Below are 57,084 nucleotides of genomic sequence, written 5' to 3' on the forward strand. Positions count from 1 at the left end.
TTCCCAGATCCGGGGGTCCTCCTCGCGCGGCGGACCCGCGGCCAGCGCGGCGAGGTCCAGCGCCCCGGACAGCGACGCCGCTGCCGCGAAGCGGTCCGGCTCGGACAGCGCCCAGGACAGCGCACCGTAGCCGCCCATCGACAGCCCGGCCACGAACGTCTCCGCCGGGTCGGCCGACACCCGGAAGAACCGCGCCACCAGCGCGGGCAGCTCCTCGGTCACCCAGGTGCGGTAGCGGCCGCCGTAGGCCTGGTCGGTGTAGAAGCTGCGGTGCACCTGCGGCATCACCACGGCCAGCCCCAGCTCGTCGGCGTAACGCTCGACGGAGGTGTAGCGGGTCCAGGCGGTGTCGTCGTCGGACAGGCCGTGCAGCAGGTAGAGCACCGGCGGCGGGGCGTCGAGGTCGCGCACCCCGCCCCCGATCCGGGTCCGCGACGGCTGGGGCAGCAGCACCGTGACCGAGGTGGCCAGTCCGAGGGAGTCGGCGACGACGTCGCAGCGCAGCCGGGCCATCCGGCGATACTCGTCGGCGCGTCCCGGGCCGGTCAAGGCACACTCGGGTGGTGCACGTCCTCATGTCGACCACCGCCGCGCACGGCCACGTCCACCCGAACCTGCCGGTGATGGCCGAGCTGGTCGCACGTGGCCACCGCGTCACCTACCCGGTCTCCGAGCGGTTCGCCGAGGCCGTCGCCGCGACCGGGGCGACCCCGCTGCGGATCCGCACCGACCTGCCCGACCCGGCGAAGGGCGAGCAGTGGCCCGACGGCGGCGTCGTGGCGATGCGGCTGTTCTCCGCCGAGGCCCGCTCCGCCTACGCGCAGATCGCCGACGCGCTGCAGTACGAGCACCCCGACGTCGTCTGCTACGACGGTTCCGGCTGGGCCGGGCACGCCTTCTCCCGGGTCCGCGGCATCCCGCGGATCGAGCTGGCCCCGCACATGGTGGCCTGGGACGGCTTCGAGGCCGACATGGCAGAGGCCTTCGCGTTCCTGGAGACCCCGGAGGGGCTCGCCTGGCGGGCCGAGCTGGACGCCTGGCTCGACGAGGTCGGCGCGGGCGTCGGGAACCGGGAGTTCCTCGGCCGGCCGGACCGCTCGGTGGTGCTGATCCCGGAGGCGATGCAGCCCGAGCTCGACCGGGTCGACCGCGACCGCTACACCTTCGTCGGCCCGGTCATCGGCGACCGCTCCCACCAGGGGCTGTGGCCCAAGCCGAAGGCCCCGTTGCTGCTGGTGTCGCTCGGCTCGGCCTACACCGACCGGCCCGCGTTCTGGCGGGACTGCATCGAGGCCATGACCGGCACCGGCTGGCAGACCGTGCTGGCCACCGGCCCGCACGTCTCCCCGGCCGACCTCGGCGCGATCCCCGACGACGTCACCGTCCGGGAGTGGGTGCCGCAGCTGGCGGTGCTGGCGCACGCGTCGGCGTTCGTCACCCACGCCGGGATGGGCGGCTGCACCGAGGGCCTCTGGCACGGGGTGCCGATGGTCGCCGTGCCGCAGGCCGTGGACCAGTTCGGGAACGCCGACCGGATCGCCGCGCTGGGGGTGGGGGAGCACCTGCCCGCCGACGCGGTCACCCCGCAGAGCCTGCGCGACGCGGTGCTGCGGGTGTCGTCGTCGGAGGAGGTCGCTCGCCGCTGCGCCGAGGAGAAGGCGAGCGCCCGTGCTGCCGGCGGGGCCGCGGCGGCCGCGGACGTCATCGAGGGACTGGTGCCGTCCGCACGGTGCGCGACCTGCGCGCTCGTCGGAGGTTGTGGCGGTCGAGGCTGAGACGTCCGTTTCTCGTTGATCCGTTCGGGCTACCGTCGGGCGTGGCGATTGTGGACGCAGCGTCGCCGGTGGCACGGTCTGGCTCTCGGTCGGGGGGCGGGCGCGTGCGCCCGGAGAGGTGGAGCCGGTGCGCAGGACGATCATCACGCTGCTCGTCGCCGTGGGGGTGACGTTCGGGACCGCCGGTCCCGCCGTCGCCGCGCCGGCGGCACCCGCGCCGCCCCCGCCGGGGGCGGGCATCGTCTGGGGCGCGTGCACCAGCCCGTCGCTGCAGCAGGCCAAGGCCGAGTGCGGCTTCCTGAAGGTCCCGCTGGACCACGCGAAGCCCGCCGGCAAGAAGATCGAGATCGCGGTCTCGCGGATCCGGCACACCGTCCCGCAGGCGCAGTACCAGGGCGTCGTGCTCGTGAACCCGGGCGGACCGGGCGGCCCCGGGCTGGGCCTGTCCCGGCTCGGCGCCGCCGTCCCGAAGAACGCCGGCGCCGCCTACGACTGGATCGGCTTCGACCCGCGCGGGGTCGGCACCAGCCGGCCCGCGCTCAGCTGCGACCCCGACTACGGCGGCTACGCGCGCCCGGACTACCGGCCGGAGAACGGCGCCGAGAAGGCGTGGCTCCCGAAGGCCAAGGCCTACGCCCAGGCCTGCGGGAAGGCCGGCGGCGAGCTGCTCGCGCACCTGCGCACCGAGGACACCGTCCGTGACATGGACCTGATCCGCCAGGCGCTCGGCGCGAAGCAGATCAACTACTACGGCTTCTCCTACGGCACGCTGCTCGGCCAGGTCTACGCGACGATGTTCCCGGACAAGGTCCGCCGGATGGTCCTCGACGGCGTCGTCGACCCCCGCGACTGGTGGTACCGGGCCAACCTGAACCAGGACGTCGCGTTCCAGCGCAACATCGAGACCTTCTTCGACTGGGTCGCCAAGAACGATGCCGTCTACCACCTCGGCAACACCGGTGACGCCGTCGAGAAGCGCTTCTACGCGCTCTACGACGAGTTCCGGAGGGCCCCGCTGGGCGGGAAGATCGGCTCCTCGGAGTGGACCGACATCTTCCTGCGGGCCGGCTACAACGTGGCGGAGTACACCTCCGTCGCCGACGCGTTCGTCGCGGGGGCGAAGAAGGACGCCGCGACGCTCAAGGCCGCCTTCGACCAGGCTGGCTCGCCGACCGACGACAACAACTACGCCGTCTACCTCGCCACCCAGTGCACCGACGCCCCGTTCCCGCGCGACTGGGCCACCTGGAAGCGCGACAACACCGCCACCGACCGGAAGGCGCCGTTCGAGACCTGGGGCAACGCCTGGTACAACGCGCCCTGCCGGGACTGGCCGGTGAAGCCCGGGCCCGCCCCGAAGGTCGCCGGGACGCTGAAGACCGGTCCGCTGCTGATCTCCGAGACCTACGACGGAGCCACCCCCTACGCCGGCGCGCTGCAGGCCCGGCGGACCTTCCCCGGCTCGTCGCTGATCGAGGGTGTCGGGGGGCACACCCACTCGTCGTCGCTGTCGGGGATCGCCTGCACCGACGACGCGGTCGCCGACTACCTGCTCACCGGCGTGCTGCCGAAGCGGACCGGCGGGGACCGGTCGGACAAGCAGTGCCCGCCGCTGCCGCCGCCGTCCCCGACGACCGCGGGCAGCTGAGCGGGGCTCAGCCGGCGAGCAGCACGAGCGCCAGCGGTACCGGGACGGCGACCAGCGCCAGCAGCACCGCGTTGGCCACTCGGTACTCGCGCAGCACGGCGACGAACTCGCGCAGCACCGCGCTGGGCCAGTAGTAGCCTGCGGTCGGCGCCCCGACGGCCTGGGCGTCGATGCCCAGCCGCCGGGCCAGCAGCGCGGCCCGCAACGCGTGGTAGTTGCTGGTCACGATGACCCCGGGGCCGTCGCCGACCAGCACCGAGCTGAACCGCAGGTTCTCCTCGGTGGTCCGCGAGCCGGTCTCCGCGGTCAGCACCGCCGGGTCGGCGCCGTGCGCCGCGGCCCAGCGGGCCATCGCCTCGCCCTCGGCGAGCCGCTCGTCGTCGCCCTTGCCGCCGGACAGCACCAGCCGCCCGGCGCGACGCCGGGCCAGCTCGTCCATCCCGGTCGCGATCCGCGACGCCAGCAGCGGTGGCACCTCGCTGCCGTGCAGCCCGGAGCCGAGCACGACCACCCAGTCCGCGGGCCGGTCGCGCACCAGCCACCGGTGGAGCCACGCGTAGCCGAGGAACGCGGCGAACTGGAACGCCAGGAACGCCGCCGCGGGCAGGCAGGCCAGCCACAGCGCGCGCAGCACGAGCGAGTCCAGCGCCAGCACCGGCCAGACGGCGACGAGCAGGCCGATGATCGCCAGGCCGGTGAGCAGTGACAGCGAGTTGCCGAGCGAGAGACGCTCCCGGCGGAGCATGACCGCGCCGTTGAGGACGCAGAACACCGCGAACACCAGCGTGATCAGTGGCGACAGCACCACGGCGAGCACGAGCGCGCCGAACACCGGGTTGCCGCTCGACCCGGCGATCGAGAGCACCCACCCGAGGAGCACCGCCGTGGCGAGCAGCCAGTAGGCGTTGCCCAGCCGCCGGGGATCGCGCCGGATCCGCCGCACGGTGACCACCGTGACGACGACCGCGACGACGACGGGCAGCACGACCGCGAGGACGGTCACGAGCAGGAGGAGGTTCGACTCGGACATCGACGTCGATCCTCGTCGCCGCCGCGCGGACCGGCCCCGGGCGGTGCGGACGGCCACCCGGTCGTGGCGGTCGGTGGTCGCGTCTGCGCGCCGAACTCCGGGTCCGGCGACGGCGCCGCCTGGCGGTCGGGGAGGATGACCACACTGTGTCATCCCTCTTCGCCCCCACCGTCCGGGTGCCCGGTGGCCGCTTCAAACCGGACCCACCGGTCCCCGCACGCGACGTCGCGCGCGCCGACCGCCGGGTCCGCCGTGCGACGGGGGTGCTCGCCGCCCTGGCGGTGCTGCTCGTCATCGCCTGGTGGGTCGACGGCGGTGGCCCCACCGGGCTGCTGGAGGGCGGCACCAGCGCGGTCGCCGAGACCGGACGGCTCTGTGGGCTGCTGGCGTCGCTGCTGCTGCTCGGGCAGGTGCTGCTCGCCGCCCGGATCCCGCTGCTGGAGCACGCGTTCGGCCAGCGGCACCTCATCGCGCTGCACCGCGGGACCGGCATCGCCTCGTTCGCCGGGGTGCTGGCGCACGTCGGATGCGCGAGCTGGGCGCACGGCCCCGCCGGCGCCGGTCGTGTCCCCGCCGGCTTCTGGGAGCTGACCTGGACCTGGCCCGGGATGGCGGTCGCCTCGCTCGGGACCGTCCTGGTGGTGCTGGTCGTCGTGACCAGCGCACGCTGGATCCGCACCCGCCTGCGCTACGAGTGGTGGCACCTGCTGCACCTGTGGGGCTACGCCGGGGTGTTCCTCGCGCTGCCGCACCAGCTGTGGGCGGGGCGGGAGTTCACCACCTCGCCGTCGCGGACGGTGTTCTGGTGGGGCCTGTGGATCGCCGCGGTGCTCGCCGTCGCGGTCTGGCGGGTCGCGGTCCCGGTGGTGCGGTCGCGCCGGCACCGGATCACCGTCGCCGCGGTGCTGCCCGAGGGCGACGGCAGCGTGTCGGTGCACATGACCGGCGAACGGCTGCGCGAGCTCGGCGCCTCGGCCGGGCAGTTCTTCGTCTGGCGGTTCCGGTCCGGGCGCGGCTGGCCCGCGGGCAACCCGTACTCGCTGTCGGCGCCGCCCACGGCCCGCTCGCTGCGGATCACCGTCAAGCAGCTCGGCGACGGGAGCGCCGCCGTCCCGAACCTGCGGCAGGGCACCCGGGTCTACATCGAGGGCCCCTACGGCAGGCTCACCCCGCGCACGCGGACCAGCCCGCGGGTCGCCCTGATCGGTGCCGGTGTCGGGATGACCCCGTTGCGGGCGCTGGCGGAGAAGTTCCTCAACGAGTCCGCCGACGTCGTGGTGGTGCACCGCTTCACCCGCGAGCCGTTGTTCGCCCGGGAGTTCACCCGCCTCGCCCGGGAGCGGAAGCTGCACGTCGTGACCTCGCCCGGGCCACGCCGGCGGTCGGGGTCGTGGTTCGGCGCCGACGCGGGCCGGGCCGACGACCTCGCCGCGCTGCGGGCCCGGATCCCGGACATCGCGGTGCGCGAGGTGTACGTGTGCGGGCCCGGCCGGTGGACCGCGATGGTCCGGCGCACCGTCCTCGCCGCCGGGGTGCCGGAGCGTCGCGTGCACGTGGAGAACTTCGGCTGACGGGCGGTCCGGGAGCCCCCCGGGTCAGGCGAGGTGGACGTACTCGTACTCGACGGGCTTGCCGTTGATCCCGTTCGACGGCGGCGCGATCCAGCCGGCGATCTTCCCGGGCTCGTAGACCGGGCGCATCAGGTTCTGCACGAACGTCCGGTCCGCCTCCGACGGCAGCCAGTCGTCCCGGCGGGACGCCCACACCTCGGACGAGATCAGGTCGCCCTTCGGGGTCAGCTCGTGCCCGGAGAACAGCCCCACCTGCCGGTTGAACCCGACGTGCGGGAGGTAGACGCGGTCGTCGAACCCGTTCTTCTCCAGGATGCGGTTCCAGCGCTTCAGCCCGGAGCCGCAGTCCTTCACGTACTCGTTGCGCAGGTCCAGGTTGAGCGCCAGCAGGGCCGGGACCTCGTCGGTGACGACGCGGCCGTCGCGGACCTGCTCCATGCCGTAGCCGTCCTCGGTCAGCACGTGGTCGTCGCGGCGCCGCTCCTCCTGCCAGCGGCCCTTGAGCCCGGCGGTGAAGTAGTTCGCGGCGTTGGTCGACTGCTCGGAGCCGAACAGGTCGAGGCTGACCGAGTAGTGGAAGTTGATGTACTTCTGGATCACGTCCAGCGGGATGCCGCCGTGCGGGGCGATGTCGGCGGTGTCGTGCTCGCGCATCAGCTCGCAGGTCCGCTGGATCACCCGGTCGATGCCGGTGGTGCCCACGAACATGTGGTGGGCCTCCTCCTTCAACATGAACTCGCAGGTGCGCGAGAGCGGGTCGAAGGCGGACTCCTTCAGCGTGCCGAGCTGGTACTTGCCGTCCCGGTCGGTGAAGTAGGTGAACATGAAGAACGACAGCCAGTCCGGGGTCTCCTCGTTGAACGCGCCGAGGATGCGGGGGCTGTCGAGGTCACCGGAGTTGCGCTGCAGCAGCGCCTCGGCCTCCTCGCGGCCGTTGCGGCCGAAGTAGGCGTGCAGCAGGTACACCATGGCCCAGAGGTGGCGGCCCTCCTCGACGTTGACCTGGAACAGGTTGCGCAGGTCGTAGAGGCTGGGGGCGGTCTCACCGAGGCGGCGCTGCTGCTCGACCGAGGCCGGCTCGGTGTCGCCCTGGATGACGATCAGGCGCTGCAGGTCGGCGCGGTACTCGCCGGGGACCTGCTGCCAGACCGGCTCGCCGCGGTTCTCACCGAACGCGATCCGGCGGTCGTCGCTGCGCTCGGCCAGGAACACGCCCCAGCGGTACTCCTCCATCGCGACGTGCCCGAACTGCGCCCAGCCCTCCTTCCCGACGTCGACGGCGGTGCGCAGGTAGACGTCCTGGGTCGGCACGGCCGGGCCCATCGTCTTCCACCAGGTGAGGAAGTTGGGCTGCCACGACTCCAGTGCGCGCTGCAGCTTGCGGTCCCCGGCGAGGTCGACGTTGTTGGGGATCTTCTCGGAGTAGTCGATGCTCATGGCTCACACCCGCTTGCGGTCGAAGTCGGCCCTGCGGCCCGTGCCGTACTTGCGCAGCGCGCCCTCCGGCCCGGAGGCGTTCGGCCGCACGAAGATCCAGTTCTGCCAGGCGGTGAGCCGGCCGAAGATGCGGCTCTCCATCGTCTCCGGCCCGACGAACCGGTGGTTGGCCTCCATCCCGGTCAGCGCGTCCGGCGACAGCGAGGCCCGCTCCTCGAGCATGATGCGGACCTCGTCGTCCCAGTCGATGTCGTCCGGGGCGTCGGTGACCAGGCCCAGCTCCAGCGCCTCGCCCGCGGTGAGGCGGCGCCCCACCTCCTTGCGCAGCACGGCGACGTGGTCGTCGTCGCCGTGGAAGCGGCTCGCCAGCCGGGACGGCCCGTTGGGCATCGGGAACGTGCCGAAGTTCGACGCCGTGAGCATGATCTGGGCCTCGTCGCCCTGCTCGTCGCCGTCCTCGTCGAGCGTGCCGTCGAGCATGTACTGGCGGTCGCAGGCCAGAGCCAGCTCCAGCAGCGCCCCGGCGAAGCAGGAGCCCGGCTCGATCAGCGCGATCAGGCTGCGGCTGGTCACGTCCAGGCGCTTGAGGGTGCGCTTGAAGTAGTGCCGGATCTCGTTGACCAGCCAGTCGTCGCCGGAGTGCTGCTCGATGACGCGCTCGAACGCCAGCGCGTCCTCGACGTCGCCCCGGGTGCGGATCACCCAGGTGCCCAGCTCCGGTTCGTTGCTGCGCAGCCGCAGGACCAGGTCGTCGAGCTGGCGGGTCACGGCCAGCGGCCAGAAGTCCGCGCCGAGGGCGTGGACGCGCTCGATGCTCTCCGGGACACCGCCCGCGGGACCGTCGACGGTGATCTCCACGAGGCCGCGGTCGCGGTCGAACTCCGCCCGCACGTGCGGGTAGGTGATGCCGTCGGCGGTCTCGGTGCGCTCCAGCGGGGGCAGCTCGATCCCCTCGCCCGCGGGCAGCCGGGTCGACGCCGCCGCGGCCTCGACCGCCCGCTCGGCCACCGTGGAGTCCCAGCGGCGCTTCGGGATCACCTCGTCGACGAGCTTCCACTCGACGGCCTGCTTCCCGCCGAAGCCCTCGGGCTTCGTCGCGAACACGTCGGCGCGGTCCTTGCGGACGCGGCGCTTGTCGGTGACACGGGTGAGGCCGCCGGTGCCGGGCAGCACGCCCAGCAGCGGGACCTCGGGCAGGGAGACGGTGGAGGAGTTGTCGTCGATCAGCAGGATCCGCTCGCAGGCCAGCGCCATCTCGTAGCCGCCGCCGGCGGCAGTGCCGTTGACGGCGGCGATCCAGGTCTGGCCGGAGTGCGCGGTCGCGTCCTCGATGCCGTTGCGGGTCTCGTTGGTGAACTTGCAGAAGTTCACCTTCCACGGGTGCGAGGACCCGGCGAGCAGCCGGATGTTCGCGCCCGCGCAGAAGTTGCGGTCCTTCGCGCTGGTCAGCACGACGGCCCTGACCTGCGGATGGGTGAAGCGCAGGCGCTGGGTGATGTCGTGGAGCTCGATGTCGACGCCGAGGTCGTAGGAGTTCATCTTGAGCTCGTAGCCGGGGACGAGGCCGCCCGCCTCGTCGACGTCGAGCCGCACGTACGCGACCCTGGGGTCGTCCGGGTCGATCGCGAGCTGCCAGTGCCGGTAGCCCGACGGGTCGCGGTCGAAGTCCACCCGGGGGACGTCCGTGCCGGCGGCCGGGTCGTCACTGCTCATGGAGTCCACTCCTCCTCGCGTCGCTGCGACGCTGTAAAGACTACAACCAAGCGACGCTGCGACGGAAGAGTGTGGAGTGTTTGGGGTCACGGACGGTGCCGGTGTCAGTCCGTCCACATGAGCCACCGTTCCGGTGAGCTCCGAGGTCACGGGGTGGATCTCCGCTAGCGTCCACGGGCATGACGGTCACGGCAGCCGGCCCGGTGCGGCGCACCACGGTCGACGGGGTCCCGGTGCTCTGGGTCGATACGGCGGGGCCGCTCCACGCGGAGCTCCTGTTCGGGGTTGGCCGTGCCGACGAGACGTTCCGGACGACCGGCATCACCCACCTCGTCGAGCACCTGGTCATGCGCTCGCTCGGCGATCTCGACCACGACGCGAACGCCGGGGTCTCGCTGCTGACGACCGGGTTCGAGGTGAGCGGGCCGCCCGCGGTCGTCGTCGACCACCTGCGTCGCCTGTGCGGGGCGATCGCCCGGCTGGACCTGGACCCGATCGAGGCCGAACGACGGGTGCTGCTCGCCGAGGAGGAGACCCATCCGGCGTCGTCGGTGCCCGCCTGGCCGCTGTCCCTGCGCTACGGCTGCCGGGGGCCGGGCCTGGCGTTCCAACGCCAGCTCGGCGTGTACCTGGTGTCGCCCGACGCCGTGCGGGACTGGGCGCAGCGATGGCTGCACCGCGACAACGCGGCGCTGGTGCTCACCGGGCCGCCGCCGCCCGGGCTGACCCTTCCGCTGCCCGACGGGCCGGCGCCGCAGCACTCCATGCCCCCGCCGCTGCCGCATCCGACACCGGCGTGGATCGAGCAGGTGATCGACGGGTTGATCGTCGCGATGATCGGTCCGGACACCGCGGAGACCACCGCCGCGCTGGCGATTCTCCGTGACCGCCTCACCCGGGCGCTGCGCCACGACGCCGGCCTCGTCTACGACGTCGACACCGAGGTCGAGCGGCTGCCCGGAGACCTGGCCGCGATCGGGATCGGGCTGGGCATCGGCGGCCGCCCCGAGCACGCCCCGGCGCTGCGCGACACCTTCCTCGCCGTCATCGACGAGCTCTGCGCGTCCGGGCCGACCGACGCGGAGCTGGAGCGCAACCGCCGTCGGTGCCTCGCCGAGGTCGACGACGAGCACGACACGCTGCAGTGGCGCGCCTACGAGGAGGCCAGGACCCTGCTGGTCGGGACGGCGGCGGGCTGGCCGCGCATCGAACGCACCCTGGCCGGCGTCGCCGCCGAGGACGTCCGTGCCGCGATCGTGGCCCTGCGTGCGTCGATGACCCTCGGGGTGCCCCTGGACGGGGGAGTGGCGTCGCTGCCCCGGCGGCACGCGCCGCATCCGTGGCCGGCAGGGGGCCGGGTCTTCCGGCGGGCCCTGTTCGGCGCCTACCTGCCCCGGGGGTCGCAGCTGATGATCGGCAGGTCCTCCGTCACCCTGCAGATCCCGCAGGAGTGCCCGGAAACCGTCGCGTTCGCCGACGTGGTCGGTGTGGGGAGCGAGGACGGGCCGGGCGGCGACCGGGACCCGATCCTCGTCATCCACGGCGTCGACGGTACGGCTCTCATCGTCCGTGCGAAGGACTGGCGCGGCGGTCACGAGGCACTGGAGCTGCTCCGCGCGGCGCTGCCGCCGGAGGCCGTGTACACGACGCCGGAGCCGTTGCGCGTCATCGTGTCCGACTGAGTCGGTGCCTGCGGATCCGCCGGCTTCGGTGCCCGTCCGTCCACATGAGCCACCGGTTCCGGTGAATCCCGAGGTCGCGGACGGGATCCGCGCTAGCGTCACCGGGTATGACGGCTACGGCTGCCCACCCCGTGCGCCGCACCACGGTCGATGGGATTCCGGTGTTCTGGGTCGACCTGCCGGGGCCGCTGCACGCCGAGCTCGTGTTCGGTGTCGGGCGGGCCGACGAGACGTTCCGGACGACCGGCATCACCCACCTCGTCGAGCACCTGGTCATGCGTCGGCTCGGGGAGCTGGACCACACGGCGAACGCCGCCGTCTCCCTCCTGCTCACCGGGTTCGAGGTGACCGGGGAGCCGCAGGTGGTGGTCGACCACCTCACCCGGCTGTGCGGGGCGATCCGATGGCCGGATCTCACCGAGATCGACCGCGAGCGCAGCGTGCTCGTCGCGGAGGAGCTGGCCCACCCGACCTCGCCGCTGGCGTCGCTGCCGCTGGCGCAGCGCTACGGCAACCTCGGACCCGGCCTGGCGTTCTGCCGACAGCTCGGGGTGCACCTCGTCACGTCGCAGGACGTGCGGGACTGGATGGCGCGGTGGCTGCACCGGTCCAACGCGGCGTTGGTGCTCACCGGCCCGCCGCCGCCCGGACTCGGGCTGCCGTTGCAGGACGGCCCGGCACCTCGTCGAGCGCTCCCGCGGCCGCTGCCCGGGATCACGCCGAGCTGGACCGAGCTGCCGATCGACGGTGTCCTCGCGACGATGCACGGACCGGACACCGCGGAGACCGCGACCGCGCTGTCGGTCCTCGACGACCGGCTCACCCGACGGCTGCGGCACGAGGCCGGACTCGTCTACGGCATCGACGTCGCGCTCGAACAGCTGCCCGGCGGCGTCGCCATCGGCCTCGGGCTGGGGCTCACCGGGCGCGCGGAGCACGTGCCGGTGCTGCGCGACACCTTCCTGTCCGTCCTCGACGAGCTGTGCGTCACCGGCCCGACCCCCGCGGAGCTCGAGCGCGACCGGCAGCGGTGCCGGTCCGACATCGCCGACGACCGCGACATCGCCTGGTTGCGCGCCTACGACGAGGCCGCGGCGCTGCTGGCCGGCACCGTCCGCAGCTGGGACCGGGTGGAGTCGACGCTCGCCGGGCTCACCCGTGAGGACGTACGGGCCGCCGCCGGGACGCTGCGGGCGTCGATGACGCTCGGCGTTCCGGAAGGGGCGCAGCCCGGGTCACTGCCGGAACGGCGGGCGGCGCACCGCTGGCCCGCCACCGGGCGGCTGTTCAGACGGTCCCGCTTCAGGTCGTGGATGCCACGGGGCTCGCAGCTGACGATCGGCCGCTCCGCGCTGTCGCTGCACGTACCGGGACAGCCGGTGACGACCATCCCGTACGGCGAGGTGGTCGGGATGGGGACCGAGCCCGGCCCGGCGGGCGACGACGACCGCATGGTCGTCGTCCACGGTTCCGACGGCGAGATGATCGTCGTGCGGGCGTGGGACTGGCGCGGCGGCTCCGCGGCCCTGGACCTGCTGCATGCCGCCGTCCCGAGCGAGGCGGTGTTCGCGACCCCGGAGCCGCTGCGGCTGCTGGCCGACGACGACTGATCTCACCCCCGTGGACTTCCCGGATCGGCCGTGCCCGCGACCCCGGCCGGGCATGATCCGGGCCGTGATCCACACGATGCACCGCACCCGGCTCGCGGGCCTCGCGCTCGCCACCCTGACCGTGGCCCTGCCCCTGCTCGCCGGCTGCGCCGGCGCTGGCGGCGGATCCGCCGTCGCCCCGACGGCAGACGCCCCCGCTGCGGCGAACCTCTCGGTGCCGCCCTGCTCCCTCGTCCCCGACGGCGAGCTGTCCGGCCTCGGCCTCACCGGGCCGGGGAAGGCCACCGGGCAGCCCGCGCCCAGCTGCCGCTGGGACACCGCCGGCACCGGCGGGGGCACGACCGGGTTCTCGTACTCGATCCCGACCACGCTGATCGTCGCCGCGCAGCCCGGCGCCTACGACGCCGGTCTCGCCCAGCTGCGGGCCCAGGGCAGCACCCTCACCGAGGAGGCCCTCGACGGGCGCCGCGCCGCGGTGTCGGAGACCGAGGGCACCTGCATGGCCGTCGTCGACGCCGGGTCGGGGGCGCTGTCGGTGGTCGCGTCGGCCCCGACGGATCCCTGCGGCGCGGCCCGGCGGATCCTGGAGACCGCGCTGCGGACCGCCGGGGCCTGAGTCGCCACCGGGGTCCCAGTCACCCCCGGGGTCCGGGTCTCAGCCCCGGTTGCGCACCGCCGCGGACGGGACCTGCTTGCGCAGCTCACCCGTGTCGTTGCGGACGAAGCCCCGTGCGGTGAGCCAGCCGGTCACCGGCTCGGGGTCGGGGTGGCCGTGCGGCACGACGTTGTAGAGGTAGTTCAGCCGCCGCCGGCCCGCCTCGGCCTCCAGACGCTCCAGCACGAACGAGCCGACGCCGGTGTGCCGGGCCGCGGGGGCGACCAGGACCAGGATCTCGGCGTCGCCCCAGCTGCCGTCGAGCCTGCCGTAGGCGACGGTCGCGCCGTCGGCGTCCTCGACGCGCCACCACTCGTCGCCGAGCGGGTCGCCGTCCCCGGGCCGGCCGAGGCCGAACAGCGCGGGGTCGAGCCCGTCGAGCACCCGGCGCTTGCGGTCGTCCCAGGTCGCGGGGGTCTCCGGGATCCAGTCCCACGTGTCCACGCCGCCTCCTCGCCGTCGGTGCATCCGGTGAGTGAACCCCGCCGGGTCACTCCGGGTCGAGCGAACGTCCTACATCGAGACACCCCGGGGGCCTCAGACCACGGTCTCCGGGGTGCCGGGGTGGCCGGTGGCCCCCGGCAGGGCGGCGGCGTGCGCGCGCAGCCGGTAGCGCTGGATCTTCCCGGTGGGGGTCTTGGGCAGCTCGTCGACGGTGACCACGGCGCGCGGCCGCTTGAACGCGGCCAGCCCCTCGCGGCAGAACGCGACCAGCTCGCTCTCCGACGGCGCCGCCGCCGGGTCGCGGGGCACCACGAACGCGACCGGCTTGTCCAGTCCGTCGTCGTCCGGGATCCCGACGACGACCGCCTCCACGAGCCCCGGGTGCTCCAGCAGGCGGGTCTCGACCTCGCCGGGGGAGACCCAGATGCCCCCGACCTTCAGGACGTCGTCGGCCCGGCCCAGGCAGGTCCACGACCCGTCCTCGCCGCGGACGTACTGGTCGCCGGTACGCATCCAGCGGCCCTGGAACACCGCGCGGTTGACCTCGGTGCGACACCAGTAGCCGGTGCACACCGAGTCGCCCGCGACGTAGAGCATGCCCTGCTCGCCGGGGCCGTCGATGACGCTGCCGTCCGGCCGTCGCAGCTCCACCTCGTAGCCGGGGACCGGGAAGCCGGAGCTGCCCGGGACGACCTCGCCCGGCCGGTTGGAGATGAAGATGTGCAGTGCCTCGGTGGAGCCGATGCCGTCGAGGACCTCGAAGCCGTAGCGGTCGAGCACACCGTGGAACATCCGCGCGGGCAGCGCCTCGCCCGCCGAGGCGCCGCGGCGCACGGTGGCGAACCGCTCGCGCGGCAGCTCGGCGGCGATCATCGGGCCCCAGAAGCTGGGGACGGCGAAGAACAGCGTCGCGCCGTGCTGCTCGACGAGGCGGGAGTAGTGCTCCGGGTCCGGCCGGGACGGTTCGAGGACCGTGCAGGCGCCGACCGACAGCGGGAAGAACATCGAGTTGCCGATGCCGTAGGCGAAGAACAGCTTCGCGACCGAGAGGCAGACGTCGTCGCGGCGGATGCCGAGGACCTGTCGGCCGTAGGTGTCGGCGACGAACCGGATGTCGTCGTGCCGGTGCATGGCGCCCTTGGGCTTGCCGGTCGTGCCCGAGGTGTAGAGCCACAGCGCCTGGGACTCCGGCCAGGTCGGGTGCGGCTCGGGCAGCGGGTCGGCGCCCTCGAGCAGTGCGTCCCAGGTGAGCGAGGTGACTCCGGTGACCAGCGGGTCCGCCCCGGTGAGCACCACGCGCTCCAGGTCGGGCGCCTGCGCGACGGCCTCGGTGAGGTGCGCGGCGAAGGCCTCGCCGCCGATCACCGTGGTCGCCCGCGAGTCCCGGACGAGCACGGCCAGCTCGCGCCCGGTCAGCATCGTCGAGCAGGGCACGGCGACCGCGCCGGCCCACAGGGTCGCGAGGATCGCGGTGAACAGCTCGACGTCGTCGGGCATCACGAGCAGCACCCGCTGCTCGGGCCGTACGCCGGCCCGGCGCAGGGCCCCGGCGACGAGCCGGACCCGGTCGGTCAGGGCGGCGTAGCTGAGCGAGCCGCCGGGGTACCGGACGGCGGTGCGGGCGCCGTCCCCGGCCTCGACCCTGGCCGCGGTCAGGTGCGCGGCGGCGTTGAAGACCGGCGCCTCCTGTGCGCTGCGGGGGACGGGCACGGTGGTGCGGCGGGAATCGACGTTGTCGACGCTGACGACATCGGCCATGGTGGGTGGCTCCTGTGCCGGTTCGGGGAGCTGTGATGCTACACACATCCGACGGCGCGTCAACGGTCTGTAGATCGACGACGGCCCGGTGCGGGGCGGGCGGGGCCGGCTCCTAGGCTCACCGGCGTGGGGACCCTCGTCAGCTTCCATGCCCATCCCGACGACGAGTCGATCGGCACCGCGGGCACGCTCGCCAAGGCCGCCGCGCTCGGCCACCGCGTCGTCCTCGTCTTCGCCACCCGTGGCGAGCTGGGGGAGCCGGTGCCCGGCGTCCTGGCCGAGGGGGAGCAGCTGCCGGTGCGCCGCTCCGCGGAGTGCCACGAGTCGGCCCGCGTGCTGGGTGTGGCCCGCGTGGAGTTCCTCGGCTACGTCGACTCCGGGATGATGGGCGAGCCGTCCAACGACGCCCCCTACTGCTTCTGGCAGGCCTCGGTGGAGCACGCGGCCAAGCGGCTCGCGCTGATCCTCGAGGAGGAGGAGGCCGACGTCCTCACCACCTACGACGACAACGGCGGCTACGGCCACCCCGACCACATCCAGGTGCACCGGGTGGGTGCCCGCGCGGGCGAGCTCGCCGGGGTGCCGGTCGTCGCGCAGAACACCACCAACCGGGACTGGCTGCTGCGCGGGATGAAGGGACTGCGCGCCGACGGCGGCGCCGACTTCTCCCTCGACATCCCCGACGACCCGTCGTTCGGCAAGCCCGAGTCCGAGATCACCCACCGGGTCGAGGCCGTCGAGTACGCCGAGGCCAAGCGCGCCTCGATGCGCGCACACGCCAGCCAGATGGGGCCCGACCACTTCCTGCTGGCGATGCCGGACCCGGTGTTCGCGATGGGGCTGGGCACCGAGTTCTACATCGTCGACGCCCAGCCCAACCCGGCCAGCGCGCCGGAGCTCTGGACCGAGGTCTTCGAGCCGCTGCGGTGACGCCCCGCGCCGGTTCCGGGCAGTGCCGGGCGCGCCACGCCGCCACCGTCGCGGGCCCTCGCCCACCTGCCGGTCCGGCGAAGGGCGCCCTGAGTGCGCGGTCGGGGACTGTCGGTTCTACTCTCCGTAGAGCACAATCGGCGCGCGCCGTGCGACGAGCCGGGACCCACGAAGTGGATCTCCCGGACCGGACGGGCGCCGCTCGCCGGTCGGGAAGTAGAGTCTGCCCGTCCGCGAGGACGTGCTCAGGTCAGGCAAGTGCATGGAGGCCCAGGTGACAGCCGTCGAGCCCAAGCCGATCTCGACGCGCCCGTATCCGGCGCGGCGTGAGGGCAAGGGATCCACGTTCCTCAAGATGTTGAGGACGACGGACCCGAAGGACATCGCGATCCTCTATCTGACGACGTCGTTCGGCTTCTTCGCCGTCGGCGGTGTCATGGCGCTGCTGATCCGCGCCGAGCTCGCACGGCCGGAGCTGCAGTTCCTGTCGACCGAGCAGTACAACCAGCTGTTCACCATGCACGGCACGATCATGCTGCTGCTGTTCGCGACGCCGATCGTCTTCGGTTTCGCGAACTACATCGTGCCGCTGCAGATCGGTGCCCCCGACGTCGCGTTCCCGCGGCTCAACTCGTTCTCCTACTGGCTGTACCTGTTCGGCGGCATCATCGTCGTCTCCGGCTTCCTGACCCCGGGCGGCGCGGCGGACTTCGGCTGGTTCGCCTACACCCCGCTGTCGGACGCGGTGCGGTCGCCGGGGCCGGGCGGTGACCTCTGGATCATGGGTCTGGTCGTCTCCGGTCTGGGCACGATCCTCGGTGGCGTCAACTTCGTGACGACCATCGTCTGCATGCGTGCGCCGGGCATGACGATGTTCCGGATGCCGATCTTCACCTGGAACATCTTCATCACCGCGCTGCTGGTGCTGATCGCGTTCCCGATCCTGACCGCCGCGCTGCTCGCGCTGGCCGCGGACCGCCACCTCGGCGCCCAGATCTTCAACCCCGCCAACGGCGGTGTGGTGCTCTGGCAGCACCTGTTCTGGTTCTTCGGCCATCCGGAGGTCTACATCGTCGCGTTGCCGTTCTTCGGCATCGTGTCCGAGATCTTCCCGGTGTTCGCCCGCAAGCCGATCTTCGGTTACAAGGGCCTGGTCTTCGCGACCATCGCCATCGCGGCGCTGTCGGTCGCGGTGTGGGCGCACCACATGTACGCCACCGGCGCGATCATGCTCTCGTTCTTCGCCTTCACCACGTTCCTCATCGCCATCCCGACGGGCGTCAAGTTCGTCAACTGGATCGGCACCCTGTGGAAGGGCAAGATCACCTACGAGACGCCGATGCTGTTCTCGGTCGGCTTCCTCGTCACGTTCCTCTTCGGCGGCCTGACCGGCATCCTGCTCGCGATGCCGCCGGTGGACTTCCACGTGTCGGACACCTACTTCGTGGTCGCGCACTTCCACTACGTGCTCTACGGCACGATCGTGTTCGCGACCTTCGGCGGGATCTACTTCTGGTTCCCGAAGATGACCGGCCGGTTCCTCGACGAGAAGCTCGGCAAGATCCACTTCTGGCTGACCTTCGTCGGGTTCCACCTGACGTTCCTGGTGCAGCACTGGCTGGGCAACGAGGGCTACCCGCGTCGCTACGCGGACTACCTGCCCTCTGACGGCTTCACGACGCTGAACACGATCTCCTCGATCGGTGCGTTCATCCTCGGTGCCTCGACGCTGCCGTTCTTCTACAACGTCTTCAAGAGCTACCGGTTCGGCCGGGTCTGCACCGTCGACGACCCGTGGGGCTTCGGCAACTCGCTGGAGTGGGCGACCTCGTCGCCGCCGCCGCGGCACAACTTCACCGAGCTGCCCCGGATCCGCTCCGAGCGCCCGGCGTTCGACCTGCACTACCCGCACCTGGTCGAGAAGGCGCGCGCCGAGGCGCACGTCGGCAATCGGGCGCACCCGAGCGAGGTGCTCGCGCAGGAGGTCGGCAAGGAGTCCATGCCGGACAGCGACCCCAAGTCGAAGTAGTGACCCCAGTACTTCCCGGTCCGGCCCGGCCCACCGTGCTCGTCACGGTGACCGGGCCGGACCGTCCTGGTGTCAGCTCCGTGCTGTTCACCGCGCTGACCGCGGCCGGTGTCGAGCTGCTCGACCTGGAACAGGTCGTGGTCAACGGCCGGCTCACCCTGGGCGCGCTGGTCGTGCCCGAGGGGGACCCGGAGGATCTGCAGGACACGGTCGGCGCGGCGATGGACTCCATCGCCATGAGCGTGCACATCGAGATCCAGCGCGACGGCCGCCGGGCCACCCGGACGCCGTCGACGCACGTCGTCACGGTGCTGGGCCGGCCGATCACGGCCCGCGCGTTCGGCGCGATCGCCGCGGAGCTTGCGGCGGTCGGCGCCAACATCGACTCCATCCGCCGGGTCGCCGACTACCCGGTGACCGGGCTGGAGCTGCTCGTCTCCCCGGTCCCCCAGGGTGACGCCGACGCCTACCCGCCCGGCACGCTGCGCAAGCGGCTGGTCCGGGTGGCGCGGCAGGCGGGCGTCGACGTCGCGGTGTCCCGGGCCGGGCTGTCCCGGCGCAGCAAGCGGCTCATCGTGTTCGACGTGGACTCCACCCTGATCCAGGGCGAGGTCATCGAGATGCTCGCCGCCCGTGCCGGGGCCGACGTCGAGGCCGAGGTCCGCCGGGTCACCGAGGAGGCCATGGCCGGCCGCCTCGACTTCACCGAATCGCTGACCCGGCGCGTCGCAGCCCTGGAGGGGCTGCCCGCTTCCGTCGTCGACGAGGTGGCCGCCGAGATCGAGCTGACGCCCGGTGCCCGCACCACGATCCGCACGCTGCGCCGGCTCGGCTATCGCTGCGGCGTCGTATCGGGTGGGTTCACGCAGGTCATCGCCGGGCTCGCGCGCGAGCTCAAGCTCGACTTCGTCGCCGCGAACGAGCTGGAGATCTCCGGGGGGAAGCTGACCGGACGGGTGGTCGGCGAGGTCGTCGACCGGGCCGGGAAGGCCGTCGCGCTGCGCCGGTTCGCCGCGGCCCACGACATCCCGCTGGAGCAGTCGGTCGCGGTCGGCGACGGCGCGAACGACATCGACATGCTCTCCACCGCCGGGCTCGGCGTCGCGTTCAACGCCAAGCCGGCGCTGCGCGAGGTCGCCGACACCTCGGTGTCGGTGCCCTACCTCGACGTCGTGCTGTTCGTCCTGGGCATCACCCGTACCGAGGTCGAGGCCGCTGACGCCGCCGAGGGCGTGCTGCGCCGGGTCCCGCTGGCGTGACCGCTCCCGCACCGGTGCTGGCGCTGCTCGCGGGCCGTTACGGAGCCGGGGCCCGCGGCCGGGACATCGCGCCGGAGGCCGACGGCGTCGTGCGGGCGATGCCGGTCGTGCTGCGCATCGAGCGCGACCCGCTGCCCGTGCGCACCGCGCTGCTGGAGGCGGCGGCCACCGCGGCGCTCGCCGTCTGCACCGACCCGCGGGCCCAGCCCGGTGGCGACTGGCACGATGCCGTCGCCCCGTGGGTGGACGGACGCATCCGCAAGATCGCGCGGCGGGCCCGTGGCGCGCACTGGCGCGCCGTGGCGGAGCTCCCCGGCGTGACGGTGCGGGTCGGTGACGCCGAGGTCCGCGCCCTGCTGCCCGGCCCGGTCGACGACGTGCCGAAGGTCGTCGCACGGCTGCAGATCGGCGGTACAGAGCTGCCCGCCGACGAGCCCGGCCCACCCGACCCGGACGCCCCGCTGGTGTTGCTGTCACCGCACGCCGAGATGACCGTTGGCAAGGCCGCCGCGCAGGTCGGGCACGCCACCATGCTGCTCGGTGCGGCCGCCGGGTGGCCGGTCGGCGCGGCACCGGTGTGCGCGGTGCGCACCGCGGACCCGGCCACCTGGGCGCGCCTGGCCCCGCCCGCCGACGACGGCACCGACGGCGTCGTCGGGGTGCGCGACGCGGGTTTCACCGAGGTCGCCCCGGGCACCATGACCTGCCTGGCAGTGGCTCACGCCGCGTTTGCGGCCGGACCACGGCGGTGATCCACCGGGTGTGACCACACACCCGCCTGCCGGCGCCCGGGACTGGGGCGGCCGGCTGCCCCGCAACGAGACCCTCGACCTCGACGACGAGCAGCGCGCCGCCGTCGACCGGATCCGCTCCGGCACGGCCCGCTGGGCCGAGGAGTCCGGCTTCGCCGCGACCGACGACGAGGGCGGCCTCATCGGCCCGTTCAACGCGTTCGTGCTGCGCCCGCGCCCGGGCACGGCGTTCAACCGGTGGGTCGCGACCGACCAGCAGGAGTCGTCCCTGCCGGCGACCGTGCGCGAGGTCGTCATCCTGACCGTCGGCGCGGCCTGGGGCGCCGCCTACGAGCTGTACGCGCACACCGCCGTCGCCCGCTCGGTGGGGCTGGACGAGAACGCGGTGCAGGCCCTGCTCGACGGAACCGCGGCCCAGGTGCTGACCGGCGACGAGCTCGTCGTGCACCGGTTCGTCGACGAGCTGGTCCGCACCCACCGGGTCACCGACGACACCTACGCCGCGGCCGAGGCCGCGATCGGCCGCGACGGGGTGCTCGACACCGTCCACCTGACCGGCATGTACCTGTCGGTGTCGGCGCTGCTCAACGCCTTCGAGATCCCGGCGCCGGACGGTCCCTGATCAGACCGTGGCGGTGAGGGTGACCTCGACGTTGCCGCGGTTCGCCTTCGAGTAGGGGCACACCTGGTGCGCCGCCTCGACCAGCTCGTCGGCGGCCGACTGCTCCAGGCCCGGAAGGTGGGCGGTGATGTCGGCGGCGACGTGGAAGCTCACGTCGTCGGGCTGCAGCTGGATGGTCGCGGTGACCTGTGCGTCGTCCGGGACGGCGACCTTCGCCTTCCGGGCCGCCAGCCGCAGCGCGCCGTGGAAGCAGGCCGCGTAGGCGGCGGCGAAGAGCTGCTCGGGGTTGGTGGCGCCGCCGGGGCCGCCCAGCTCCGGCGGCATCTTCAGGTCCTGGTCGATGAAGCCGTCCTCGCTGCGGATGTGGCCGTCGCGGCCGCCGCCGGTCGAGGTGGCCTCGGTCGTGTAGTTCGCCATGGGTACTCCTCCGATTTCATTGGTTGTGCACAATCTATCTCGGGAGGAGGGTCGTCCGCCGTATGGAGCCGGTCACGAGGACCCGCGCAGCCGGCGCAGCGCGCCGTGCACCTTCTCGCGGTCGCTGGTCTCCCAGAACGGGGGCAGGCTCGCCCGCAGGAACCCGCCGTAGCGCGCGGTCGCGATCCGCGGGTCCAGGATGGCGACGACGCCGCGGTCGTCGGTGGCGCGCAGCAGCCGCCCGGCGCCCTGGGCGAGCAGCAGCGCCGCGTGCGTCGCCGACACCGACAGGAAGCCGTTGCCGCCCCGGGCGTCGGTGGCCTTCTGCCGGGCCGCGACCAGCGGGTCGTCCGGGCGGGGGAACGGGATGCGGTCGATGATCACGCAGGACAGCGACGGGCCGGGCACGTCGACGCCCTGCCACAGCGACAGCGTGCCGAACAGCGAGGTCTCCGGGTCTTCGGCGAACCGTTTGACCAGCAGCATCGTGGAGTCGTCGCCCTGGCACAGCAGGGGCGTGTCGAGCTTTCCGCGCAGGGCCTCGGTGGCCTGCTTCGCCGCGCGGATGGAGGAGAACAGACCCAGCGTGCGGCCCCCGGCGGCGCGCACGAGTCCCTCGATCTCCTCGAGGGTCTCCGGCGCCAGCCCGTCGCGGCCCGGGTTGGGCAGCCGGCGCGCCAGGTAGAGGATCCCGGACTTGGCGTGCGCGAACGGCGAACCGACGTCGAGGCCCTGCCAGCGCGGCGCCTCCGGGTCCTGGACGGGGCCGTGCCCCTCGTCGACGCTCGACGGCGGGGTGGAGCCGGCCTCCTTGGGCTGCGCGGCGGGCAGGCCCCACTGCCGGGCCAGCGCGTCGAACGACCCGCCCAGGGCCAGCGTCGCGGAGGTCAACACGGTGGTACGGGTGTTGAACAGCCGCTCGCGCAGCAGCCCGCCCACCGACAGCGGTGCGACCCGCAGCACCTTGTGCCGGGACCCGTCCGGCCCCTGTTCGCCCAGCCAGACGACGTCACGGCGCTTGGCCGCGTCGGTCTCCTTGAACGTCTCGAGCAGCCGCGCGGCGGTGTCGACGACCTCGTCGAGCACGGCCTGGGCGAGCTTGCGGGCGGCCGCGCCCTCCGGGTCGGAGTCGTCACTGCGCTTGTTCGCGCCCATCGCCTGCCGGCAGCCCGCCCCGGCCGACAGGATGGCGTTCAGCGCGCCCGCGGCGGCGGTGGACAGCGACTCCCAGCGCCCGGGGGGCATGTCCTCCAGCACCGCCGCCAGGCCCTCACCGGCCTCCGCGAGCCGGTCCGCGGTGTCCTGGTCGACGAGCTTGCCGCAGCGCCGGGCCGCGGTCGCGACCGTGCCCGCGGTGAGCTCGGCGGTCGCCGCGCCGGTCACCCGGTCCACCAGCTCGTGCGCCTCGTCGACGATCACGACGTCGTGCTCGGGCAGCACCTGCGCCTCGCCCATCGCGTCGATCGCGAGCAGCGCGTGGTTGGTGACGACGATGTCCGCCCGACCCGCCTCGGCCTTCGCCTTCTCCGCGAAGCAGTCCTCACCGACCGGGCAGCGGCTCGCGCCCAGGCACTCCCGCGCCGTCACCGACACCTGCCGCCACGCGGAGTCCGGGACGCCGGGGACCAGCTCGTCGCGGTCCCCGGTCTCGGTGTCCGAGGACCACTCGTGCAGCCGCTTCACCTGCCGCCCGAGCGCCGAGATGGCGAACGCGTCGAACAGCTGGTCCGCCTCGTCGGCGGTGTCTCCCATGTCCCCGTGCAGCTTGTTCATGCACAGGTAGTTGCGCCGCCCCTTGAGGATGGCGAACGTGGGCTCGCGACCCAGCACCTGCTTCAGGCTCTTCGCGACGCGCGGCAGGTCCCGGTCCACGAGCTGGCGTTGGAGCGCGATCGTCGCCGTCGAGACCACGACCGTGGTGTCACGGGCGATCGCGTGCCGGATGGCGGGCACGAGGTAGGCCAGCGACTTCCCGGTGCCGGTGCCCGCCTGCACGGCCAGGTGCTCCCCGGACGACAGCGAGCGGCGCACCGCGTCGGCCATCCGGTCCTGACCCTCGCGGCGCGCACCGCCGACCGAGGTGACGGCCACCTCGAGCAGCTCGTGCACACCGGGCAGGTCCTGGGTACGCACGGGGGCCGTCGAGGGGGGAGGCACGTTCGGCAGGTTACCGAGCACCTCCGACAGGCCCGGCCGTGACCGGGCCGCCCGGCACCCGGGACCGCGCACCCGGTGTATCCGGACAGCTCACCAGGTGTGATATCCGACGGCCGGTTGCCGGTGAGCGGCGACACAGCGTCACGATGGAGGGGTGACAGCAACCATCACCACGCCGACCGTGCCCGAGCCCGGGATGTTCCCGGTGCTGATCGAGCACGAGGCCCGGTACGCCGACCTCGACCCGAGCCGCCGGATCGGCCGCGACGCCCTGGTGCGCTGGTTCGAGGACGCCCGCGTCGCCGTCGAGCGCGACACCTTCGGCGCCGACCTCGTCGCCCGCCTGCAGTCCCGCGTACGACTGCTGCTCGCCGCCATCCGAGTGGACGTGCTGGCCCCGCTGCGGGTCGCCGGCTCCTACCGGATCGGCGTCGGCGTCAGCCACATCGGCACCACGTCGTTCTCCTACCGCTACGCGGTCTTCGCCGGCGACGAGTGCGTCGCCACCGGTGAGTCCACCTCGGTGCACACCGACGGCACCGCCCCGGCCCCGCTGACCGACGAGGTCCGCGGCGCCCTGACGACGCTGCGCATCGACGCCCCGGCCCCGAGCCGTCCCGACCGCGGTGAGGCCCGCGCGGTCCGTGAGAACTACCCGTTCCGCTGGGACGTGCGGACCCGCTTCACCGACCTGGACACCAACCGCCACGTCAACAACGTCGCGCTGGCGGCCTGGTACCTCGACGGCCTCGCCGAGCTGCACTCCGACGTGCTCGGGTACCCGGCGGGCGGCCCGCTCGACGGGCTGTCCCCGTCGTCGCTGTCGGTGCAGTACCTCGAGGAGGTCCACTACCCGGGCATCTACCAGCTCCGCGTCGCGGTCACCGACATCGGCGAGGACACCGTCCGCTACGTCTGCGGCCTGTTCGACGAGCGCCGGCTGATCGGTCTCGCCGAGGCCGAGGGCTTCCACCACGCCCCGGGCGAGGACGGCGACCCGGTCGAGCTGGCCGAGAAGCTCGCCCCGTTCCGCTTCCGGGGCTGAACCGCCGGGGGCCGTGCCCCGTCACGGCCCCCGCCCCTCGCCCTCGGCCGCCCCTCGTTCCGCCGACCCTCGTTCGGCGCCGCCCCCCGTTACGCGCTGCCCGCCGCCCCGCGCTGTCCTCGTTCCGCGCTGTCTGCTCGACCGGTCGCCGAGATGCAGCTCAGCGGGGTCCGTGGCTCACGCGAGCCCGCTGAGCTGCATCTCGGCGCAGGTGCTCCCTGCGACGTGCAGGCCCGGGCCGTCCGCGCGCCCGCCCCGGCTGTGCCGGCCTGTCCCCGCTCTCCGGCCGCGTGCGCGCGCCCTCCGGCGGCACGTCCGGCCGTGAACCCCGGCCGCGGTCCTCGGCTGCGGTGCTCGGGTGCGCTGGGGCGGGTCCGTCCGGTCGCGCCGTACGGCGTGCTCAGCTCATGCGTGGTGCTTCCCGTTGCCCGGGTACCCGGCCGCTGTCACGACCCGTTTCGGCGCTGTGGGCGGCCCGGCGGCCGTACCGCTGTGCGCGGCGCAGCCGGCGCGATCGTCGCAGTTCGTGGGCGACCAGCCGATGTTCGTGGAGTACCCGGCCGGCCGCTTCGCCCGGCGGGTCCCCGTCGGGCCTGCTCCCATGCCGGTGGTCGGTCGCCGAGATGCAGCTCAGGGGGAGTCGTGGCTCGTCCGAGCCCGCTGAGCTGCATCTCGGTGTAGGAACCGCTGCGGCCCGGCCCCTGGGTGTGAGGGGCCGGGCCGCAGCGGGGGTGTCGGGTCAGGATCGGTTGCGGATCCATTCGTCGAGGTGGGGTGCTTCGTCGCCGATGGTGGTGGGGTCTCCGTGTCCGGTGCGGACGCGGGTGTCGGCGGGGAGGGTGAGCAGGGTGGTGCGGATGGACTCGATGATGGTGTCGAAGTTGGAGTAGGAGCGTCCGGTGGCGCCGGGTCCGCCGTGGAACAGGGTGTCGCCGGTGAACACGATGCCGAGTTCGGGTGCGTAGAGGCAGGACGAGCCCGGTGAGTGGCCGGGGGTCTGCAGCACCCGCAGGTCGATCCCGCCCGCGGTCAGGGTCTGCCCGTCGGACAGTTCCTGGTCGGGTGTGCGGTCGGGCCAGGTCATGTCCCACAGGACGTGTTCGGCGGGGTTGAGCAGGATCGGTGCGTCGAAGCGGTCGGCGAGGGTGGGTGCTTGGTTGATGTGGTCGTCGTGGGCGTGGGTGCACACGATGGCCTTCACGGTGCGGTCGCCGACGGCGTGGGTGATGGCGTCGGCGTCGTGGGCGGCGTCGATGACGAGGACTTCGTGGTCGTCGCCGATGATCCAGACGTTGTTGTCGACGTCGAAGGATCCGCCGTCGAGGTTGAAGGTGCCGGAGGTGACGACGTGGTCGATGGGGGAGTCGGTCGGGGCCATCAGAGGATCACGACCGATCGGAGGACGTCGCCGGCGTGCATTTTGTCGAAGGCGGTTTCGATGTCGTCGATGCTGATGGTTTCGGTGACGAATTTGTCGAGGGGGAGGCGGCCTTGGAGGTAGAGGTCGATGTAGGTGGGGAAGTCGCGTGAGGGTAGGCAGTCGCCGTACCAGGAGGATTTGAGGGCGCCGCCGCGGCCGAAGTAGTCGATGAGCGGGATCTGGGGGGCGTGCAGGTCGGGGGTGGGGACGCCGACGAGGACGACGGTGCCGGCGAGGTCGCGGGCGTAGAAGGCCTGTTTGTAGGTTTCGGGTCGTCCGACGGCGTCGATGACGACGTCGGCGCCGTTGCCGTCGGTCACGGACTGGATGAACTCGACCGGGTCCTGTTCGGTGGCGTTGACGGTGTGGGTGGCGCCGAACTCTTCGGCCCACTTGAGTTTCCGCGGGTCGGTGTCGACGGCGATGATGGTGGTGGCGCCGGCGAGTGTGGCGCCGGCGATGGCGGCGTCGCCGACGCCGCCGCAGCCGATGACGGCGATGGAGTCTCCGCGCCCGACGCCGCCGGTGTTGATGGCGGCGCCGAGGCCGGCCATGACGCCGCAGCCGAGGAGGCCGGCGGCTTTCGGGTCTGCGTCGGGGTTGACCTTGGTGCATTGTCCGGAGTGGACGAGGGTCTTCTCGATGAAGGCGCCGATGCCGAGGGCGGGGGACAGTTCGGTGCCGTCTTCGAGGGTCATCTTCTGTGTCGCGTTGTGGGTGTCGAAGCAGTACTGGGGCTTGCCCTTGTTGCAGGCGCGGCACTGTCCGCAGACCGCGCGCCAGTTGAGGACGACGTAGTCGCCGGGGGCGATGTCGGTGACGCCGTCGCCGACGGTTTCGACGATGCCGGCGGCTTCGTGGCCGAGGAGGAAGGGGAACTCGTCGTTGATGCCGCCGAGTTTGTAGTGCAGGTCGGTGTGGCAGACCCCGCAGGCCTGGATCTTCACCACGGCCTCACCGGGGCCGGGATCGGGGACGATGATCGTCTCGACCGAGACCGGCTTGCCCTTCTCGAGGGCGACGACGCCCTGGACACGCTGCGGCACAGTGGGTTCCTTTCCGTAGGGGAGCGGGTTCAGAGGACCGCGCGGACGGCGGTCTCGAAGCCGAGGACGTGCTCGCGGCTGACGGCCTCGGCGCGGTCGGCGTCGCCGTCGGCGATCGCCTCCAGCAGCGCGATGTGCTCGTGCACGTGGTGGCCGACCTGGTCCATGCGGTCGACGAACAGGCAGTGGATCCGGGTGGCCAGGTGGTAGTAGCGGGTGAGCGTGTCCTCCAGGTACGGGTTCCCGGCGGCCCGGTAGACCGACCGGTGCACCGTCACGTCCCACCGCATGAGCTCGATCCGGCTCATCCGCGGCGCCTCGAGCGCGGCGACCCGCCCGGCCAGCTCACGCAGCTCCTCGCGCCGCCACGCCGGGGCGACGGCGGCGGCCCGCCGGGCAGCGGTCGGCTCCAGCACCGTCCGCACCTCGCCGACGTCGCGCAGGTCGGAGATGTCGACGGCGGTCGCGAACGTCCCGCGTCGCGGATAGGACACGACGAGCCGCTCGGTCTCCAGCCGCTTGAGCGCCTCGCGCACCGGGGTGCGGCCCAGGCCGAGCCGGGTCGAGAGGGCCTCGTCGTCGATCGGGGCCAGCGGCGGGATCTCCAGCATGATCAGCTGGTCCCGGATGGCCACGTAGGCCCGGTCGGCCAGCGACCGCGGGCTGTCGAAGTCCACGAACACGTCCTCGGTGATCGTCATGCCGGCTGCCCCTCGGGGACGGCCGCGCGGTCCAGCCGCGACGCGACCGCGCCGGGCAGCCGGAACGACCCGGTCACCACCACGGGGTCGCCCCCGCCGGTGGCCAGCGCGTGGTCGACGGCGTCGGCCGGGTCCGCGACGGCGACGGCCGACATCCCGGCCGCCGTCGCCGCCGCGGCGACCTCGGACGGGCTCCAGTGCCGCGACGGGTGGTCCCCGCCCGGCAGCCCGGTCGCGACGACCCGCGCCCCGGTCCCGGCGACCGCCCGGACGGCCTCGCCCAGGTCCTTGTCCCTGGCCAGCGCCAGCACCCAGGTCACCGGGGCGCCCGGGTGGGTCTCGGCCACCGTGGTGGCCAGCGCGGACAGCTTCAGTGCGTCGTGCGCACCGTCGAGCACCACCGGGGTCCCGGCGACGGTGCGCCGCTCGAACCGCCCCGGCAGCGAGGTCAGCGCCAGCCCCTGACGGACGGCGAGCGGGTCGAGCCGCCAGCCGTCGCGCCGGGCCAGCACCGACACCGCGTGCAGGGCCAGCACCGCGTTCCCGGCCTGGTGCCTGCCGTGCAGGCCCAGCGGAACGTCCGACCAGCCGGCCAGGTCCACGGTGGTGCCGCCCGGACCGATCCGGGCCAGCGCGGCCGCGGCGGCGACGTCCACGACGTCGACCAGGGTGTCGCGGCGCGCCGCCTCCCTGGCCACAGCCGCGTCGGTCTCGGGGCCGCCACGGGCCAGCACCGCGCGGCCGCCGACCGGCAGGATCCCGGCCTTCTGCGTGGCGATCTCGCCGAGCGTGCTGCCGAGCATGTCGACGTGGTCCAGGCCGATCGCGGTGAGCACGGCCAGCTTGTCCGTGCGGGCGACGACGTTCGTCGGGTCCAGCCGGCCCCCGATTCCGGTCTCGACGACGGCGTAGTCGGCCCGCCCGGCGACGGCGGCGAACCCGAGTGCGGTCACCACCTCGAAGAACGAGCAGCGCTCACCCCGGCGCGCCTCGACCGCGGCCACCGAACCCGCGACGGCGGCGAGCCGGTCGTCGAGCACGTCCGCGCGGACCGGGAGGTCACCGAGGCGGAACCGCTCGCGGATGCCGTAGACGTGCGGCGAGGCCTGCACCCCGACCCGGAACCCGTGCCGGGTCAGCAGCGACGCGACGAACGCGCACACCGACCCCTTGCCCGCAGTCCCCGCGACGTGCACGGTCCGCACGGCCTCCTGCGGGTCACCCAGCCCGGCCAGCACCTCGCGGGTGCGCTCCCGGGGCGCGTCGGGCGCGGTGCCGTTGCGGCGCCCGGTCGCCGGCCGCGACAGCAGGAACCGCTCCAGGTCGTCCTGATCGGAGAACACGGCTCAGCACTCGACGATGTTCAGTGCGAGACCACCGCGGGCGGTCTCCTTGTACTTGTCCTTCATGTCCGCACCCGTCTCCCGCATCGTCTTGATGGCCTTGTCCAGCGAGACGTGGTGCATCCCGTCGCCGTGCGCCGACATCCGCGCCGCGGTGATGGCCTTGATCGAGGCGACCGCGTTCCGTTCGATGCACGGGATCTGCACCAGCCCGCCGACCGGGTCGCAGGTCAGACCCAGGTTGTGCTCGATGCCGATCTCGGCGGCATTCTCGACCTGCTCGGGTGTGGCGCCCATGATCTCCGCGAGCCCGGCGGCCGCCATCGCGCAGGCCGACCCGACCTCGCCCTGGCAGCCGACCTCGGCGCCGGAGATCGAGGCGTTCTCCTTGAACAGCAGCCCGACGGCTCCCGCGGTGAGCAGGAACCGGACGACGGAGTCGTCGTCGAAGCCGGGCAGGAACCGCTCCGCGTAGTGCAGCACGGCCGGGACGATCCCGGCGGCGCCGTTGGTGGGGGCGGTGACGACCCGCCCGCCCGCCGCGTTCTCCTCGTTCACGGCGAGGGCGTAGAGGGTCACCCACTCCATAGCGTGCAGCGCGTCCGGCTCGCCGGTCGCCGCCTCCAGCCGCTCGCGCAGCGCCATCGCCCGGCGCCGGACCCTGAGCCCGCCGGGCAGCGTGCCGCCGGTGCGGGCGCCGCGCTCGACGCACTCCTGCATCACCGACCAGATGTGCAGCAGCTCGCTGCGCACCACGTCCTCGGTGCGCCGGGACAACTCGTTGGCCAGCATGATGTCGGAGATCGACAGGCCGTGGGTGCGGGTGAGGCCGAGCAGCTCGTCGCCGGTGGTGAAGGGGTACGCGACCGGGGTCGCGTCCGCCACCAGGACGGGGCGGCCCGCCTCGTCGGAGTCGAGGACGAAGCCGCCGCCGACCGAGTAGTACTCGCGCTTGTCGAGGACGGCGCCGTCGGCGTCGAAGGCCTGCAAGAGCATGCCGTTGGAGTGGAAGTCGAGCCGACGGCGCCGGTGCAGGACGACGTCGTCGTCGGCGGCGAAGACGATCTCGTGCTCGCCGCCGAGGCGGATCCGGCCCTCGGCGCGCACCCGCTCGACCATCGGGTCGGCGGCGACCGGATCGACCAGGTGCGGCTCGTGCCCGGCCAGGCCCAGCACGACCGCCTTCACGCTGCCGTGGCCGTGCCCGGTCGCGCCGAGCGAACCGAAGAGCTCCACCCGCACCGACGCCGTCCGGGTCAGGTCGCCCGAGGCCCGCAGCCGCCCGACGAAGCGGGACGCGGCCCGCATCGGCCCCACGGTGTGCGAGCTGGACGGGCCGATGCCGACCTTGAACATGTCGAACACGGAGATGCTCACGGTCGCTCCGATCCACGCCGGGCTCTGGTCATGCCGACGATGTTAGACTGATATATCAATCGTGCCAAGAGGGGGCGCGGGTCGGCCCGCACCGGTGCCGCGGGCGGGTCAGTGCGTGTGATCGTAGGGCTGCTCGAGCGGGATGCCGTCGGCCGACATCGGCGGCGGGGGCAGGTCCGCGCTGGAGGTCAGCGGTGCCGCGCCGGCCAGCGGTCGGCCCGCGGACTCGGGCAGGAACACCACGGCGACGACGCCGACCAGACCCGCGGCGACGAGGAAGTACCCCGGCCAGTCGAGGTTGCCGGTGGCGGTCACGGCGGTCTCGATCAGCGTCGGTGCGGTGCCCGCGAACAGCGACACCGACAGGTTGAACACCACGCCCAGGCCGCCGTAGCGGACCATGGTCGGGAACTGCGCGGGCAGTGTCGAGGGCAGCACCGCGGCGAAGCCGACCAGGACCACGGCCAGCAGCAGCAGCCCGACGAACTGGCCGACCATGCCGTCGCGCATCAGCCAGACCGCGGGCAGTCCGACGGCCACGAGGGTCAGGCTCGTGACCATCAGGACCGGTTTGCGGCCGATCCGGTCACTGAGCCTGCCCACCCCGGTGATCACGCACAGCATGAGCAGCATGACCGCGACGAGCATGGCGCCGGTGGCGGCCCCGGAGGCGCCGTGCTGGCCGTGCCGGGGGAGCGTCCCGGTCAGGTAGGTGGGCATGTAGTTGGTCAGGACGTAGTTGGTGACGTTCCAGGCGACGGCCAGCGCCGCGGTCACCAGGGCCGGCACCCGGTAGCGGCGGACCAGGATCTGCATCGCCCGCCGGTAGGGCATCGTCGCGAGCGCGGGGGAGCGTTCCATCAGCTGTCGGAACGCCGGGGTGTCCTCCAGGCGCATCCGCAGGTAGATGCCGGCTATCCCGAGGGGGAGGGCGAGCAGGAACGGGATCCGCCAGCCCCAGTCGAGCAGGTCCTGCTCGGGCAGCACCGCGACGAGCGCGCCGCAGACACCCGCGCCGAGCATGTAGCCGGTGATCGTGCCGAACTCCAGCCAGCTGCCGAAGAACCCGCGACGGCGGTCGGGCGCGTACTCCGCGACCAGGGTCAGCGCACCGGTGTACTCCCCGCCCGCGGAGAAGCCCTGCAGCATCCGGATGAGCAGCACCAGCAGCGGCGCGGCGACCCCTGCCGTCTCGTAGGAGGGCACGAGGCCCAGTGCGAGCGTCGCGACGGTCATCAACAGGACCGTGAACGCGAGCACCCGGGTGCGGCCGATCCGGTCCCCGAGCGGGCCGAACACGAACCCGCCGAGCGGCCGGACGACGAACGCGGCAGCGAACGTCGCCAGCGTCAGCGTCAGTGACCATTCGCCGGCCTCCGGGTAGAAGACCCGGTTCAGCACCACCGCGGAGAGGAAGGAGAAGAGGCCGAAGTCGTACCACTCGGCGATGTTGCCGACCGATGCCGCCGCAGCCGCCCGGCGGACAGTGCGCTCCTCCTCGACCGCGACCGGACCGCGACGTCGGGGCCTGCGCGGTCCCTCGGTCATGGTCCCCCCTCGGATCGATCGGCCGCGTCGCGGCAGCCACGCCGACGTGGCGATGCAGTATCGCCACACCATCATTCTCACGGCCATGGTGTCACGTGTCCACGAGTGATATATCTTTCGTCGACGGGCGGCCCGGAATGTGCCGGTGCCGGTTTCCGGGCCCTTTCGGTCACTGGGGACAGCCGCTCACTTTTCCACGTCGTGACGCCGATGCCCCTCGCGGCCGGTCGAGAAAATCCCTCGTTGACGGCTGCGACCTGCGGCCTCACCATACGGTTGCGCATGGCATGGCGAGTTTCGCGATAGGCAACAGTGGAGGAACCATGATCTTCGTGGGCGAGCTGTCCGACATCCCCGTCGGGGAGTCCGTTCGTGTCCAGGGGACGGTGCCCATCGCCGTCTTCAACGTCGACGGCGATCTGTACGCGATCGACGACACGTGCACCCACCAGGACGCCTCGCTGTCCGACGGATGGCTCGAGGACTGTGCGGTGGAGTGCCCGCTGCACGCGGCCTGCTTCGACCTGCGGACCGGGATGCCGAGCGGCCCGCCCGCGAAGACACCCGTCCGCACGCACCAGGTGGTGGTCGCCGACGGCGTGGTCCACGTCGTCGAGTCCGTCCCCGCCTCCGGCGTCGCGACCGGCGCCCGTCCGGGCGTACAGGCCGGAACCTGATGCGCGACGTCACGGTCGTCGGTGCCTCGCTCGCCGGTCTTGCGACCGTGCGCGCCCTGCGCGCCCAGGGGTTCACCGGGACGATCACGGTCGTCGGGGACGAGAAGCACCTGCCCTACGACCGCCCTCCGCTGTCCAAGGAGTTCCTCGCCGGGAGCTCCGACGAGGACGCCATCGCCCTGACCGAGGACGACGACGCCGCGCTCGGCGTCGACTGGCGCCTCGGTCGCACCGCACTCGCCCTCGACGGTCCGACCCGGACCGTCACCCTCGACGACGGCTCGACCCTCTCGGCCGACGCCGTCGTCCTCGCCACGGGCGCCCGCGCCCGGAACCTGCCGGGCGAGCTGCCCGGCGGGGTGCACACCCTGCGCACCCTCGACGACGCCCGCGCGCTGCGCGCCGACCTCGTCCCCGGCCGGCGTCTGGTGGTGATCGGCGCCGGGTTCGTCGGGGCCGAGGTCGCCTCGACCGCACACGGCCTCGGTCTGGAGGTCACGATCGTCGAGGCCGCGCCGGTGCCGCTGCAGCGGGCTCTCGGGCCCGAGATGGGCGCCGCCTGCGGCCGCCTGCACGCCGCCGCCGGGGTGCCGCTGCTCCTCGGGGCGGGTGTGGCCCGGCTCGTCGGTTCGCCCCGGGTCACCGGGGTCGAGCTCACCGACGGCCGGGAGCTGCCCGCCGACGTCGTCGTGGTCGGGATCGGCGCGCTGCCCAACGTCGAATGGCTCGAAGGCTCCGGCGTCGAGCTCGACGACGGCGTGGTCACCGACGCCGAGGGCCGCACCAACCTGCCCGGGATCGTGGCGGTGGGGGACTGCGCCAGCGCGCACCGCGCCTACACCGGCAACCGGCTGCGCCTGGAGCACTGGACCAACGCCCTGCAGCAGCCCGCCGTCGCGGCCGCGGCGTTGCTCGGCGCCGAGCACTCGCTGCCCGCGCACCACGCGGTGCCCTACTTCTGGTCCGACCAGTACGGGCACAACATCCAGTTCGCCGGCCACCGGGACGCCGACGGCACGGTCCGGATCGACGACGGCGACCCCGAGGGCGACGGCGGCTTCCTCGCGGTGTTCCTCGACGCCGAGGGCGAGGCCGTCGGCGTGCTCGGCGTCGACCGTCCCCGGCCCTTCGGGCGGATGCGCCGGGAGCTGGCGAAACGGATCCGCTGACCCGGCTCGTCACCTGCGGCGCAGGTCCTCGTGGGGACCTGCGCCGCAGGCGTGTCCCGGCCCGGTCGCACGGGCCACGATCAGCCTCTTGACCTGCCGGGACCGCCCGTGCGACGCTGAACGCAGACAGTTGATATATCAGTCCGCTGGAGAAGATATCTGGAGGTGCCCATGACGACGTTCGCCGTGGATCGGGGTCCGTCGAACGGTGCGGCGGGGGTCCTCGACGGGACGCTGCGCGACGTGGACCCGGAGGTGCACGCGGCCGTCGCCGCCGAGCTGGGTCGCCAGCGCGGCACCCTGGAGATGATCGCCAGCGAGAACTTCGCGCCGCTGGCCGTGATGCAGGCGCAGGGCTCGGTGCTCACCAACAAGTACGCCGAGGGCTACCCCGGCCGCCGCTACTACGGCGGGTGCGAGCACGTCGACGTCGTCGAGCAGCTCGCCATCGACCGCGTGAAGGCGCTGTTCGGCGCCGACTACGCCAACGTCCAGCCGCACTCCGGTGCCCAGGCCAACGCCGCCGCCATGGCCGCGCTGCTCGACCCGGGCGACACCATCCTGGGTCTCGACCTGGCACACGGCGGGCACCTCACCCACGGGATGCGGCTCAACTTCTCCGGCCGGCTCTACGACGTCGCCGCCTACCACGTCCGCGCCGAGGACCACCGGGTCGACATGGCCGAGGTCGAGCGCCTGGCCCACGAACGCCGCCCCAAGCTGATCGTCGCCGGGTGGTCGGCCTACCCGCGGCAGCTCGACTTCGCCGAGTTCCGGCGGATCGCCGACGCGGTCGGTGCCCGCCTGATGGTCGACATGGCGCACTTCGCCGGTCTCGTCGCGGCCGGGCTGCACCCGTCGCCGGTGCCCCACGCCGACATCGTCACCAGCACCACGCACAAGACCCTCGGCGGCCCGCGCGGCGGCATCATCCTGGCCCGGGCCGAGCTCGCGAAGAAGCTCAACTCGCAGGTCTTCCCCGGCCAGCAGGGCGGCCCGCTGGAGCACGTGATCGCGGCCAAGGCCGTCGCGTTCAAGCTGGCCGGTGAGCCCGCGTTCGCCGAGCGCCAGCAGCGCACCCTGGAAGGTGCCCGGATCGTCGCCGAGCGGCTGGTCCAGGAGCCCGGCGTCGGCGTGGTCTCCGGCGGCACCGACGTCCACCTGGTCCTGGTCGACCTGCGCGACTCCGAGCTCGACGGCAAGCAGGCCGAGGACCGGCTGCACCGGGTCGGCATCACCGTCAACCGCAACGCGGTCCCGTTCGACCCGCGCCCGCCGATGGTGAGCTCCGGGGTCCGGATCGGCACCCCCGCACTGGCCGCCCGCGGCTTCGGCGCCGAGGACTTCACCGAGGTCGCCGACGTCATCGCCCGCGCGCTGCGCCCCGCCGCGGGCGACGCCGAGCTCGACGAGCTGGCCGCCCGCGTCACCGTCCTCGCCGACCGCCACCCCCTCTACCCGGAGCTGACGGCATGAGCACCGAGCACACCGGCACCGAGAACGCGCCCCCCGGGGCCCACCTGCCCGAGCACCCCGACGCCCTGTGGCGCAACCCCGAGCCGAAGCGCTCCTACGACGTGGTCATCGTCGGCGGCGGCGGGCATGGCCTGGCCACCGCCCACTACCTGGTCAAGAACCACGGCATCACCAACGTCGCGGTGCTGGAGAAGGGGTGGCTGGCCGGCGGCAACATGGCCCGCAACACCACCCTCATCCGCTCGAACTACCTGTGGGACGAGTCGGCCTTCATCTACGAGCACGCCCTGAAGCTGTGGGAGGGGCTGGAGGAGGACCTCGGCTACCCGATCCTGTTCTCCCAGCGCGGCGTGCTGAACCTCGCCCACACCGAGCAGGACGTGCGCGACTCGGTCCGCCGGGTCGAGGCGAACAAGCTCAACGGGATCGACGCCGAGTACCTCGGCCCCGACGACGTCGCGAAGATCTGCCCGATCGTCAACGTCTCGCACGACATCCGCTACCCGGTGCTCGGCGCGACCTACCAGCCCCGTGCCGGCATCGCCAAGCACGACTACGTGGCCTGGGGCTTCGCCCGCCGCGCCGACGAGGCCGGGGTGGATCTCATCCAGGACTGCGAGATGCTGGACTTCGTGACCGAGGGCTCCGTCGAGGACGGCACGGCCCGGGTCACCGGGATCCGGACCAGCCGGGGCGACATCGCCTGCGGGCAGGTCGCGCTCTGCGCGGCCGGGCACACCTCGACCCTGCTCGACCGGCTCGGCGTCGACACCCCGCTGCAGTCGCACCCGCTGCAGGCGCTGGTGTCCGAGCTGCTGGAGCCGGTGCACCCGACGATCGTCATGTCGAACGCGGTGCACGTCTACGTCTCCCAGGCGCACAAGGGCGAGCTCGTGATGGGCGCCGGCGTCGACTCCTACAACGGCTACGGCCAGCGCGGCGCCTTCCACATCATCGAGCGCCAGATGGCCGCCGCGGTCGAGCTGTTCCCGGTGTTCGCCCGGGCGCACCTGCTGCGCAGCTGGGCGGGCATCGTCGACGTCACCCCGGACGCGTCGCCGATCGTGGGCCGCACGCCGTACACGAACGTGCTGGTCAACTCCGGCTGGGGGACCGGTGGGTTCAAGGTGACCCCCGGGCTGGGCTGGTGCCTGGCCCACACCATCGCCACCGACGAGCTGCACCCGCACATCGCCCCGTTCGCCCTCGACCGGTTCGTCACCGGCGCGCTCGTCGACGAGCACGGCGCCGCCGGCGTCGCCCACTAGGAGCCCGACGTGCAACTCATCGACTGCCCCTGGTGCGGCCCCCGCGAGGAGGTCGAGTTCCACTACGGCGGACAGGCCCACGTCGCGTACCCGGCCGCACCGGCCGAGCTCGACGACGAGCAGTGGGCGCACTACGTGTTCTTCCGGGACAACCCGAAGGGCCCGTTCGCCGAGCGCTGGAGCCACTCCGCGGGCTGCCGCCGCTGGTTCAACGCCGTCCGCGACACCCACACCTACCGGTTCCTCGCCGTCTACCCGATGGGCGAGGCCCGGCCGCAGATCCCGGGGACCCGCACATGACCCGCATCGACGGGTACGGGCGCATCGACCGCACCCGTACACTGACCTTCGTCTTCGACGGCACCACCTACACCGGTCACCCGGGCGACACGCTCGCCTCGGCACTGCTCGCGCACGGCGTCACCGTGCTCGGCGGCTCGGTCAAGCTCGGCCGCCCCCGCGGCATCGGCGGGGCCTGGACCGAGGACCCGGTCGGCCTCGTGCAGATCGAGGAGCCGTTCCCCGAGCCGATGCTGCAGGCCGCCACCGTCGAGCTGTACGACGGCCTGGTCGCCCGCGGGCTGAACGGGCAGGGCCGGCTGGCGACCGTGCCCGACACCGCGCGGTACGACCGCCGCCACGCCCACTGCGACACCCTGGTGGTCGGCGCCGGCCCGGCCGGGCTGCTCGCCGCGCGCACCGCGGCCCGTCGCGGCGACCGCGTGGTGCTCGTCGACGACCGTCTGGAGGCCGGCGGCTCGCTCGTCCCGACCGACCGGATCGACGGCCGCGCCGCGCACCGCTGGGTCGCCGACGTCGTCGCCGAGCTGGCCGAGAACCCCGAGGTGCGCCACCTGCAGCGCACCACCGCCTTCGGCCACTACGACGACGGGTTCGTCCTGGCCCTGGAGCGGCGCACGAGCATCGGCGCCGACCACCTCGGCACAGCCCCGGCGCACCGGTCCCGCCAGCGGGTGCACCGCATCCGCGCCGGGAAGGTCGTCGTCGCGGCCGGCGCGATCGAGCGCCCCGTGGTGTTCGCCGACAACGACCGGCCGGGCGTCATGCTCGCCTCCGCGGCGCGCGAGTACCTGCACCGCTACGGCGTGCTCGCCGGCCGCGAGGTCGTCGTGTTCACCACCGACGACGCCGCCTACCTGGCCGCCGCCGACCTGGCCGGTGCCGGCGCCCGGGTGACCCTCGTCGACGCCCGCTCCGAACTGCCCGCCGAGCGCGCGCGGGAGTGCACCGAGGCCGGGGTGGCCCTGCGCGCCGGGGCCACCGTCGTCGGCTCCGACGGCGACGACGCGGGCCGGGTGTCCGCCGCGCACGTCGCGACCGGCGACGGCACCGAGGTGCTGGCGTGCGACCTGCTGCTGGTCTCCGGCGGCTGGACGCCGACCGCGCACCTGTTCAGCCACGTCCGCGGCCAGCTCGTCTACGACGCGGGCCTGGGCGCCTTCCGTCCCGGCGCCGCGGTCGCGGGCACCGAGGTGATCGGCGCCGCCAACGGCACCCTCGACCTGGCCGGCTGCCTGTACGACGGCGCGGGCGGCGACGCCCCGAGCTCGGCACCCGAGCCGGCGCGCACCCCCGGCCTGGTGCTGTGGCGCACCGCGGGCGACTCCACGCGCCAGTTCGTCGACATCGCGCGCGACGCGACGGTGGCCGACATCGAGCGGGCCGTCGGCGCCGGGCTGCGCTCGGTGGAGCACGTGAAGCGCTACACCACCATCGGCACCGCCCACGACCAGGGGAAGACCTCCGGCACCATCGCCTCCGGGATCACCGCGGAGCTGCTGGGCCGCCCGGCGGGCGACCTCGGGACCACCACGTTCCGCCCGCCCTACACCCCGGTGTCGTTCGCCGCGCTCGCCGGCCGCGAGCGCGGGGACCTGTTCGACCCGGTCCGCACCACCGCGGTGCACCCGTGGCACGTCGCCCACGGCGCGGTGTTCGAGGACGTCGGCCAGTGGAAGCGACCGCGCCACTACCCGCTGGCCGGGGAGGACATGGACGCCGCCGTGCTGCGCGAGTGCGCCGCGGCCCGCCGCGACGTCGCGATCATGGACGGCTCCACGCTGGGCAAGATCGACGTCCAGGGACCGGACGCGGGGCAGTTCCTCGACCTCGTCTACACCAACCTGATGAGCAGCCTGAAGGTCGGCCGCGTCCGCTACGGCGTCATGTGCGGCAACGACGGCATGGTCACCGACGACGGCACCGTGCTGCGCATCGCCGAGGACCGCTTCCTGCTCACCACGACCACCGGCGGCGCGGCCTCGGTGCTGGACCACCTCGAGGACTGGCGCCAGACCGAGGTGCCGCACCTGAAGGTGAACCTCACGTCGGTCACCGAGCACTGGGCGGTGTTCCCGGTCGTCGGGCCTCGCTCGCGCGACGTGATCTCCGCCGTGTTCCCCGGTGTCGACGCCTCCGCCGCGGCGTTCGAGTTCATGACCTGGCGCGACACCGAGCTCGACGGCGTCGGGGTCCGGCTGGCCCGGATCTCCTTCTCCGGCGAGCTGGCCTTCGAGGTCAACGTCGACGCCCGGTACGGCCTGGCCGTCTGGGAGCGGCTGATCGCGGCCGGCGAGCCGTACGGGATCACCCCCTACGGCACGGAGACGATGCACGTCCTGCGCGCCGAGAAGGGCTACCCGATCATCGGGCAGGACACCGACGGCACCGTCTCCCCACACGACCTGGGGATGAGCTGGGCGGTGTCGAAGAAGAAGGTCGACTTCGTCGGCAAGCGCTCCTTCGCCCGCGCCTCCAACACCGACCCGATGCGCAAGCACCTGGTCGGGCTGCTCCCGACCGACCGCGGCACCCGGCTGCCGGAGGGCGCGCAGATCGTCGAGTTCTCACCCGACGGCACCCTGCCCCCGCCGCCGGTCCCGATGCTCGGCCACGTCACCTCCAGCTACCTGTCCGCGGAGCTGGAGCGGCCGTTCGCCCTGGCCCTGCTCAAGGGCGGCCGCGACCGCATCGGCGACGTCGTGCACGTCCCGCACCAGGGGGCGCTGGTCCCGGTCGAGATCACCGGACCCGTCCTCGTCGACCCGGAAGGAGCCCGCCGTGACGGCTGAGTCGATCCCGCTGCCCACGACCCACCCGCTCGACGCCCACATCCCGGCGCTGGCCGCCCTGTCCCGCGACACCGGGGGCGATCTCACGGTCGAGGTGCTCCCGGTCGCGCAGTCGGTGACGCTGCGGCTCGACCCGTCCGCACCGGCCCGTGCCGGTGTCGACGCCGCGCTCGGGGTCCCGCTGCCGGTCCGGCCCAACACCTGGGTCGACACCGGTGACGGCGAGGTCGTCTGGCTCGGCCCCGACGAGTGGCTGGTCACCAGCCACACCGGGAACCGGGGCGTCGGCGAGGCTGCGCTGCGCGCACTCGTCGCCGGTGACACCGGCGTCGGGGGCGCCGCGACCGACACCTCCGCCCAGCGCGTCGTCCTGCGGATCGGCGGCCGGCTCGCCCGCGAGCTGCTGTCCTTCGGCTGCGCGCTCGACCTGCACCCGCGCTCGTTCCCGGCCGGGAGCAGCGCCCAGACGCTGCTCGGCCGGGCCGCCGTGCTCCTGCTGGCCCGCGACGACCGGTCCGACGCCGACGGGGGAGCGGTGTTCGACCTGCACGTGCGCAGCTCGTTCGCCGGCTACCTCGCGGACTGGCTGCTCGACGCCGCCCTCGAGTTCGGCGGCTCCGGCGTCCCGTCCCTCGCCCGCTGACCCGCCCGACGACCACGCACAAGGAGACCACCATGACCCCCCGTGTCGTCATCATCGGAGCCGGGATCGTCGGGGCGAACCTGGCCGACGAGCTCACCACCCGCGGCTGGACCGACGTCACCGTCCTGGACCAGGGGCCGCTGCCCCTGACCGGCGGTTCCACCTCGCACGCCCCCGGCCTGGTCTTCCAGACCACCGGGTCGAAGACCATGACCGCGTTCGCCACCTACACCGTCGAGAAGCTCCTCGGTCTCGACGACGGCACCACCGCGGACGGCTGGTGCTTCAACCAGGTCGGCGGCCTGGAGGTCGCGACCACCCCGGAGCGGCTCGCCGACCTGCACCGCAAGCAGGGCTGGGCGATCTCCCGCGGTGTGCCGGCCGCGGTCGTCGACGCGGCCGAGTGCGCGCGGCTGCACCCGCTGCTCGACCCCGACCAGGTCCTCGGCGGCCTGCACACCCCCACCGACGGCCTGGCCAAGGCCGCCCGCGCCGTCGTCGCGCTGGCCCGGCGGGCCGAGTCCCGCGGCGCGGTCTTCCGCGGCTCGGTGCGGGTCACCGGCATCGCGCAGTCCGGCGGCCGGGTCACCGGCGTCGAGACCGCCGACGGCGAGACCGTCCCCGCCGACATCGTGGTGTCCTGCGCCGGGTTCTGGGGCCGCGAGCTCGGGAAGCTCGTCGGCATGCGGGTGCCGCTGCTGCCGCTGGCGCACCAGTACGCCCGCACCACCCAGGTCGAGCAGCTCGTCGGCCGCAACGGTGCCGATGCGCGCTCCGCCGGGGCTCCGCACGGTGAGTTCGTCGAGGCGCGGCTGCCCATCCTGCGCCACCAGGACGCCGACCTCTACTACCGCGAGCACAACGACTGCCTCGGCATCGGCTCCTACGCCCACCGCCCGATGCCGGTGTCGATCTCCGAGCTGCCCGAGGTCGGCGACGGCGAGGTCGGCGAGCGCACCCAGCCCTCGATGCTGCCCTTCACCGAGGAGGACTTCGCGCGGCAGTGGGAGCAGAGCCAGCAGCTGCTGCCCGGTCTACAGCGCTCGAAGATCGAGCACGGGTTCAACGGCGTCTTCTCCTTCACCCCCGACGGCGGCCCGCTGATCGGGGAGTCGCCCGACGTCGCCGGTTTCTGGGTCGCCGAGGCCGTGTGGGTCACGCACTCCTCCGGCGTCGCCCGCTCGGTCGCGCAGCTGCTCGTCGACGGCCGCAGCGAGCTCGACCTGCACGGCTGCGACGTCAACCGGTTCGACGAGGTCGAGACCACCGACGCCTACGTCGACGAGACCTCCCAGCAGAACTTCGTCGAGATCTACGACGTGCTGCACCCGCTGCAGCCCAAGCTGTCCCCGCGCGGCATCCGGACCAGCCCGTTCCACGACCGGCAGCGGGAGCTGGGCGCGTTCTTCCTGGAGTCCCACGCCTGGGAGCGCCCGCACTGGTACGAGGCCAACGCCGCCCTGGCCAAGGACATGCCGCCGCAGTGGCGCGCCCCGTCCCGCGACGCCTGGTCGGCGATGTTCCACTCGCCGGTCGTCGCGGTCGAGGCCTGGAAGACCCGCACCGCGGTCGCGATGTACGACATGACCCCGCTGACCCGCCTGGAGGTCTCCGGGCCGGGGGCGTGCGCGTTCCTGGAGGGCCTGACCACCGGCAAGATGGACAAGTCCGTCGGCGCCGTCACCTACACCCTGATGCTGGACGAGGCGGGCGGCGTCCGGTCCGACCTCACCGTCGCCCGTCTCGGCGAGCAGCTGTTCCAGGTCGGCGCGAACTCCCACCTCGACCTCGACCACCTGCGCCGCGCCCTGCCCGACGACCACTCGGTGGCCGTCCGTGACATCACCGGCGGCACCTGCTGCATCGGCGTGTGGGGGCCGCTGGCCCGCGACCTGGTCCAGCCGCTGTCGGGCGAGGACTTCTCCCACGAAGGCCTGAAGTACTTCCGCGCGATGTCCGCGCACATCGCCGGGATCCCGGTGACCGCGATGCGGCTGTCCTACGTCGGCGAGCTCGGCTGGGAGATCTACACCAGCGCCGAGTACGGCCGGAAGCTGTGGGACGTGCTCTACGAGGCCGGGCGCCCGCTCGGTGTGGTCGCGGCCGGGCGCGCGGCGTTCAACAGCCTGCGCCTGGAGAAGGGCTACCGCTCCTGGGGTGCGGACATGTCCACCGAGCACAACCCCTACGAGGCCGGGCTCGGCTTCGCGGTCCGCCCGCACACCAAGGGCGACTTCGTCGGCCGCGAGGCCGTCGAGAAGATCGACCCGGACGCCGTCACCCGCAGGCTGACCTGCCTCACGGTCGACGACGGCCGCAGCGTCGTCCTCGGCCACGAGGCGGTGCTGGTCGACGGCGAGCCCGCCGGCTACGTCACCTCCGCGGCCTACGGCTACACCCTGGGCACCCCGATCGCCTACGCCTGGCTGCCCGCCGGGCTGCCGGTGGGGGCGACGGTCGAGATCCAGTACTTCGACCGCCGGATCCGTGCCTCGGTCGCGGCCGAGCCGCTGTTCGACCCGGAGATGAGCCGCATCCGGCGCTGACCCGGTGGGGCGGGGGCGGCCCGACCGGCCGCCCCCGCCTCCGCACCCGACGACGCACCGTCGCTCCGCCGCACGGAAGGACCCCCATGCGTTCCGACACCCTCGACCGGTTCCTCTGGGACCTGGCCGCCCGCGTCCCCGCCCCCGGCGGCGGCGCGACGGCCGGCCTGCACCTCGCCCAGGCCGCGGCCCTGCTCGGCATGGTCGCCCGCTACACCGACGGCGAGCGCTACGCCGAGCACGCCGAGACGGTCCTCGACGTCCGCAACCGGGCCGACGCACTGCGCATCACCGGCCTCGGCCTCGCCGAGGACGACGCCCGCGCGTTCGGCGCGGTCGGCGCGGCCTACAAGCTCCCGCGCGACACGGACGAGGCGAAGCAGGTCCGCAGCGCGGCGATCGCCGCCGCGACGGTCGAGGCGGGACGGATTCCCGCACAGGTCATCCGCGCCGCCGAGCAGGTGGTCGACCTCGCCGAGCGGCTGCGGCCGATCGGCAACCCCAACGTGATCAGCGACGTGGGCGCGGCGGCCGACGCCGCACGGGCCGCGGCGAGCACCGCCCGGCTCAACGTCGAGATCAACCTGGCGGGCCTCACCGACCCGCAGGCGCGCACCGAGCTGTCCGCGGCGCTGACCGGCGTCGACGACCTGCTGCGCCGGGCCGACAAGGTGACCGACGACGTCCGGGAGCAGATCCGCCGATGACCCCGCCACCCACCACCCGGCCGGCCCCCCACCCCGACCACGTCGTCCTCGACGGCACCGCGCGCGCCCGCGAGCTGCGCCAGGGGGTGCAGGCCGAGGCCGCCGCGCTCACTGTCCTCGGCGTCGTGCCGCGGCTGGCCGTCGTCGTCGCCACCGCCGACGAGGGCGCGGGCTGGTACGTCCGCTCGCTGTCCGGGGCCGCCCGCCGGGTCGGCGTCGAGTGCGAGGTCCTCGACCTCGGCCCGGACGCCGACGCCGAGTCCATCACCGCCACCCTGGCCCGGCTGAGCAGCGACGACACCGTGCACGGCATAATCCTGCAGACCCCGCTGCCCGACGGTGTGCGGGTCGAGGAGCTGGCCGCGTCGATCGTCCCGGAGAAGGACGTCGACGGCGCCAACCCGCTCTCGGCCGGCCGGCTCGCCGCGGGCCTGCCCGCCTACCCGCCGGCCACCGCGGCCGCGGTGCTCGAGCTGCTCGACCACCACGGCGTCGAGCTGGCCGGGCGCAGCGCCGTGGTCGTGGGGCGCTCGCTGGTCGTCGGCAAGCCGACCGCCCAGCTGCTCCTGCAACGCGACGCGACGGTCGGCATCTGCCACCGCCACACCAAGGAGCTCGCCGAGCACACCCGCACCGCGGACGTGCTCGTGGTCGCGGTCGGGCGGATCGGGCTGATCCGCGCCGAGCACGTCGCCGAGGGCGCGGTCGTCGTCGACGTGGGGACGAACACCGCCCCCGACGGCAGCCTGGTCGGCGACGTCGACGCCGCCGACGTCGCGACCCGCGCCGGTGCGCTCACGCCGGTGCCCGGCGGCGTCGGACCGGTGACGACGGCCCTGCTGCTGGCACACACCGTCCGCTCGGCACGCGCCCACGTCTGAGCCGGGTCAGACGACCTCGCGGACCGCCTTCTCGAACCCGATGACGTGCGCGCGGGCCCGGTCGGCCGCCTCGTCGGCCTGCTGCCCCGCGATGGCCCGCAGCAGGCCCGAGTGCTCGCCGACGTGCTGGTCGAAGTGCGTCATCCGGTCCAGGAACAGGCAGAAGATCCGGGTCGCCAGGTTGTCGTAGCGGATCAGGGTGTCCTCGAGGTGCGGGTTGGCCGCTGCCTCGTAGATCGTCCGGTGGACGTGCAGGTCCCAGCGCATCAGCGCGTCGCGGTCCAGGGTGCGCACGTCGATCCGGTCGATGGTGTCGGCCAGCTCGGCGAGGTCGGCCCGGGTCGTGGGGCCGGCGTACTCGGCCGCGCGGCGCGCCGCGAGCGGCTCCAGCTGCACCCGGATCTCGGAGATGTAGGCCAGGTCGGTGATGTCGACCCCGGTCGCGAACGTGCCCCGCCGTGGGTAGGAGACGACCAGCCGGTCGATCTCCAGGCGCTTGAGGGCCTCCCGCACCGGTGTGCGACCGACATCGAGGGACTTCGCGAGGGCGACGTCGTCGATCGCGGTCATCGGCGGGATGTCGAGCATGATCAGCCGGTCCCGGATCACCGTGTACGCCTTGTCGGCGAGCGAGGTGTACTCCGGCTCGGCGTCGTCGGGCAGTGCGGTCACCGTCGCATGTTAACCCGTCATGTGTGCGTAACAGTTCTCGGACATGCCCACACCTCTTGACTATGACTGATATATCAATGCACCATCCAGGGGTCCGTGGTCGCCGCGGACCGCGTCCGACCCGAGGAGAGGCCGCCGTGTCCCGTTCCTTCATCCTGACCCTGAGCTGCCCGAACCGCACCGGCATCGTGCGCGCGGTCAGCGCCTTCCTGTTCGAGCACGGCTGCGACATCGGCGAGTACCAGCAGTTCGACGACCCGCTGCGCGGCCGGCTGCACCTGCGCACCCAGGTCGGGGCGGAGCACGAGGTGGACCTCGACGTGATCAGCCGGGACTTCGAGGCGGTCGCGGCCGAGTTCGGCATGAGCTTCACCTTCCACGACGGCGCCCCCGCCCGGATCCTGGTCATGGTCTCCAAGCTGGGGCACTGCCTCAACGACCTGATCTTCCGGTGGCGGGCCGGCAGCCTGGGCGCCGACATCGTCGCGGTCGTGTCCAACCACCCCGACCTGCGCCCGATGGCCGAGGCCGCCGGGCTGCCGTTCGTGCACGTCCCGGTGACCGCCGAGACCAAGCCCGACGCCGAGGCCCGGCTGCTGTCGCTCGTCGACGAGTTCGACGCCGAGCTGGTCGTGCTCGCCCGCTACATGCAGGTGCTCTCCGACGAGACGTGCAAGGCGCTCGAGGGCCGTGCCATCAACATCCACCACTCGTTCCTGCCCGGTTTCAAGGGTGCCCGCCCGTACCACCAGGCCTACGAGCGCGGCGTGAAGCAGGTCGGCGCCACCGCCCACTACGTCACCCCCGACCTCGACGAGGGCCCGATCATCGAGCAGGAGGTGATCCGGATCGACCACTCCTACGACCCGAAGGCCCTGCAGATGGTCGGCCGCGACGCCGAGGCGCTGGCCCTGTCCCGCGCGGTCCGCTGGCACTGTGAGCGCCGGGTCCTGCTCACCGGCGGCAGCACGGTCGTCTTCCGGTAGCGCCGCGGCGGCTCTCCCACGGCCCCGTCCCCGCACCGCGGGGGCGGGGCCGTTCCGCGTCCGGTGGCCGCCCTGCTGCCCGGCCGCTGTCCCGCTTGCTCAGCTGCGGTCCCGCCCGCGGGGGCACGGCGTGGCACCTCCCCGCGTCCCGCCGCACCCCTCGCGTGGGGTGCGGGGGGGTGGTGACGGGGTGCCACGGCACCCCTCCGTGCCGGCCTGATCCGGTCGGGCCCGGGGGCATGCGCGAACGCCCCGCGCCGGCGGGGCCGGGCGGGGCGTTCGTCGTGGTGCGGGGAGTGCGGTGAGGCGCGGTGCGGTGCGGTGCGGGGGATCAGCCCACCCGGTCGCGCACCCAGTCGTGGAACTCGCCGATGTGGTGCTCGCTCGGCACGAGCACGCCCCCCTTCTCGTAGGAGCGCGAGTCCATCGCGAGCTGGCAGCGCTCGCAGGCGTCGAAGTCCTGCACGTTGACCCGGTGGAACAGCTCCACCGAGCGGTCGATGTCGGCGCCGGAGTCGACGACCTCGGGGAGGTAGAGCCAGTCGCAGACGACCAGGGTGCGCTCGGGGGTCAGCGGGAACATGCGGTGGAACACGACGTGGTCGGGGACCAGGTTGATGAACACCGAGGGCCGCACCGTGATGGCGTAGTAGCGGCGGTCCTGCTCCTGGGTGATGCTCGGGATCCGGGCGAGCCCCTCGGAGCCGTCGACGGTGAAGCCCTTGATCTCCTCGCCGAACTCGGCGCCGTGCCCGACGAAGTACTGGGCGGCCAGGCCGTCGGCGAACTCCGGCAGCACCTCGGTGAGCTCGGGGTGGATCGTCGCGCAGTGGTAGCACTCCATGAAGTTCTCGACGATCTGCTTCCAGTTCGCCTTGACGTCGTAGGAGATGCGCCGGCCGAGCTTCAGGTTCTCGACGTCGTAGCCCACGATCGCGTCCGGCGAGCCGAGCCGGGTGGTGACGTCGCCGATCACGGTCTCGGTGAACGACGGCGGCTCCTCGGCCAGGCTCAGCCACACGTAGCCCAGCCACTCGCGGACGTGCACGGTGTGCAGGCCGTACTCGACCTTGTCGACGTCGGGCATCGAGTTGAGGTTCGGCGCCGCGATGAGCTTGCCGTCCAGGCCGTAGGTCCAGGCGTGGTACGGACACTGGAACGAGCGCCTGACCTCGCCCTTCTCCTCCGTGCACAGCCGCGCGCCGCGGTGTCGGCAGACGTTGAGGTAGGCCCGTACGGAGTTGTCCCTGGCCCGCGTGACGATCACGCTCTCACGTCCGATCTGGACGGTCTCGAACGCGCCGGGCTTGTCCAGGTCCGCGGCCAGCACCGCGCAGAACCACGTCTTGTGGAAGATGTTGTCCTGCTCGGCCCGGAAGATCGCGGGGTCGGTGTAGTAGTGGCCGGCGAGGGTCTCTCGCAGGCTGTCCGGGAGGCTCTGCCCCTCGGTGGTGGGGTTCGACAACTCGCCGGTCGTCATGGCGGTACTCCTCGTGGGCGACGGTCGGTGTGGGGCGGCTGGCGGGTCTGGGGCGAGATCGGGCGCGCCGGCGGGGGTCGCCCTCGCGGGTCGAGCTCGGGACCGGTGCGACGGCATCGGTTCGTTACGGAGGCCGGCGCCGCGGGACCGGGGGCCCGTGCGACGACCGGGCGCCGGAGGCGGCCGGCGTGCGGTCGCGGCAGAACCGTTGCGGCACAGCGGATCACCTCCTGCAGTGGGGTTGGGCGCGATGACGACGACGGCGATCGGGGCCGCGGTAACACACGAGAAACACCGAAACTGTTGCGTAACAAGCAACGAGTCGCTCAATACGCACCACGATGGGAGCGCGTCGCCCTGGTCGGTGTCAAGGGGCTGCAACGGTGGTGTTCGTGCAGGCCCGAGGCGTGGGCCGGTCGCCGCGGGTCGGGCATCGGAACTGCTGGGGGCACGGTGGCGACTCCGGTGTCCTCGGGCTCCGGGCGACGGATCGGGTCTTGACCGCCGCTCCGGCCGCATCATAACGTGCACAGATATATTAATCGAGTATCTGAGGGGGAGCAGGTGGTGCCGAGTCCCGGCCGACCGCCGCCCGACCGTCGCCCGTCCCCGGGTCGGCGGCACCCGCTGCCCGTCCACCCGTCGCGCCGGTGATCCCGGCCGCGGATCCGCACGACCCCACGGAGCGGCGCACGTACCGCACTTTCCCCGCACCGGACAGAGGTGGAGACGTCATGACGCAGGTCGATCCCCGGTCGTGTACCGAGGACCCCGGAGCACCACCGGAACGCCCCCGCACGGACCGGACGGTCTTCGGGATCGGTGCCGCGTTGGCGCTGCTGTTCGTCGTCTGGGGGGTCGCGGCGCCGGAGAGCCTGCGCACGACCGCGTCCACGATGATCGGGGCGCTGATGCGTGGCGGTGGCTGGGGCTTCATCCTCGCCGCGACCGCCTTCGTCGCCTTCGCACTGTTCCTGGCCTTCAGCCGGTTCGGACGCGTCAAGCTCGGCGCCGACGACGAGGAACCCGAGTTCCGCACGGTCTCCTGGATCGCCATGATGTTCTCCGCCGGCATGGGCATCGGACTGATGTTCTTCGGCGTGAACGAGCCGCTGACCTTCTTCCGGTCACCGCCCCCCGGCTCCGCCGAGCCCGGCACCGTCGACGCGCTGCAGACCTCGATGGCGACCTCGCTGTTCCACTGGACGCTGCACCCGTGGGCGATCTACGCCGTCGTCGGCCTCGCCATCGCCTACTCCACCTTCCGCAAGGGCCGCCGGCAGCTCATCAGCCAGGCCTTCGTCCCGCTGATCGGCCGCAAGGCCGCCGAGGGCTCCATCGGCCGGGCCATCGACATCCTCGCGATCTTCGCGACGCTGTTCGGCTCCGCCGCCTCCCTCGGCCTGGGCGCCTTCCAGATCGGCGGCGGCATGCAGACCGTCGGCTGGGTCGACGGCCCGGTGAGCCCCTGGCTGCTCGCCGCGATCATCGTCGTCCTGACCGCCGCGTTCATCCTCTCCGCCGTCTCCGGCGTCGAGAAGGGCATCCAGTGGCTGTCCAACACCAACATGGTGCTGGCGGCGGTGCTCGCGTTCTTCGTGTTCGTCGTCGGCCCGACGGTGATCATCCTCGACCTGATCCCGACCTCGATCGGCGCCTACTTCTCCCAGTTCTTCGAGATGGTCGGGCGCACCGAGGCCGTCGGCGGCGAGCCGATGCTCGAATGGCTCTCCGGCTGGACGATCTTCTACTGGGCGTGGTGGATCTCCTGGACGCCGTTCGTCGGCATGTTCCTGGCCCGGATCTCGCGCGGGCGCACCATCCGCGAGTTCGTCGGCGGGGTCATCCTCGCACCCAGCCTGGTCTCGCTGGTCTGGTTCTGCATCTTCGGCGGCACCGCCATCACCCAGGCCCAGCAGGGCACACAGTTCTCCGACGACTCCAACGTCCAGCTGTTCCAGGTACTCGGCGCCTACCCGTGGGCGACCGTCACCGGCCTGCTCGTCATGGTCCTGGTCGCCATCTTCTTCGTCTCCGGCGCCGACGCCGCGTCGATCGTCATGGGCACCCTGTCCCAGCGCGGCACCATCGAGCCCAGCAAGTGGGTGGTCGTCTTCTGGGGCGCCGCGATGGGCGCGGTCGCGGTGCTGATGCTGCTCACCGGGGGCGAGGACGCACTGTCGGGCATCCAGAACCTCACGATCCTGGTCGCGGCACCGTTCGTGGTGATCATGGTGCTGCTGTGCGTGGCCCTGCACCGCGACGTCCGCCGTGACCGGGTCATCCTGCGCGCGGTCAAGAGCGCCGAGGTGATGGAGCAGGCCGTCGACTGGGCGACCGACAACCACGGCGACGACTTCTACGTGAAGGTCGGCTCCTTCGCCAAGGACGACGGGGCCACCGACGCGGACCCCGGGGGAGCGGCCGTCCCGGTCGCGGCGGTCGACCCGCTGAGCGTCCCGGCGGACCCGCAGCGCCCCGACCGCGACGCGGCTCCGGCGGACGGCGACGCCACCCCGGTGGACGGCGACCGGGCTGCCCAGGTCACGACGGTCGAGCGCCACTGAGAGATTGGCACTGAGACATCGGCACCGGCCGGGACGCGCTCCCGGCCGGTGCCGGGCTCAGGCCGTGCGGAGCTCCACGCCGGCCTCGGCCAGCTCGGCCAGCGCCCGCTCCGTCGTCTCCGGGGAGACCCCCGCGCAGTGGTGCAGCAGCACCGTCGTCGCGAGTCCGAGCCGTGCGGCGTCGAGCGCGGTCGCCCGGACGCAGTGGTCGGTCGCCAGGCCGACGACGTCGACCTCGGTCACCCCGCGCCCGCCCAGCCAGTCGCCCAGCGGCTCGCCCGACTCGTTGGCGCTCGCGCCCTCGAAGCCCGAGTAGGCAGCGGTGTAGGCGCCCTTGTCGAAGACGCACTCGATCGGTGCGACGTCCAGCGCCGGGTGGAACGACGCGCCCGGCGTCCCCGCGCGGCAGTGCGGCGGCCAGGAGTCGACGAAGTCCGGGGTGTCGGAGAAGTGCGGCCCCGGGTCCACGTGCACGTCCCGGGTGGCGACGACGTGGTCGTAGGCCGTGCCGTCCCGGCCGCCGGTCGCGAGCGGCCCGATGCCGGCGGCGACGGCGGCCCCACCGGCCACCGCGAGGGCGCCGCCCTCGCAGAAGTCGTTCTGGACGTCGACGACGATCAACGCTCGGGCCATGGCTCAGCTCCCGGTGAGGAAGGTGGTCGGGATCGCGGGCTCGCCGCGGGACAGTTTCAGCCCCTCCCACGGTACGGCGATCAGTGCCGTCCGCAGCCGCTCCCGGGCGGACTCCAGACCGGTGACGGAGTCGTCGGCGACGACCTCGCCGCCCCGTACCAGCGGCTCCGGCAGCACCCGGTCGTGCGGGCCGGGGGCCGGATCGGTGCCGTAGGGGTACACGACCTCCTCGACCGCGGTGCCGGTCGGCTTGAACCGCCGCAGCGCCGCCTTGCGCCCGCCGCGGGACTCCTTCGCGCTCGACCGCTTGGACACCGGGCGCCCGTCGACCTCGACGAGCTTGTAGACCATCCCGGCCGTCGGTGAGCCCGACCCGGTGACCAGGGAGGTCCCCACGCCGTAGGAGTCGACCGGCTCGGCGCGCAGCGAGGCGATCGCGTACTCGTCGAGATCGCCGGACAGCACGATCCGGGTCCCGGTGGCACCGAGCGCGTCGAGCTGGTCGCGGGCCTGGCGGGCCAGTACGCCGAGGTCCCCGGAGTCGATGCGGACCGCACCCAGCCCGGGGCCGGCGGCCGCGACGGCGTGTGAGATGCCGCGGCGGATGTCGTAGGTGTCGACGAGCAGCGTGGTGTCGGTGCCCAGGGCGGCGACCTGGCTGGCGAAGGCGGACGGCTCGTCGTCGTGCAGCAGGACCCAGGCGTGCGCGGCCGTGCCCGCGGTCGGGATGCCGTGCCGGGCGCCGGCGGCGAGGTTCGACGTCGTCGCGAAGCCCGCCAGGTAGGCGGCCCGGGCGGAGGCCACGGCGGCCTCCTCGTGGGTGCGCCGCGAGCCCATCTCGATCAGCGGCCGCCCGGCCGCCGCGGTCACCATCCGCGCCGCGGCCGAGGCGATCGCGCTGTCGTGGTTGTAGATCGACAGCGCGAGGGTCTCGAGGATCACCGCGTCGGCGAAGGTGCCGGTCACGGTGAGGACGGGGGAGCCGGGGAAGTACAGCTCGCCCTCCGGGTAGCCGTCGACGTCGCCGGAGAAGCGGTAGTCGCGGAGCCGGTCCAGGGTCGCGGAGTCGACGACCGGGGTGAGGAACTCCAGGTCGGCGTCGGAGAAGCGGAAGCGCGACAGCGCCTCCAGCAGCCGCCCCGTCCCGGCGACGACGCCGTAGCGGCGCCCGTCGGGGAGGCGGCGCGCGAACAGCTCGAAGACGCAGTGCCGTTCGGCGGTGCCGTCGGCGAGGGCCGCCGCCACCATCGTCAGCTCGTAGCGGTCGGTCAGCAGGGCCGTGCCGGTCATGGTCGGGAGCCTACGGCCGCGCCCGCCGCCGCGGTCGGGGCCGCGCTGGTCGGTGCCGGAGCGGTCGGGCCGGGGCCGGTGTCGTGGCCGGTGTCGGGGGCTGTGCGGTCGGGCCGGGACCGTCGTCCCGGCTGTGCCACCATGGGGCGCATGTCCGCGCCGTCACCAGCGCCGTCCCCGGCGCCCACCGAGCAGGTCACGCCCGACCTGGACGAGTCCGCCGGCCCCGACACGCCGTGGCAGGCCATCGTCTGGAACGACCCGGTCAACCTCATGTCGTACGTGACCTACGTGCTGCAGAAGGTGTTCCACTACCCCGAGGCGAAGGCCACCGCGTTGATGCTCGACGTGCACCACAAGGGACGCGCCGCCGTGTCGGCCGGTGACAAGGACACCGTGGAGGGGCACGTCGCCCAGCTCCACGCGGCCGGCCTGTGGGCCACCATGCAGCGGGCCTGAGGGTGAACGGCTGGAAGCGCAGCGGCCGCGGTGACCGCGTCCGCTACACGTCCGGGTTCTCCGGCGAGGAGGCCGTCGTCCTGCGGGGGCTGTTCACCGAGATCCGCCAGATGCTCGCCGGTCGCGCCGAGCTCGCGTCCACCGACGAGCTCGCCGAGCTCACCGGCATCCGCACCGGCCCGACGTCGCGGCCGACCGACCGGGTGCTGGCCCGGCTGCTGCCGGACTTCACCACCGAGGACTCCGACCTCGCCGGCGGGATGCGCTCGCTGCACGAGCCGTCGCTGATCGAGGCCAAGGACGCCGCCGCGGCGACCGTGCTGGACACCCTGCCCGAAGCGGGCGGACGGCTGGAGCTCACCGAGGCCCAGGTCGACGCCTGGCTGGCCGCCCTCAACGACGTGCGGCTCGCGCTCGGCACCGCCCTCGACGTCAGCGAGGACATGCCCGAGCAGCTGCCCGACGACGACCCGAGGGCCCAGCACCTGGGCGTCTACCACTGGCTGACCTACGTGCAGGACTCCCTGGTCCGGGTTCGCGTCCGGGGGCTCTGACCCGACGGGCCGGGCCCCGTCACCGCCGCACGATCCGGTCGGTGGACGGCGGGGTCAATCCCGGGTTCGCGCCCAGGTACGCGACAAACGCGTCGAGGTCCACCGGCCCGCCGATGAGCTCGGTCCCGGCGGTGAAGGTGTCGAAGCCGTCGCCGCCCGCGGACAGGAAGTTGTTCGTCGCGACCCGGTAGCGGCCGCCGTCGGTGACCGGGACACCGCCGATCGCGATGTCGCCCACCTGGTTCCCCGTCACCGTGTAGCGCAGGTTCGACGAGCTCTGCAGCACCGTCGGGCCGTCCTCGACGGTGAACTGCTGGTCGAGCACCGCCCGCAGCTGGGCACCGGTGAGCGTCATCGTCTGCAGGATGTTGCCGAACGGCTGCACGGTGTAGGCCTGCCCGTAGGCGACCCGGCCGCCCGCGTCGGGCACCAGGTCCGCGCGCACCCCGCCGGGGTTGGTCAGCGCGATCTGCGCGCCGTCGCCGCGGGAGGCGGCGAGCTGGGCGTCGGCGATCACCGTGCCGAGGGGGGACAGCCCGGTCGGCCCGGCCGTGCGCAGCAGCGGCCTGGCCACCGTCCCGACCGGACGCTCGGCCAGCGGCCGCGACTGCGCGACCGCACGGTCGACGACCTCGGCCACGCCCGGGTCGGGTGTGACGTCGCGGGTGACGACCTCGTTGCGGGCCGTCGTCGCGCCGCGGTCCACGTCGCCGTCGCCGGTCAGGGCCAGGTCGACCACCGACAGCAGCCTGCCGAACGACAGGCCCTGCACGAACGGCCGGGGGTTCCCGGCCGGGTCGGTCGCCGAGCACAGGTACTGCTGGTGGGTGTGCGCGGAGAACACCGCGTCGACGTCGGCGGACACCGCGGCCGCGATCCGCGACGCCGGCCCGCCGGGCTCGATCGCACAGGCGTCCGGGCCGCCGTCACCGGTCGTCTCGTCGCCCTGGTGCAGCAGCAGCACCTGCGCCCGCACCCCCTGCGCGGTCAGCCCGCGCGACGCCGCGTCGACCGCGGCGACCTCGTCGCCGACGGCCAGGCCGCGGATGCCGTCGGGGGAGACCAGGTCGGGCAGCTCGGACAGGGTGGCGCCGATGACACCGATCCGGGTCCCGCCCGCCTCCACCACCGTCGACGCGGCGAGCGCCGGCCGCCTGGAGCCGTCGGTCACGTTGGCGGACAGGATCGGGAAGGACGCGCCGTCGTAGGACGGGGTGAAGCGGCAGCCGTCGGTCGGGTGGCAGCCGCCGTGCTGCAACCGGCGCAGCTCGGCGATGCCCTCGTCGAACTCGTGGTTGCCCGCGACGGACGCGGCGACACCCATCCGCTCCAGCACCTCGACGGTCGGCTCGTCGTGGAACAGCGCCGACGCCAGCGGGGACGCGCCGACGTTGTCGCCGGTGGACAGCACCACGCTCGCCGGAGCCTGTGCCCGCAGCGCCGCGACGTGCGCGGCGAGGAACGCGGCACCCCCGGCCTCGACCTGCGCGCCGGCGTCGTCGGTCACCCGGCCCGAGGATCCCGAGGGCGGTTCCAGGTTGCCGTGCAGGTCGTTGAGCGCGATGAGCCGCACCGTGCCGGGGCCGGGGGCACCCGGGGCGGAACGGCCGGAGAGCGTCACCGCCTCGACGGTGACCCCCACCGCCAGGACGACGGCGAGCAGGGCGGCGAGGACGATTCCGACACGGCGACCGGGGGAGGACACGCAGGGCAGTATGGAGGCACCGCCGACCGCCGGGCCGTGGCCGGGATCACAGACCGTGGTGTTGAGTGCGTGAACGCCGGGTGCGGGCCCGGCGGGTGTTCGGTCCCGCCGCCGGGGCCGCGTATCCTCACGTCGTGCTCGTCCTCCGGTCCGACCTCCTCGATGCGATCGTCGCGCACGCCCGCCGGGACTTCCCGGTCGAGTCGTGTGGGCAGCTCGTCGGTCCCGAGACCGGTGAGCACCCCGAGCGCTACGTGCCGATGACCAACGCCGACGAGGTGGCGAGCGACTTCGCCTTCTCCCCGGCCGAGGACATCCGCCTGGAGCGCGAGCTGGACGCGTCCGGTGAGCGCCGCATGCTCGTCGTCCACTCCCACACGCGGCTGCCGCGGCGCCCGGTGGCGCACACCGGCTTGCCCGAGGCCTACCCGTCGCCCAAGGACGTCGCCCAGATGGAGTGGACCCCCGACCAGCACTGGCTGATCGTGGGCCTCGCCACCGCCGACGCCGAGCCCGAGGTGCGCTCCTACCACCTCGCCGACGGCGAGGTCGTGGAGGACGAGCTGGCGGTCGTGGAGTCCTACATGTTCTCCCACACCGGCTCCGACGACGTCCCCGACCGGGCCTGATCGACCCTCTCGCGCACCCGCGCCGGAGGTCGCGCGGGAATGTCGCCGTACTCCGGCCGCGTTGCCGCGTGCAGAAGTCCACGCCAGAGCGACCCCACCAGGAGTGATCACCGACATGGCCGTCTCCGTGTCCGTCCCCACCATCCTTCGCACCCACACCGGCGGCGAGAAGACCGTCGAGGCGAAGGGCGACACCGTCTCCGCGGTCATCGACGACCTGGAGTCGCGGCACAGCGGCATCAAGGACCGTCTGATCACCGACGGCAAGCTGCACCGCTTCGTCAACATCTACGTCGACGACGAGGACATCCGTTTCGCCGGCGGCCTGGAGGCCCCGGTCAAGGAGTCCTCGACGTTCACGATCCTCCCGGCCGTGGCCGGCGGTCGCTGAGCCCCACCGGAGATCGGTGCCGGGCGGCCCGCCCGCCCGGCACCGGCGCGTGAGGAGATCCCGTGCGTTACGACTCGCTGCTGCACGCCGTCGGCGACACCCCGCTCGTCGGGCTGCCGTCCCTGTCGCCGTCGGAGGACGTGCGGCTGTGGGCGAAGCTGGAGGACCGCAACCCCACCGGCTCGATCAAGGACCGGCCCGCGCTGGCCATGATCGAGGACGCCGAGAAGCAGGGGCTGCTCACGCCCGGCTGCACGATCCTGGAGCCCACCTCGGGCAACACCGGCATCTCGCTGGCGATGGCCGCGAAGCTCAAGGGCTACGAGATCATCTGCGTGATGCCGGAGAACACCTCCGAGGAGCGTCGCCAGCTGCTGGCGATGTACGGCGCGCAGATCATCTCCTCGCCGGCGGCCGGCGGGTCGAACCAGGCCGTCGCCCTCGCCAAGCAGCTGGCGTCCGAGCACCCGGACTGGGTGATGCTCTACCAGTACGGCAACCCGGCCAACACCGACGCGCACTACCGCGGCACCGGCCCGGAGATCCTGCGCGACCTGCCGTCGATCACCCACTTCGTCGCCGGGCTCGGCACTACCGGCACCCTCGTCGGCGCCGGGCGCTACCTGCGTGAGCAGAAGCCCGACGTGCAGGTCGTCGCGGCCGAGCCCCGCTACGGCGAGCTCGTCTACGGCCTGCGGAACCTGTCGGAGGGCTTCGTCCCGGAGCTCTACGACGAGACCGTGCTGACCGGTCGCTTCTCGGTCGGTTCCTACGACGCGCTGCGCCGCACCCGCCAGCTGGTGGAGCAGGAGGGCATCTTCGCCGGGATCTCCTCCGGCGCGATCCTGCACGCCGCCCTCGGCGTCGCGAACAAGGCGCTCGACGCCGGTCAGCGCGCCGACGTCGTGATGATCGTCTGTGACGGCGGATGGAAGTACCTGTCCACCGGCGCCTACTCCGGTGACCTGGGCACCGCCGCGCAGGGCATCGACGGGCACCTCTGGGCCTGAACCGGTCACAACGGGCATAGCGGGCGGGCGCGCCGGTACCGTGGACGGCATGACCGCACCCCCGGACGGCCGCCCCGCCCGTGTGCTGCCGCCCGCGCCGGTGCGCGCGGCGGTGATCATGCTGGTGTTCACCGCCGCGCTGTACGTCTTCGAGGCCGTCGACCAGGCGTCGGGCGGCATGGTCCAGTTCGCCGCCGCGATCTACCCGCGCAGCACCGAGGGCCTCGTCGGGATCCTCACCGCACCTCTGCTGCACGACGACTGGGCGCATCTCGCCGCC

49 protein-coding genes (2 of these 49 only partly in view) are annotated in these 57,084 nt (G+C 73.1%); 30 read left to right on the forward strand and 19 right to left on the reverse strand.

The genetic code is table 11. The features are described 5' to 3' along the window. Window positions 1-549, reverse strand: the 5' portion of a protein-coding gene (locus Ae717Ps2_RS04130) for an alpha/beta hydrolase family protein (RefSeq protein WP_233147435.1). It extends 264 nt beyond the left edge of the window; only the first 549 of its 813 coding nucleotides appear in the window; the start codon lies at window positions 547-549; the stop codon falls past the left edge of the window. A gap of 14 nt (window positions 550-563) precedes the next feature. On the opposite strand from Ae717Ps2_RS04130, the gene Ae717Ps2_RS04135 reads away from it, so the two are divergent. Next, window positions 564-1,775, forward strand: a complete 1,212-nt coding sequence (locus Ae717Ps2_RS04135; protein ID WP_233147436.1) for a macrolide family glycosyltransferase — start codon at window positions 564-566, stop codon at window positions 1,773-1,775. Between the two features lie 127 nt (window positions 1,776-1,902). Next, on the forward strand, window positions 1,903-3,423 hold the full coding sequence (locus Ae717Ps2_RS04140; protein WP_233147437.1) for an alpha/beta hydrolase: 1,521 nt from the start codon (window positions 1,903-1,905) through the stop codon (window positions 3,421-3,423). Between the two features lie 7 nt (window positions 3,424-3,430). Here Ae717Ps2_RS04140 and Ae717Ps2_RS04145 read toward each other — a convergent pair whose 3' ends face one another. Beyond that, entirely contained in the window at window positions 3,431-4,453 is a 1,023-nt protein-coding gene (locus tag Ae717Ps2_RS04145) for a YdcF family protein (protein ID WP_083702257.1), read from the reverse strand. A 146-nt stretch (window positions 4,454-4,599) separates the two neighbouring features. On the opposite strand from Ae717Ps2_RS04145, the gene Ae717Ps2_RS04150 reads away from it, so the two are divergent. Continuing rightward, window positions 4,600-6,024 (forward strand): ferric reductase-like transmembrane domain-containing protein, encoded by a 1,425-nt coding sequence (locus tag Ae717Ps2_RS04150; RefSeq protein ID WP_198932131.1) that lies wholly within the window; start codon window positions 4,600-4,602, stop codon window positions 6,022-6,024. Window positions 6,025-6,048: 24 nt separating this feature from the next. Here Ae717Ps2_RS04150 and boxB read toward each other — a convergent pair whose 3' ends face one another. Together boxB and boxC are read right to left on the reverse strand one after the other, a co-directional pair. Beyond that, window positions 6,049-7,461 carry a benzoyl-CoA 2,3-epoxidase subunit BoxB gene (gene boxB / locus Ae717Ps2_RS04155; RefSeq protein ID WP_075307969.1) on the reverse strand — a complete coding sequence of 471 codons (1,413 nt, stop codon included), beginning with the start codon at window positions 7,459-7,461 and terminating at the stop codon, window positions 6,049-6,051. Window positions 7,462-7,464: 3 nt separating this feature from the next. Continuing rightward, window positions 7,465-9,174 (reverse strand): 2,3-epoxybenzoyl-CoA dihydrolase, encoded by a 1,710-nt coding sequence (gene boxC, locus Ae717Ps2_RS04160; protein ID WP_075333055.1) that lies wholly within the window; start codon window positions 9,172-9,174, stop codon window positions 7,465-7,467. 179 nt (window positions 9,175-9,353) lie between these two features. Here boxC and Ae717Ps2_RS04165 point away from each other — a divergent pair, with 179 nt between their 5' ends. The 3 genes from Ae717Ps2_RS04165 (at window position 9,354) to Ae717Ps2_RS04175 (ending at window position 13,082) form a co-directional block, all read left to right on the forward strand. Continuing rightward, window positions 9,354-10,856: an insulinase family protein gene (locus Ae717Ps2_RS04165; RefSeq protein WP_075307967.1), complete on the forward strand. Its 1,503-nt coding sequence runs from the start codon at window positions 9,354-9,356 to the stop codon at window positions 10,854-10,856. Between the two features lie 107 nt (window positions 10,857-10,963). Further along, window positions 10,964-12,466, forward strand: a complete 1,503-nt coding sequence (locus Ae717Ps2_RS04170) for an insulinase family protein (RefSeq protein WP_139318795.1) — start codon at window positions 10,964-10,966, stop codon at window positions 12,464-12,466. Window positions 12,467-12,530: 64 nt separating this feature from the next. Next, entirely contained in the window at window positions 12,531-13,082 is a 552-nt protein-coding gene (locus Ae717Ps2_RS04175) for a DUF3558 family protein (RefSeq protein WP_158071456.1), read from the forward strand. Between the two features lie 39 nt (window positions 13,083-13,121). Here Ae717Ps2_RS04175 and Ae717Ps2_RS04180 read toward each other — a convergent pair whose 3' ends face one another. Together Ae717Ps2_RS04180 and Ae717Ps2_RS04185 are read right to left on the reverse strand one after the other, a co-directional pair. Next, window positions 13,122-13,565: a hypothetical protein gene (locus tag Ae717Ps2_RS04180; protein WP_020625596.1), complete on the reverse strand. Its 444-nt coding sequence runs from the start codon at window positions 13,563-13,565 to the stop codon at window positions 13,122-13,124. 93 nt (window positions 13,566-13,658) lie between these two features. Then, complete coding sequence (locus Ae717Ps2_RS04185) at window positions 13,659-15,323, reverse strand: benzoate-CoA ligase family protein (RefSeq protein ID WP_083702258.1); 1,665 nt, start codon at window positions 15,321-15,323, stop codon at window positions 13,659-13,661. 126 nt (window positions 15,324-15,449) lie between these two features. Here Ae717Ps2_RS04185 and Ae717Ps2_RS04190 point away from each other — a divergent pair, with 126 nt between their 5' ends. From Ae717Ps2_RS04190 to Ae717Ps2_RS04210, 5 genes are all read left to right on the forward strand, one after another. Then, window positions 15,450-16,253, forward strand: a complete 804-nt coding sequence (locus tag Ae717Ps2_RS04190) for a PIG-L family deacetylase (RefSeq protein WP_075307961.1) — start codon at window positions 15,450-15,452, stop codon at window positions 16,251-16,253. A 274-nt stretch (window positions 16,254-16,527) separates the two neighbouring features. Beyond that, on the forward strand, window positions 16,528-18,282 hold the full coding sequence (gene ctaD / locus Ae717Ps2_RS04195) for a cytochrome c oxidase subunit I (protein WP_043280148.1): 1,755 nt from the start codon (window positions 16,528-16,530) through the stop codon (window positions 18,280-18,282). Beyond that, on the forward strand, window positions 18,282-19,541 hold the full coding sequence (serB, locus tag Ae717Ps2_RS04200) for a phosphoserine phosphatase SerB (RefSeq protein WP_075307959.1): 1,260 nt from the start codon (window positions 18,282-18,284) through the stop codon (window positions 19,539-19,541). The genes ctaD and serB overlap by 1 nt, the downstream gene beginning before the upstream one ends. Further along, window positions 19,538-20,293, forward strand: coding sequence for a peptidyl-tRNA hydrolase (locus Ae717Ps2_RS04205; protein WP_075333056.1), 756 nt, complete (start codon window positions 19,538-19,540; stop codon window positions 20,291-20,293). Before serB ends, Ae717Ps2_RS04205 begins: the two co-directional genes overlap by 4 nt. A 10-nt stretch (window positions 20,294-20,303) precedes the next feature. Continuing rightward, entirely contained in the window at window positions 20,304-20,915 is a 612-nt protein-coding gene (locus Ae717Ps2_RS04210; protein ID WP_075307955.1) for a carboxymuconolactone decarboxylase family protein, read from the forward strand. Here Ae717Ps2_RS04210 and Ae717Ps2_RS04215 read toward each other — a convergent pair whose 3' ends face one another. After that, window positions 20,916-21,332: an organic hydroperoxide resistance protein gene (locus Ae717Ps2_RS04215; RefSeq protein WP_075333057.1), complete on the reverse strand. Its 417-nt coding sequence runs from the start codon at window positions 21,330-21,332 to the stop codon at window positions 20,916-20,918. It abuts the gene before it with no gap. Window positions 21,333-21,404: 72 nt separating this feature from the next. Continuing rightward, entirely contained in the window at window positions 21,405-23,375 is a 1,971-nt protein-coding gene (locus tag Ae717Ps2_RS04220; RefSeq protein ID WP_233147728.1) for an ATP-dependent DNA helicase, read from the reverse strand. 268 nt (window positions 23,376-23,643) lie between these two features. Between Ae717Ps2_RS04220 and Ae717Ps2_RS04225 the strand changes: the two genes are divergently transcribed. Next, window positions 23,644-24,534, forward strand: coding sequence for a thioesterase family protein (locus Ae717Ps2_RS04225; protein ID WP_020625605.1), 891 nt, complete (start codon window positions 23,644-23,646; stop codon window positions 24,532-24,534). 739 nt (window positions 24,535-25,273) lie between these two features. Here the strand turns inward: Ae717Ps2_RS04225 and Ae717Ps2_RS04230 are convergent. The 6 genes from Ae717Ps2_RS04230 to Ae717Ps2_RS04255 all read right to left on the reverse strand — a co-directional run bounded on the left by Ae717Ps2_RS04230 (window position 25,274) and on the right by Ae717Ps2_RS04255 (window position 31,969). Next, window positions 25,274-25,912, reverse strand: a complete 639-nt coding sequence (locus tag Ae717Ps2_RS04230) for an MBL fold metallo-hydrolase (RefSeq protein ID WP_075332910.1) — start codon at window positions 25,910-25,912, stop codon at window positions 25,274-25,276. Continuing rightward, entirely contained in the window at window positions 25,912-27,000 is a 1,089-nt protein-coding gene (locus Ae717Ps2_RS04235) for an S-(hydroxymethyl)mycothiol dehydrogenase (protein WP_075333058.1), read from the reverse strand. The genes Ae717Ps2_RS04230 and Ae717Ps2_RS04235 overlap by 1 nt, the downstream gene beginning before the upstream one ends. A 29-nt stretch (window positions 27,001-27,029) precedes the next feature. Continuing rightward, window positions 27,030-27,701 carry a GntR family transcriptional regulator gene (locus tag Ae717Ps2_RS04240; RefSeq protein WP_075307945.1) on the reverse strand — a complete coding sequence of 224 codons (672 nt, stop codon included), beginning with the start codon at window positions 27,699-27,701 and terminating at the stop codon, window positions 27,030-27,032. After that, the gene (locus tag Ae717Ps2_RS04245) at window positions 27,698-29,044 is read right to left on the reverse strand and encodes a folylpolyglutamate synthase/dihydrofolate synthase family protein (protein WP_075307943.1); all 1,347 of its coding nucleotides are present in this window, start codon (window positions 29,042-29,044) and stop codon (window positions 27,698-27,700) included. The genes Ae717Ps2_RS04240 and Ae717Ps2_RS04245 overlap by 4 nt, the downstream gene beginning before the upstream one ends. A gap of 3 nt (window positions 29,045-29,047) precedes the next feature. After that, window positions 29,048-30,421, reverse strand: coding sequence for an L-serine ammonia-lyase (locus tag Ae717Ps2_RS04250; RefSeq protein ID WP_075307941.1), 1,374 nt, complete (start codon window positions 30,419-30,421; stop codon window positions 29,048-29,050). A gap of 108 nt (window positions 30,422-30,529) precedes the next feature. Then, on the reverse strand, window positions 30,530-31,969 hold the full coding sequence (locus tag Ae717Ps2_RS04255) for an MFS transporter (RefSeq protein WP_075307939.1): 1,440 nt from the start codon (window positions 31,967-31,969) through the stop codon (window positions 30,530-30,532). Window positions 31,970-32,292: 323 nt separating this feature from the next. Here Ae717Ps2_RS04255 and Ae717Ps2_RS04260 point away from each other — a divergent pair, with 323 nt between their 5' ends. The 10 genes from Ae717Ps2_RS04260 to Ae717Ps2_RS04305 all read left to right on the forward strand — a co-directional run bounded on the left by Ae717Ps2_RS04260 (window position 32,293) and on the right by Ae717Ps2_RS04305 (window position 44,428). Then, window positions 32,293-32,646, forward strand: coding sequence for a bifunctional 3-phenylpropionate/cinnamic acid dioxygenase ferredoxin subunit (locus Ae717Ps2_RS04260; protein WP_020627383.1), 354 nt, complete (start codon window positions 32,293-32,295; stop codon window positions 32,644-32,646). Then, complete coding sequence (locus Ae717Ps2_RS04265) at window positions 32,646-33,815, forward strand: NAD(P)/FAD-dependent oxidoreductase (RefSeq protein ID WP_075307937.1); 1,170 nt, start codon at window positions 32,646-32,648, stop codon at window positions 33,813-33,815. The genes Ae717Ps2_RS04260 and Ae717Ps2_RS04265 overlap by 1 nt, the downstream gene beginning before the upstream one ends. A 171-nt stretch (window positions 33,816-33,986) precedes the next feature. Beyond that, window positions 33,987-35,291, forward strand: a complete 1,305-nt coding sequence (gene glyA / locus Ae717Ps2_RS04270) for a serine hydroxymethyltransferase (protein WP_075307935.1) — start codon at window positions 33,987-33,989, stop codon at window positions 35,289-35,291. Next, window positions 35,288-36,559, forward strand: a complete 1,272-nt coding sequence (locus tag Ae717Ps2_RS04275) for a sarcosine oxidase subunit beta family protein (protein ID WP_075333059.1) — start codon at window positions 35,288-35,290, stop codon at window positions 36,557-36,559. The genes glyA and Ae717Ps2_RS04275 overlap by 4 nt, the downstream gene beginning before the upstream one ends. Before the next feature lie 9 nt (window positions 36,560-36,568). Beyond that, complete coding sequence (locus Ae717Ps2_RS04280; RefSeq protein ID WP_020627387.1) at window positions 36,569-36,859, forward strand: sarcosine oxidase subunit delta; 291 nt, start codon at window positions 36,569-36,571, stop codon at window positions 36,857-36,859. Continuing rightward, complete coding sequence (locus tag Ae717Ps2_RS04285) at window positions 36,856-39,651, forward strand: 2Fe-2S iron-sulfur cluster-binding protein (RefSeq protein ID WP_075307931.1); 2,796 nt, start codon at window positions 36,856-36,858, stop codon at window positions 39,649-39,651. The genes Ae717Ps2_RS04280 and Ae717Ps2_RS04285 overlap by 4 nt, the downstream gene beginning before the upstream one ends. Then, entirely contained in the window at window positions 39,641-40,294 is a 654-nt protein-coding gene (locus Ae717Ps2_RS04290; protein ID WP_083702259.1) for a sarcosine oxidase subunit gamma, read from the forward strand. The genes Ae717Ps2_RS04285 and Ae717Ps2_RS04290 overlap by 11 nt, the downstream gene beginning before the upstream one ends. A 32-nt stretch (window positions 40,295-40,326) precedes the next feature. Then, a complete protein-coding gene (locus Ae717Ps2_RS04295) occupies window positions 40,327-42,840 on the forward strand; it encodes an FAD-dependent oxidoreductase (protein WP_075333060.1) in 2,514 nt (837 codons plus the stop codon). Between the two features lie 86 nt (window positions 42,841-42,926). Then, the gene (locus Ae717Ps2_RS04300) at window positions 42,927-43,547 is read left to right on the forward strand and encodes a cyclodeaminase/cyclohydrolase family protein (protein ID WP_075307927.1); all 621 of its coding nucleotides are present in this window, start codon (window positions 42,927-42,929) and stop codon (window positions 43,545-43,547) included. Beyond that, window positions 43,544-44,428 carry a bifunctional 5,10-methylenetetrahydrofolate dehydrogenase/5,10-methenyltetrahydrofolate cyclohydrolase gene (locus Ae717Ps2_RS04305; RefSeq protein WP_075307925.1) on the forward strand — a complete coding sequence of 295 codons (885 nt, stop codon included), beginning with the start codon at window positions 43,544-43,546 and terminating at the stop codon, window positions 44,426-44,428. The genes Ae717Ps2_RS04300 and Ae717Ps2_RS04305 overlap by 4 nt, the downstream gene beginning before the upstream one ends. A 6-nt stretch (window positions 44,429-44,434) precedes the next feature. On the opposite strand, the gene Ae717Ps2_RS04310 is transcribed toward Ae717Ps2_RS04305, so the two are convergent. Then, complete coding sequence (locus Ae717Ps2_RS04310; protein WP_075333061.1) at window positions 44,435-45,100, reverse strand: GntR family transcriptional regulator; 666 nt, start codon at window positions 45,098-45,100, stop codon at window positions 44,435-44,437. 137 nt (window positions 45,101-45,237) lie between these two features. Here Ae717Ps2_RS04310 and purU point away from each other — a divergent pair, with 137 nt between their 5' ends. After that, a complete protein-coding gene (purU, locus tag Ae717Ps2_RS04315) occupies window positions 45,238-46,086 on the forward strand; it encodes a formyltetrahydrofolate deformylase (protein WP_020627394.1) in 849 nt (282 codons plus the stop codon). 331 nt (window positions 46,087-46,417) lie between these two features. Here purU and Ae717Ps2_RS04320 read toward each other — a convergent pair whose 3' ends face one another. Beyond that, window positions 46,418-47,566, reverse strand: a complete 1,149-nt coding sequence (locus tag Ae717Ps2_RS04320) for an aromatic ring-hydroxylating dioxygenase subunit alpha (RefSeq protein WP_075307923.1) — start codon at window positions 47,564-47,566, stop codon at window positions 46,418-46,420. A gap of 734 nt (window positions 47,567-48,300) precedes the next feature. Here Ae717Ps2_RS04320 and Ae717Ps2_RS04325 point away from each other — a divergent pair. Next, on the forward strand, window positions 48,301-50,133 hold the full coding sequence (locus Ae717Ps2_RS04325; protein ID WP_083702260.1) for a BCCT family transporter: 1,833 nt from the start codon (window positions 48,301-48,303) through the stop codon (window positions 50,131-50,133). 57 nt (window positions 50,134-50,190) lie between these two features. Here Ae717Ps2_RS04325 and Ae717Ps2_RS04330 read toward each other — a convergent pair whose 3' ends face one another. Then, window positions 50,191-50,766 carry an isochorismatase family protein gene (locus tag Ae717Ps2_RS04330; protein WP_043281671.1) on the reverse strand — a complete coding sequence of 192 codons (576 nt, stop codon included), beginning with the start codon at window positions 50,764-50,766 and terminating at the stop codon, window positions 50,191-50,193. Window positions 50,767-50,769: 3 nt separating this feature from the next. Next, window positions 50,770-52,056 (reverse strand): nicotinate phosphoribosyltransferase, encoded by a 1,287-nt coding sequence (locus tag Ae717Ps2_RS04335; RefSeq protein WP_075333062.1) that lies wholly within the window; start codon window positions 52,054-52,056, stop codon window positions 50,770-50,772. 150 nt (window positions 52,057-52,206) lie between these two features. Here Ae717Ps2_RS04335 and clpS point away from each other — a divergent pair, with 150 nt between their 5' ends. Further along, a complete protein-coding gene (gene clpS, locus Ae717Ps2_RS04340; protein WP_060710877.1) occupies window positions 52,207-52,515 on the forward strand; it encodes an ATP-dependent Clp protease adapter ClpS in 309 nt (102 codons plus the stop codon). A 2-nt stretch (window positions 52,516-52,517) separates the two neighbouring features. Beyond that, window positions 52,518-53,069, forward strand: coding sequence for a DUF2017 domain-containing protein (locus Ae717Ps2_RS04345; protein ID WP_075307921.1), 552 nt, complete (start codon window positions 52,518-52,520; stop codon window positions 53,067-53,069). A gap of 19 nt (window positions 53,070-53,088) precedes the next feature. On the opposite strand, the gene Ae717Ps2_RS04350 is transcribed toward Ae717Ps2_RS04345, so the two are convergent. After that, window positions 53,089-54,774 (reverse strand): bifunctional UDP-sugar hydrolase/5'-nucleotidase, encoded by a 1,686-nt coding sequence (locus tag Ae717Ps2_RS04350; protein WP_233147438.1) that lies wholly within the window; start codon window positions 54,772-54,774, stop codon window positions 53,089-53,091. A gap of 134 nt (window positions 54,775-54,908) precedes the next feature. Here Ae717Ps2_RS04350 and Ae717Ps2_RS04355 point away from each other — a divergent pair, with 134 nt between their 5' ends. The 4 genes from Ae717Ps2_RS04355 to Ae717Ps2_RS04370 form a co-directional block, all read left to right on the forward strand. Continuing rightward, window positions 54,909-55,403 carry a Mov34/MPN/PAD-1 family protein gene (locus Ae717Ps2_RS04355; RefSeq protein ID WP_075312262.1) on the forward strand — a complete coding sequence of 165 codons (495 nt, stop codon included), beginning with the start codon at window positions 54,909-54,911 and terminating at the stop codon, window positions 55,401-55,403. Between the two features lie 115 nt (window positions 55,404-55,518). Then, the gene (locus Ae717Ps2_RS04360; RefSeq protein ID WP_043278539.1) at window positions 55,519-55,794 is read left to right on the forward strand and encodes a MoaD/ThiS family protein; all 276 of its coding nucleotides are present in this window, start codon (window positions 55,519-55,521) and stop codon (window positions 55,792-55,794) included. A gap of 62 nt (window positions 55,795-55,856) precedes the next feature. Next, window positions 55,857-56,804 (forward strand): PLP-dependent cysteine synthase family protein, encoded by a 948-nt coding sequence (locus tag Ae717Ps2_RS04365; protein ID WP_020624070.1) that lies wholly within the window; start codon window positions 55,857-55,859, stop codon window positions 56,802-56,804. Between the two features lie 49 nt (window positions 56,805-56,853). After that, window positions 56,854-57,084 carry the beginning of a rhomboid family intramembrane serine protease gene (locus Ae717Ps2_RS04370; protein ID WP_075312260.1) on the forward strand. 366 nt of this gene lie beyond the right edge of the window, so the window shows 231 of its 597 coding nt (coding positions 1-231); the start codon lies at window positions 56,854-56,856; its stop codon lies off the right edge, out of view.

Origin of the sequence: Pseudonocardia sp. Ae717_Ps2 (assembly GCF_001932475.1) — a bacterium.
Lineage (GTDB): Bacteria > Actinomycetota > Actinomycetes > Mycobacteriales > Pseudonocardiaceae > Pseudonocardia.

What these genes read in the sequence shown, in the direction of transcription:
- Ae717Ps2_RS04305 (WP_075307925.1), top strand. Translation starts at nt 43,544, where the DNA reads ATGACCCCGCCACCCACCACCCGGCCGGCCCCCCACCCCGACCACGTC.
- Ae717Ps2_RS04230 (WP_075332910.1), bottom strand. Translation starts at nt 25,912, where the DNA reads ATGGCCCCGACCGACTCCCCCATCGACCACGTCGTCACCTCCGGCACC.
- Ae717Ps2_RS04185 (WP_083702258.1), bottom strand. Translation starts at nt 15,323, where the DNA reads ATGGCCGATGTCGTCAGCGTCGACAACGTCGATTCCCGCCGCACCACC.
- Ae717Ps2_RS04360 (WP_043278539.1), top strand. Translation starts at nt 55,519, where the DNA reads ATGGCCGTCTCCGTGTCCGTCCCCACCATCCTTCGCACCCACACCGGC.
- Ae717Ps2_RS04295 (WP_075333060.1), top strand. Translation starts at nt 40,327, where the DNA reads ATGACCCCCCGTGTCGTCATCATCGGAGCCGGGATCGTCGGGGCGAAC.
- Ae717Ps2_RS04335 (WP_075333062.1), bottom strand. Translation starts at nt 52,056, where the DNA reads ATGACCGGCACGGCCCTGCTGACCGACCGCTACGAGCTGACGATGGTG.
- glyA (WP_075307935.1), top strand. Translation starts at nt 33,987, where the DNA reads ATGACGACGTTCGCCGTGGATCGGGGTCCGTCGAACGGTGCGGCGGGG.
- clpS (WP_060710877.1), top strand. Translation starts at nt 52,207, where the DNA reads ATGTCCGCGCCGTCACCAGCGCCGTCCCCGGCGCCCACCGAGCAGGTC.
- Ae717Ps2_RS04265 (WP_075307937.1), top strand. Translation starts at nt 32,646, where the DNA reads ATGCGCGACGTCACGGTCGTCGGTGCCTCGCTCGCCGGTCTTGCGACC.
- Ae717Ps2_RS04145 (WP_083702257.1), bottom strand. Translation starts at nt 4,453, where the DNA reads ATGTCCGAGTCGAACCTCCTCCTGCTCGTGACCGTCCTCGCGGTCGTG.
- Ae717Ps2_RS04285 (WP_075307931.1), top strand. Translation starts at nt 36,856, where the DNA reads ATGACCCGCATCGACGGGTACGGGCGCATCGACCGCACCCGTACACTG.
- Ae717Ps2_RS04240 (WP_075307945.1), bottom strand. Translation starts at nt 27,701, where the DNA reads ATGACGATCACCGAGGACGTGTTCGTGGACTTCGACAGCCCGCGGTCG.
- Ae717Ps2_RS04165 (WP_075307967.1), top strand. Translation starts at nt 9,354, where the DNA reads ATGACGGTCACGGCAGCCGGCCCGGTGCGGCGCACCACGGTCGACGGG.
- Ae717Ps2_RS04275 (WP_075333059.1), top strand. Translation starts at nt 35,288, where the DNA reads ATGAGCACCGAGCACACCGGCACCGAGAACGCGCCCCCCGGGGCCCAC.
- Ae717Ps2_RS04215 (WP_075333057.1), bottom strand. Translation starts at nt 21,332, where the DNA reads ATGGCGAACTACACGACCGAGGCCACCTCGACCGGCGGCGGCCGCGAC.
- Ae717Ps2_RS04255 (WP_075307939.1), bottom strand. Translation starts at nt 31,969, where the DNA reads ATGACCGAGGGACCGCGCAGGCCCCGACGTCGCGGTCCGGTCGCGGTC.
- Ae717Ps2_RS04320 (WP_075307923.1), bottom strand. Translation starts at nt 47,566, where the DNA reads ATGACGACCGGCGAGTTGTCGAACCCCACCACCGAGGGGCAGAGCCTC.
- boxB (WP_075307969.1), bottom strand. Translation starts at nt 7,461, where the DNA reads ATGAGCATCGACTACTCCGAGAAGATCCCCAACAACGTCGACCTCGCC.
- Ae717Ps2_RS04170 (WP_139318795.1), top strand. Translation starts at nt 10,964, where the DNA reads ATGACGGCTACGGCTGCCCACCCCGTGCGCCGCACCACGGTCGATGGG.
- Ae717Ps2_RS04220 (WP_233147728.1), bottom strand. Translation starts at nt 23,375, where the DNA reads ATGGCCGACGCGGTGCGCCGCTCGCTGTCGTCCGGGGAGCACCTGGCC.
- Ae717Ps2_RS04330 (WP_043281671.1), bottom strand. Translation starts at nt 50,766, where the DNA reads ATGGCCCGAGCGTTGATCGTCGTCGACGTCCAGAACGACTTCTGCGAG.
- Ae717Ps2_RS04260 (WP_020627383.1), top strand. Translation starts at nt 32,293, where the DNA reads ATGATCTTCGTGGGCGAGCTGTCCGACATCCCCGTCGGGGAGTCCGTT.
- boxC (WP_075333055.1), bottom strand. Translation starts at nt 9,174, where the DNA reads ATGAGCAGTGACGACCCGGCCGCCGGCACGGACGTCCCCCGGGTGGAC.
- Ae717Ps2_RS04300 (WP_075307927.1), top strand. Translation starts at nt 42,927, where the DNA reads ATGCGTTCCGACACCCTCGACCGGTTCCTCTGGGACCTGGCCGCCCGC.
- Ae717Ps2_RS04325 (WP_083702260.1), top strand. Translation starts at nt 48,301, where the DNA reads ATGACGCAGGTCGATCCCCGGTCGTGTACCGAGGACCCCGGAGCACCA.